At 35.5% G+C, this 50094-nt stretch carries 33 protein-coding genes and 1 tRNA gene (1 of these 34 running past the window's edge); 18 read left to right on the top strand and 16 right to left on the bottom strand.

The features are described 5' to 3' along the window. Positions 1–394, bottom strand: a 394-nt coding sequence (locus A3EM_RS0112980) for a TetR/AcrR family transcriptional regulator (protein WP_020528650.1), incomplete at its 3' end; no start/stop codon positions are given. Between the two features lie 225 nt (positions 395–619). After that, on the bottom strand, positions 620–1615 hold the full coding sequence (locus tag A3EM_RS0112975; RefSeq protein ID WP_020528649.1) for a dipeptidase: 996 nt from the start codon (positions 1613–1615) through the stop codon (positions 620–622). 232 nt (positions 1616–1847) lie between these two features. Between A3EM_RS0112975 and A3EM_RS0112970 the strand changes: the two genes are divergently transcribed. After that, positions 1848–3047 carry a PQQ-dependent sugar dehydrogenase gene (locus A3EM_RS0112970; RefSeq protein ID WP_169513354.1) on the top strand — a complete coding sequence of 400 codons (1200 nt, stop codon included), beginning with the start codon at positions 1848–1850 and terminating at the stop codon, positions 3045–3047. Positions 3048–3211: 164 nt separating this feature from the next. Here A3EM_RS0112970 and A3EM_RS0112965 read toward each other — a convergent pair whose 3' ends face one another. Further along, complete coding sequence (locus A3EM_RS0112965) at positions 3212–4396, bottom strand: hypothetical protein (protein ID WP_020528647.1); 1185 nt, start codon at positions 4394–4396, stop codon at positions 3212–3214. A 250-nt stretch (positions 4397–4646) separates the two neighbouring features. On the opposite strand from A3EM_RS0112965, the gene A3EM_RS0112960 reads away from it, so the two are divergent. Beyond that, positions 4647–5036: an iron chaperone gene (locus A3EM_RS0112960; protein WP_020528646.1), complete on the top strand. Its 390-nt coding sequence runs from the start codon at positions 4647–4649 to the stop codon at positions 5034–5036. 62 nt (positions 5037–5098) lie between these two features. Here the strand turns inward: A3EM_RS0112960 and A3EM_RS0112955 are convergent, their stop codons facing one another. Genes A3EM_RS0112955 through A3EM_RS0112940 form a run of 3 tightly spaced genes read right to left on the bottom strand, consistent with a single transcriptional unit; the run spans position 5099 to position 18452 of the window. After that, the gene (locus A3EM_RS0112955; protein ID WP_020528645.1) at positions 5099–8164 is read right to left on the bottom strand and encodes an FG-GAP-like repeat-containing protein; all 3066 of its coding nucleotides are present in this window, start codon (positions 8162–8164) and stop codon (positions 5099–5101) included. A gap of 24 nt (positions 8165–8188) precedes the next feature. Next, complete coding sequence (locus A3EM_RS0112950) at positions 8189–10939, bottom strand: T9SS type A sorting domain-containing protein (protein WP_083925224.1); 2751 nt, start codon at positions 10937–10939, stop codon at positions 8189–8191. A gap of 34 nt (positions 10940–10973) precedes the next feature. Continuing rightward, positions 10974–18452 carry an FG-GAP-like repeat-containing protein gene (locus A3EM_RS0112940; protein ID WP_020528642.1) on the bottom strand — a complete coding sequence of 2493 codons (7479 nt, stop codon included), beginning with the start codon at positions 18450–18452 and terminating at the stop codon, positions 10974–10976. Between the two features lie 275 nt (positions 18453–18727). On the opposite strand from A3EM_RS0112940, the gene A3EM_RS0112935 reads away from it, so the two are divergent. The 5 genes from A3EM_RS0112935 to A3EM_RS0112915 all read left to right on the top strand — a co-directional run bounded on the left by A3EM_RS0112935 (position 18728) and on the right by A3EM_RS0112915 (position 26546). After that, positions 18728–21613, top strand: a complete 2886-nt coding sequence (locus A3EM_RS0112935) for a T9SS type A sorting domain-containing protein (protein WP_020528641.1) — start codon at positions 18728–18730, stop codon at positions 21611–21613. A 245-nt stretch (positions 21614–21858) separates the two neighbouring features. Next, positions 21859–22578, top strand: a complete 720-nt coding sequence (locus A3EM_RS0112930) for an FG-GAP repeat domain-containing protein (RefSeq protein ID WP_020528640.1) — start codon at positions 21859–21861, stop codon at positions 22576–22578. Between the two features lie 90 nt (positions 22579–22668). Then, positions 22669–26022 (top strand): FG-GAP-like repeat-containing protein, encoded by a 3354-nt coding sequence (locus A3EM_RS0112925; RefSeq protein ID WP_020528639.1) that lies wholly within the window; start codon positions 22669–22671, stop codon positions 26020–26022. Between the two features lie 6 nt (positions 26023–26028). Continuing rightward, complete coding sequence (locus A3EM_RS47060) at positions 26029–26190, top strand: T9SS type A sorting domain-containing protein (RefSeq protein WP_083925223.1); 162 nt, start codon at positions 26029–26031, stop codon at positions 26188–26190. Positions 26191–26318: 128 nt separating this feature from the next. Next, a complete protein-coding gene (locus A3EM_RS0112915; protein WP_020528637.1) occupies positions 26319–26546 on the top strand; it encodes a hypothetical protein in 228 nt (75 codons plus the stop codon). 351 nt (positions 26547–26897) lie between these two features. Here the strand turns inward: A3EM_RS0112915 and A3EM_RS0112905 are convergent. Next, a tRNA-Met gene (locus tag A3EM_RS0112905) sits at positions 26898–26971 on the bottom strand. 129 nt (positions 26972–27100) lie between these two features. On the opposite strand from A3EM_RS0112905, the gene A3EM_RS0112900 reads away from it, so the two are divergent. After that, entirely contained in the window at positions 27101–27505 is a 405-nt protein-coding gene (locus tag A3EM_RS0112900) for an START-like domain-containing protein (RefSeq protein WP_020528636.1), read from the top strand. 386 nt (positions 27506–27891) lie between these two features. Here the strand turns inward: A3EM_RS0112900 and A3EM_RS0112895 are convergent, their stop codons facing one another. From A3EM_RS0112895 to A3EM_RS0112885, 3 genes are all read right to left on the bottom strand, one after another. Beyond that, the gene (locus tag A3EM_RS0112895; RefSeq protein WP_020528635.1) at positions 27892–30327 is read right to left on the bottom strand and encodes a heavy metal translocating P-type ATPase; all 2436 of its coding nucleotides are present in this window, start codon (positions 30325–30327) and stop codon (positions 27892–27894) included. 384 nt (positions 30328–30711) lie between these two features. After that, entirely contained in the window at positions 30712–33375 is a 2664-nt protein-coding gene (gene ccsA / locus A3EM_RS42275; protein WP_020528634.1) for a cytochrome c biogenesis protein CcsA, read from the bottom strand. A gap of 50 nt (positions 33376–33425) precedes the next feature. Then, entirely contained in the window at positions 33426–33821 is a 396-nt protein-coding gene (locus A3EM_RS0112885; protein WP_020528633.1) for a cytochrome c maturation protein CcmE domain-containing protein, read from the bottom strand. A gap of 320 nt (positions 33822–34141) precedes the next feature. On the opposite strand from A3EM_RS0112885, the gene nrfH reads away from it, so the two are divergent. From nrfH to A3EM_RS0112870, 3 genes are all read left to right on the top strand, one after another. Then, the gene (gene nrfH, locus A3EM_RS0112880; RefSeq protein WP_020528632.1) at positions 34142–34726 is read left to right on the top strand and encodes a cytochrome c nitrite reductase small subunit; all 585 of its coding nucleotides are present in this window, start codon (positions 34142–34144) and stop codon (positions 34724–34726) included. A 63-nt stretch (positions 34727–34789) separates the two neighbouring features. Further along, positions 34790–36295 carry an ammonia-forming cytochrome c nitrite reductase gene (gene nrfA / locus A3EM_RS0112875; RefSeq protein ID WP_020528631.1) on the top strand — a complete coding sequence of 502 codons (1506 nt, stop codon included), beginning with the start codon at positions 34790–34792 and terminating at the stop codon, positions 36293–36295. A gap of 217 nt (positions 36296–36512) precedes the next feature. Further along, the gene (locus tag A3EM_RS0112870; RefSeq protein WP_020528630.1) at positions 36513–36776 is read left to right on the top strand and encodes a hypothetical protein; all 264 of its coding nucleotides are present in this window, start codon (positions 36513–36515) and stop codon (positions 36774–36776) included. 145 nt (positions 36777–36921) lie between these two features. On the opposite strand, the gene A3EM_RS0112860 is transcribed toward A3EM_RS0112870, so the two are convergent. The 3 genes from A3EM_RS0112860 to A3EM_RS0112850 form a co-directional block, all read right to left on the bottom strand. After that, positions 36922–38127, bottom strand: coding sequence for an XdhC family protein (locus tag A3EM_RS0112860; RefSeq protein ID WP_020528629.1), 1206 nt, complete (start codon positions 38125–38127; stop codon positions 36922–36924). Then, the gene (locus A3EM_RS47525) at positions 38127–38648 is read right to left on the bottom strand and encodes an FEKKY domain-containing protein (protein WP_157637863.1); all 522 of its coding nucleotides are present in this window, start codon (positions 38646–38648) and stop codon (positions 38127–38129) included. Before A3EM_RS47525 ends, A3EM_RS0112860 begins: the two co-directional genes overlap by 1 nt. Before the next feature lie 109 nt (positions 38649–38757). Beyond that, on the bottom strand, positions 38758–40455 hold the full coding sequence (locus A3EM_RS0112850; RefSeq protein ID WP_020528627.1) for an L-lactate permease: 1698 nt from the start codon (positions 40453–40455) through the stop codon (positions 38758–38760). A gap of 406 nt (positions 40456–40861) precedes the next feature. Between A3EM_RS0112850 and A3EM_RS0112845 the strand changes: the two genes are divergently transcribed. The 4 genes from A3EM_RS0112845 (at position 40862) to A3EM_RS42270 (ending at position 46267) form a co-directional block, all read left to right on the top strand. Beyond that, positions 40862–41758, top strand: coding sequence for an NAD(P)-dependent oxidoreductase (locus A3EM_RS0112845; protein ID WP_020528626.1), 897 nt, complete (start codon positions 40862–40864; stop codon positions 41756–41758). Positions 41759–41895: 137 nt separating this feature from the next. Next, the gene (locus A3EM_RS0112840; RefSeq protein WP_020528625.1) at positions 41896–43008 is read left to right on the top strand and encodes a pyridoxal-phosphate-dependent aminotransferase family protein; all 1113 of its coding nucleotides are present in this window, start codon (positions 41896–41898) and stop codon (positions 43006–43008) included. Next, positions 43009–45885, top strand: a complete 2877-nt coding sequence (locus tag A3EM_RS0112835) for an FAD-binding and (Fe-S)-binding domain-containing protein (RefSeq protein ID WP_020528624.1) — start codon at positions 43009–43011, stop codon at positions 45883–45885. 100 nt (positions 45886–45985) lie between these two features. Then, a complete protein-coding gene (locus A3EM_RS42270) occupies positions 45986–46267 on the top strand; it encodes a hypothetical protein (RefSeq protein WP_020528623.1) in 282 nt (93 codons plus the stop codon). 41 nt (positions 46268–46308) lie between these two features. Here A3EM_RS42270 and A3EM_RS0112825 read toward each other — a convergent pair whose 3' ends face one another. Genes A3EM_RS0112825 through A3EM_RS0112815 form a run of 3 tightly spaced genes read right to left on the bottom strand, consistent with a single transcriptional unit; the run spans position 46309 to position 47569 of the window. Next, positions 46309–46635, bottom strand: a complete 327-nt coding sequence (locus tag A3EM_RS0112825) for a hypothetical protein (RefSeq protein ID WP_020528622.1) — start codon at positions 46633–46635, stop codon at positions 46309–46311. Positions 46636–46666: 31 nt separating this feature from the next. Then, positions 46667–47209: an RNA polymerase sigma factor gene (locus tag A3EM_RS0112820; RefSeq protein WP_020528621.1), complete on the bottom strand. Its 543-nt coding sequence runs from the start codon at positions 47207–47209 to the stop codon at positions 46667–46669. A 9-nt stretch (positions 47210–47218) separates the two neighbouring features. After that, on the bottom strand, positions 47219–47569 hold the full coding sequence (locus tag A3EM_RS0112815; RefSeq protein WP_020528620.1) for a hypothetical protein: 351 nt from the start codon (positions 47567–47569) through the stop codon (positions 47219–47221). A 447-nt stretch (positions 47570–48016) separates the two neighbouring features. On the opposite strand from A3EM_RS0112815, the gene A3EM_RS0112805 reads away from it, so the two are divergent. The 3 genes from A3EM_RS0112805 to A3EM_RS0112790 form a co-directional block, all read left to right on the top strand. After that, on the top strand, positions 48017–49306 hold the full coding sequence (locus tag A3EM_RS0112805) for a nucleoside hydrolase-like domain-containing protein (protein WP_020528618.1): 1290 nt from the start codon (positions 48017–48019) through the stop codon (positions 49304–49306). A 255-nt stretch (positions 49307–49561) separates the two neighbouring features. Then, positions 49562–50065 (top strand): hypothetical protein, encoded by a 504-nt coding sequence (locus A3EM_RS0112795; RefSeq protein ID WP_020528616.1) that lies wholly within the window; start codon positions 49562–49564, stop codon positions 50063–50065. 10 nt (positions 50066–50075) lie between these two features. Continuing rightward, positions 50076–50094, top strand: the beginning of a protein-coding gene (locus tag A3EM_RS0112790) for a DUF3291 domain-containing protein (RefSeq protein ID WP_020528615.1). It continues 431 nt past the right edge of the window; 19 of the gene's 450 nt are visible here — the first part of the coding sequence; its start codon is at positions 50076–50078; the stop codon falls past the right edge of the window.

Below are 50094 nucleotides of genomic sequence, written 5' to 3'. Positions count from 1 at the left end.
TTCCCCTTTGCATGGAAGCCATAAGAGAATCCCTAAAACAATTTTCCTTATGGTTGAGAAATAACTGCCATGCTTTCGGGTGGTACTTTTCCATATCTGATATAAATGTTGGATTAATCACCCTGAGTACTTTCTTGAAATACTCCATTGTCTGGATTAATTCATCAATAATATCTTTAGATTCAGACCTGAAGCGACAAATTTCCCTTTCCTGTTCTTTCAGCATTTTGCTGGTACATGTTACTACTATTTCATCTTTGTCTTTAAAAAATTGATAAATTGTTTTTTTGGAAATAGACAACTGGTTCGCCATATCATCCATGGTCACACTTTTTATCCCATACTCACGGAACATTTCAGTCGCCACTTCAATTATTCGTTCTTTTGTTTCCAATTTGTAGCTTTACCTCTGTTTGATTTGAATGCAAAACTATGGAAACTTTGAAATGTTTTAAAGTTTCCATAGTTTTTTTTAGGTGATTCTTTAATATTTTACACAAGAGGTAAGTTTTTAATGATGGGTAAACAATTTCTTACGATTAAATACAAACTAGCGTAAATGAAGGCTAAAAAATGGTTCTGGTTTCCTGAATAAATAACAAGGATTTCCAGAAAATGATTAAAAAATCTGGCTTTTTATAAATTTACATACATTCAGATAGCACAACTTTTCCAATTTTTCCATTTCCTCCTCCCCGACTTTTAAATGGTCAATGATTGAGGGATATTTTCCTGCATTTTCGTGTTCAGGATGAAAATAAGGGATTCTTTGAGGATCGTTTAAGGAACCGGTCCAAAAAAAGTCTGCCCCAAATGCCAAGTGATCTTCCAGGCCATTTGCCCAGCCAAACCTGATATGATTCTGTAAAGTGTAATGATGATCGTTATCCACAAAGGCTCTTACAAAGTTCATCCCCATCAATCCTTTTCGTTTTATGATCTCTCTTACCAATTCTTCAGGAAGATTTCTGGGATGATCCCAAATGTTTCTAAAATTTGAATGGCTGGCAATTACGGGAATGTCCAGTTGTTTTTGATCTATGAAGTTCAATAGATCAAAGGCCATTTTGTCGGAGGTATGAGAAAGGTCTACAGCGATCTTTTTTCCCGAAAGATACTCCAGCAAAATCTCTCCATCAGGTTTTAGGCCAACTTTACTGTAGTTTCCTCCACCAAACCGGTTTTCGGTATGGTGAGTAATTGTAATATAAAACAGCGGACCTGTTTGTTCAATGATTTGTTCAAGATTGAAAAAGGCCTGGTCCAGATGATCTTCTTCTTCGCAAATTCCTGAAGCATTTTCAATAGCCACCATCACAGCAGTTCCCGGAGTTTTAATTATTGAATTTAAATCATTCCTGGAATCCATGGGATAAATATGGTCTGAATAGACATTTAATATTTCCTTGTATTTTTCCGCCTGATGCCTTGCCTTTTTTACACTGCCCAAATTGGTGGTGGTAAAAATGGACAGCACCTGAAGTTTTACATTTCCCTTTTTCCAGAAGGGAATAGAACAACCAATATCCGAATCCATGGGAGTGCTTCCCTCCTTATTAATTAAATACGACAATAAATCACCATGAAGATCGAATACCGGAAATTGAGGAACCATTTTAATAAATTTTGAATTAGACCCAAAAGAGAAATTGATGTCAAATATCAATGGAATTCACCTAATACACACCTAATCCTTTATTTTATTCGCATTAAATAGTTACTTTGCAGCTGGTTTTTACTTAAAAAAAGAACTTAAAAGGAATTAGAATTCCTATTTTTTATTGGCACAATCCTAACTTATTATCATTCAATTATTAATTATTCATCACACATCACATAATTAAAAAATGATTAAAGTCTTACACATTTTATTATTAAGTATTTTAACAATGCTTATAGGTTGCCAGGTCAGCCAGCAAGTTCAGGAAGAAAAGGTTGTTTATTTTGAGGAACCCACAGATCTCAGTGCGGTAGTATCTTCAGCAAAACAGGATTATGTAATTGATACGCTTATAGAAGATTTGATGAACCCCTGGGGGATCGCTTTCTTACCCAATGGAAGTGTTTTAATTACAGAAAGAAGCGGAAAATTACTTTTGGTAAAAGATGGTAAAATTGCCAATGATTCCATTTATGGATTACCGGAAATTCTGGCAAAAGGACAAGGAGGGTTATTGGATATCAGGCTTCACCCTCAATATGAAGAAAATGGCTGGATATATTTTTCCTATTCCTCTCCGGGTGAAGAAGAGGGTTCTTCTAATACCGCAATTATGCGGGCAAAATTACAAGGGGATAGCCTGCTTGTAAATCAGGAAAAATTATTTCAGGCGCTTCCCTATAGTACAAAAGGCCATCACTTTGGGGACCGAATCCAGTTTGATGGAAAAGGGTTTATGTATTTTACCGTTGGAGACAGAGGAGACAGATCTAATCCACAAAACCTAAGTGTTCATTCAGGAAAAGTTCTCCGGTTGCATGATGATGGCAAAATACCACAGGATAATCCATTTGTAAATGTGGATACTGCCATGCATGAAATTTATTCTTATGGACACAGAAATCCTCAAGGCTTAGTATTAAATACAACAGATGGTACTATTTGGGAGCATGAGCATGGCCCACGAGGGGGAGACGAATTAAATATCATTGAAGCCGGGAAAAACTATGGATGGCCGGTAATTACCTACGGTATCAATTATGACAGTACAATTATTACCACGGATACCGTAATGGCAGGCATGGAGCAACCCATCACTTTTTGGAGACCATCAATTGCTCCCTGCGGAATGGCACTTGCCAATAGTGACAAATACCCCAACTGGAAAGGAAATTTACTGGTAGGTTCTTTAAAATTCAGGTACCTGAACAGAGTGGAAATTGAAAACGGGAAAGTGGTAAATCAGGAAAAATTAATTGACCAGATTGGAAGAGTAAGAGCTGTAGAAGAAGCGCCTGATGGCTACATTTATGCAGCTTTGGAAAGTCCTGGAATGATTGTAAGACTATATCCCATCAATGAGGAAAACACCACTCCTGAGCAATAAATTTCAATATCCCCATTTTAAGGGATTTAATTATTTATTATCTCAGGTAACTTTACATCATTAGAAGACTTTTCACAAGCGACAAAAAGGATTATAAAGCAGGAATCATTTTGATCCCTGCTTTTTTTATCTGATTTATCTGAAAATATATAAAGTAAAACCTTTTACAAGGTATCGAGGTCAAATGAATAAACATTACCCAAATCATCAGAGAAAAATATAAGTTTAGCTCTATCAGGTAAGAAGCTGGCTTTACTTGAAGTCACATCTCCGTTTTTCCCTTTTATTTTAGTTTTTAGTTGGATTAGTTCTTTAAATTCCCAACCATCATTTTTCTTCACAATTTCATTGACTGAAATATAATACCGGTTATCCTCCCGATCTTTCACGGAGTGAATTTCAAATATTTTTCCCGATTCAATATGATTAATAATTGGGCGGGTCGGACTTATTAGCTTGGTAAGATTTTGATAGGGAATATTGGTCCATTTTCCTTTTTTATCTCTTACCCGCAACACAAACTGAGGATGATTGATTTTGTCTACACTGTTTTTGGTAACTACTGCCATTTCTCCATTTTCAAACACAGTAGCGTTCAAATGATCATCCGCATTATTATCCCCCTCCTGCACAATTATCGGTTCTGACCAGTGATCAGGACTGTCCTTATCATAGTGAATTCGCTCCATGATGGACTGGGTATCCTGATTAGACCAGATAACGGATACCTGATTTTTTAGGCCGACTATTAAGGAAATATCGTCTTCATTAATGTTTTCCGCTATTGTAAATGGATCTGACCAATCCTTCCCATTAGAAGATTGCCAAACCATAATTTTTTCATTAGCATCTGCACAAACCCAATACCGGCCTTTAGAATCCTGAGTAATGGTAGCTGTTTCCATAGAATGGCAATCCTGTGGAATTGGGAGAAAAACATTCCATTGATGTTCGTATTGTTTGGTTTGGTTGGAATAAATCAATTGAGCCACATTCAACACACAGTCTCCAACTAAAACAATAGTTGCCACATTCTCCACACTCCAAACATCTGCTCTGCCTGGTAAGGAATATAAGGCCTGATTTACGTCAGGTTGACTCACCCACCCTGAAGTTTCCTTCTTTAATAATTTAGGTCCATCTTCATCCCCCACCATAATCCATTGCCCCTCATCAGTTGTCCATGATTTGGATTGGGGTTTATCTGCAGTGGCATCTCCATAGTTCACATGGAAGATAGGATCTAAATAAATTTCTGGGATGCCTTTTTTTTGAGCAAATGTATTCCCTACATTTAGTAAAAAACAAAAAAATGAAAAGACCAGAAGTGAACAGTTTTTTAGTTTCATATTGGGAGAATTTTGGCTGCAAAACTACTCTTTTAAATGGGGGAATGGGAAAGGTAATCCAGAATTGTAGTGTTAAATTTTGGAGGCTTTTAAAAATCAGTTACCTAACAACCTCCAAATCTTTCGCAAATGGTATTTATTATAATTATTTTTGTAGTAGTCCAAAGAAAAGGATTCTCTTGTGAGAATGATTAGATTTAACTAAAAGGTTTTACATAAGACCACTTCTTTAAGAAAAAATTGAAAACAAATGGCTAAAAAAGGACCAATGCCAGACTTCGATACGATTGATGATTATATCGCCAGTCAAACCGAAGAAGCGCAAATAGTTTTGCAAGAATTAAGATGTATTATCAAGGAAGCAGCTCCGGATGCAATTGAGGTTTTAAACTATAAGGTTCCTTCTTTTACATTAGTTCCGGGAGGAAAAAGGGATCAACAAATAATGATAGCCGGGTATGCAAAATTTGTAAGTTTCTACCCCTTTCCAACTACCGTGGAAGCATTTTCAAATGAACTTAAGGATTATAAGCAGGGAAAAGGTTCGATACAGTTTCCATTGGACAAACTCTTGCCCAAAGATTTGATCATTCGAATGGTAAAATTCAGAAGAGCGGAAATTTTGAGTAATTGGAAATGAACAAATCCTTAAAACTTTCAATGCTCGATCTGAAAATTAATTGACTAGTTTCCTAAAAATCACTAATCTACCAAAATTTTATGCACACTAGGATAATCCAAAAATTTCAGGAAATACAATCCTTGCTTTAATTGGATATTTTCAATTTCATCTTCCATTTTCTTACTGAGTAGCTTATTTCCTTGTACATCATAAATTTCAAAAACTACGTTTTGTGGAGCTTTTATGGAAAATGGTTGATTAGGTCTTACAGGGTTTGGATAAACCTGAATTAGACTATTTCCATACTCATCCTCTAATCCGGTTACCGCATTTATCACCAACAATCCATTTTGGAAAGTTATAGTATAATTTTTATCCTCTGCACCACTTACATTGATAGTATACTCCCCCGGACTAAGAGGAACGCTTTCTTCTTCGATTTTAATAGATGGTTTTTTATCCAAATCGGATTCATTATCCCCATTTACAAACCCATCAAAGGTATAATTCAATTCAGGTATTAGATTCCCCTCATTTATTTCAATATCTGATGCAATAATTTTTAGTGGAGCCGCCTTTACTTCCATTATGCCATTCTGTAGGCTAATGATATAGTTTCTATCACTGCCTCCAGTAAGGATAATAGGAAATAAACCTACATCTGAGGTATCATCAGCTGATGTGGAAATGGTGGGTAATTCATCAATATGATATTTTGTATCGTATCCCCGTAAGGAATCGAATGAAAATGTTAGTTCAGGAACTTCTTCACCATATATTTTTGAAATGGTATCTGCCTTAATTAGAAGTGGCACCTTATTTATCGTTAAAGTAGTATCTGAACTTCCAGTATATGTCTTATCTTTAATTTTTACCGATACATTATAAGTTCCTGCTTCCAGAGGCAAAAGTTCGGAATCGTTATATAAAACCGTATAAGCCAAGTGTGAAGGATTTATTGAAACAAGGCTATCAATGGGTTTACCATTATAATCCCATTCCAAACCTGAAAATGTTATTTCTCCATTCAATTTATTGGTAAGTATATTAATCTGATTTGCAAAACTTCCTGATGTGGTAACTATATCCATTAAACCATCTTTATTATAATCAAGAGGAAAAACGTCATCAACACTAAACCATTCTTCAGTCACAAATCTTCGGGGGGTAATAATACTATCTGTTTCTACATTATAGTACTCTAATTTATAGGTTGGAAATACGATTTCCACTTTATTGTCACGATCCACATCCAGAACAACTTCTCCCGAAGATCTTGGTCTCGGGAAACGATGTAGCTCATTGGAGAAAATTTCTGTTTCAGATGCAAATAAAACTGCGCCTTCCTCATACTGACGAGTTTCTGGATTTACAAAAGTCACCACCAAATCGTCAAATCCATCTTGGTTAAAGTCACCTGTATTAATATAGACAACATCTTTTAGTATTATTTCCTTTACATTTTTAAATGTACCGTCTCCTATTCCAGATAATAAGGTTATTTTGTCCAAATAATAATTATAATAAACCAGGTCGATTATGGAATCATTATTAAAATCAAGCGGTTTTGCATCGGTACTATAGTAATCAAATTTATGAGCAAGATTGAAACTGTCATTAGCCAAATTTAAAAAGACCCCTTCTAAGCCTAAAATATCATAGTATCCGTCTTTATTAAAATCAACTTTCGTTGTTGTAATCCCATAATTAAAATTACTTTCACTTAGGTTAATAAATTGAAATTCACAATTCCCTTTATTAAAAAAATACCCAGGGTCATCTCCTTTTTCCAAAATGTCTAATAATCCATCATTATTCAAGTCTACCAAACCAACATCTCTATTAAGTTCAATACCCATATAATTTTTTATAAATGAAAAACTTCCATCAATATTCCCCTTATAAATTGAAATATAGTCTCTGTGAAAATTGGCAGTTACTATGTCGAAAACTCCATCATTATTGATATCTCCAATATCCAGTTTATTAAAATCATTCCAGATAAATATTTCCCGATAGGAATAAAAATCAAATTCTTCATTTAGAAAAAACTGGTTCATTTTACCATAATAGGGGGTTCCCATTAAAAAACCTTTCCTCCCAATTTTAGTAAGATCCGAAAATCCAAAATAAATTATCGGATGGTTTGTCCATTCTTCACTTGTAGTTTGGTGTTTAAACCCTCTTTTCCCATCACTTTTAAATAAGGTAATTTTCAATAGCCTTTTATCATGATAATATGAGGAAACCATTATATCCTTAAAGCCATCTTCATTGTAATCATCTATCACAAAATCCAGATCGGAAAAAAACTCGGTAGAAACCCATTTTTCAGCATCTTCAAACTCCCTATTGTCACTACCATAAATAATTTGAATTTGATTTTCTTCCGCAAATACAATCACACAATCTAACTTTCCATCCTCATCCAAATCATCTATTTCAATATTGATGGGATTGAATTCAAATAGCATATCAACTGGAGAAGAAAACCCATTATTGTTTCCGTAATAAATGGAAACCATTTTACCATTTTTACAAACCACTAATAAATCCACAAAGCCATCTCCGTCCATATCTCTTATTTCAATATCATTGGGGATAGCTCCGGTGCTAATTTCAATTGGGTCAGATAAGAGTTTTTCCTTATCGAAATAAAATAATGAAATGGAATTTCCTTCTTCATTTATCACTACCAAATCATTTAAACCATCCCCATTGAAATCTTGAGCCATACTTTTTTTAGGCTTTTTACCAGTGGAAAAAAATACAGGTCCCTCAAACTCTAAATCCCCTTTATTAATCTGTACTCCAATTCGATTATTTTCAAAGTCTGAAAAAATAATATCCTTAAATTTATCATTGTTTATATCATCCAGAAGTATATGGTTGATAGTAGATTCAGTTTTCGTATCAACAACAAAAGGTGGATTTAGAAAACCCGAATCATTGGCTACTATGGATATAAAATCTTTATTTTTAAATGCGGTTACCACTTCTTCGTAGCCATTGTTATTTAAGTCTGCAATTGCATAGGCACTGGGTTCAGTACTTAAATCAATATTGATAATCCTGTCATACTTTTGCCCGAACACCTTTAAACCAGACAAAATTATAAGAATGGAAAAGGTAAATTTTAATTTCATGTTGATATTAAATTTCTTTTAAACTTAGTCTATCATCAATTTCACTGAAGATTGATAATGATTCAGTTTTAGTTTGATGATATACATACCCTTTATCCAATTTCCCAACTGGATATTTTTTTGAATTTGTTTCTTATTTTTTACAAAAGAATCTGAACTAATAATTTTCCCTGTAACATCTAAAATTTGAACTTCTACCTTGCCTGTCAGGTCATTATTGATATAAACCTGAAAATGATCTTTTGCAGGGTTTGGAAAAATCGCAACCTGATCTTGATGACCAGAAAACTTGTCGATGCCTGTAACCTGAAATGAACTTACCTCAACTTTTACATGTACAGTATCACTTTCCCCTTTGCTATCAGAAATTACGACTGGAACTACGATTGTTCCAGAAAAATTTGAATTGGGTAAAATTGTAGAATCCTCTGCAGTATAGTTATCCCCTTCCAAAATTTTTAAGGTAAAATCTTCTGGAAAACTATCATCATAATCGGTCACTATAAAGTCATTTAAAGACAAGTTGATTGCTTCCCCATCTTCTGAAAAAAGAGAGTCAATTAATGAGATAGCTTGTGGTGGGTTATTTTCTAAATTAATCTTTGCTATACCCGAGTATGGTACACCATCTACCTCAGTAAATCGGCCTGAAACAAGTATTGTAGAACTATCAATTTTGTGAATTTTATTTATAATATCATTAAACCCAAATCCAAAATGCTGATTTACATTTCCATCAATTCTGGTTCTGGCGATACTATTTCTTTCAAATGCATTAAATTGATTAAACCTTCCTCCAACCAACAATTCATTTTGACTGAGCGCAACAAGACTTTTACAAACCGGAGAAGTATATCCATAATTTGAGGTATATCCCAGATCCTTATCATTCAGACTTTCTCCTTTTAAGTCTGTAATGAATAATGGTTGATTTTCAACATTAGATAAAAAAGGATCTCCTCCAAATATTAGTTGGTTACCAATTTCAGCAGATGCCAGTATTTGTAAATCAGGTATTGAAAAATCAATATTAAAGGTGGAATCCCTTTTTCCAAAATGATCAAGTTTTAGTGCAAAACCTGCTTTCTTTTGTTCATCATATCCAGATACAATAATGCCACCATCATCGGTAAGATGAGCAGTGTTTACCTTGTAAGAGGGAAGAATTTCCCCAAAGGAATTAAAAGTATAATCCCTTTTCCCATCAGGATATAATCTAAAAATTCCCCTTTGGTTATCTATTCCTATATTACCAGCCAGCGCAATCGTACCATTTTCCATTATAAGAATTTCCTTTACCGTAGAGGATGGAAACTTGAAAGTGGAGTCAAAAGTACCATCTTTCAAAAGTCTAATAATCCCCCCATTGCGTTGGTAATTACTATCAACCCATGATATACTTCCTCCAATTAAAATTTTTCCATCCTCCTGTACTTCGATGTCATTTATTTCTCCAATGGAAATATCTAGAGAATCAAATTTTGGATTGAATTCACGATCAAGGCTTCCATCGGGGTTTAATCTAACAAGCTTGTTAACTTTTTCACCATTGACATCAGTCATTTCTCCACCTACTATTACTTTTCTGTCCTTCTGAGTGAAAACTGCAGTAATATCGGGACTTCCACCCAGGTTTACATATTTTTCATTAAGTATTCCTTCAACCGATAAACTTGCCAATCCGGTTATTCCCAGTTTATTAAACTCATTAAAACTACCAGAAACAATTACCTCTTCTCCCTGAACCTCCATGTTTAAAAAGTTTTGATAACTAAATTGAGAAAATTTGGCAACTGGAAATGATTTATCTATCGATCCATCTGCGTTAAGTCTGGCTAATACATTTTTATCTGGACTTTCATTATTACTCCCATAAAGCATTATTTTCCCATCTTTGAGTACTTCTATATCAAACACGCCTCTGGATACGACATTAGGGGTACTGCCTAAAACAAATGTAGAATCCCTTGAACCATCCCGGTTTATTCGTATTAAGCCTCCTGGTGATTGAATTTCATTGAATTGAGTAAATATTCCCGCCATCAAGACTTTGCCGTCCTCCTGGCTTTCTATTTCGTGCACTGTACCTGTTATAGTACCATAGTTTTGAAAATCAGTATCTGCTACCCCATTAGAATTAAGCCTTACAACCCCAGCCACATTTTTGTCATTAATTTCATAAATCCCACTAACCAAGATTTTATCATCTACAGTTTCTCTGAATTGAGCCTTCCACCCTCCTTCTACAAAATTCAGGAAAAATGAACTGTCTACAGATCCATCCCGGTTTACCATTATAATTCTTTTGCCACCGTAAAGGTATCCAACCATTAAAATTTTATTAAATGCAGTACCACATGAGGAAATATTTCTAATATCGTAGGTTAAATTGAAATCTTCATTTATACTTCCATCATTATTTAGCATTAACACACGGTTGTTATCCCGAAATAACAATGTGCTATCATCTACTACTACAATATCGTAATCAAAAGTTCTATCCTTTATAGGATAGGGAAAGTTAAAAGTAGTATCTAAAGAAAAGTCATTATTTAACCTGATTAATCCATTAACAGGTTTTTGATCTACAAACCATAAATCGTATCCAAGTAAATAAATTTTACCATCTGGCTGTACCTCCATGTTACCAATAATTGGATTACCTCGAATAATTGGCTTAAACTCTTCCACCAAACTTTGTGAAAAAGTATCTAAGAAACGAAAACTAAAGAATAGAAAAATGAATATCTTTAGAATAATGAAATTGGTTCTCATTGTAAGTGCTGTAGTTTAGTTATCTCTGTGATTGCTATTTTTTTAAGAGTTTAAAACTTTTCATTAAATCCTTTGAAGAAATGGAAAGCGTATAAAACCCTTTAGGCAAATCGGAAATATCAAGTCGATAGAGGTCTTCAGTATTGGATTTTATTTCTTTCTCGTAAACATTTCTTCCCAAATTATCAAAAATGGAAAATTTCAGGTCATTAAACTGAGTTCTTGTCAATTCTACATTAAAAAAAGATGTTATCGGATTAGGATATATTATTATTTGTCCTAAATTTTCCTGATCAATTATCCCAAGAATATCATTACCTCCGGCTATAATTGTTGAATTACCAATAATAACAATGGCGTTTTTTTCTTCAGCATCCTCCTTTATTGAAAAAATGTATGGTTCAGGTTCATTAGGAAGTCCCTCATAATCAATCATTAAATAATAATTTCCTATCCTCAGATTATTGAATTCAAAGTATCCATCATTTTCTGAGTGAGTAACTTGTATTAATTGATCCTTTTCTCCTAAAAGCAAATAAATTTTTACCCCTTCTACCGGCTCTCCCGAATCCTGGTGTATATCAGTAATTCTTCCTCCAGAATTATCTTTACTTTTGTAGACAAAACCACTTATCCTTTTATTTCCCTTTTGGATTGAATCTGAAATAGCCATACAAAGCATATTGATATAAATATCCTCAGTTACATGGATGGTATCAGCATCACTTTCTACTATTTTCCTATCATAAAAAGTATCGAAAAAATCCGGAAATTTTGTTTCATCAATATCCAAAAACAAACTATATTTTCCTGGCACCAAATCAGAAAATTGATATTGGTGGTTCGAGGATAATTCTATTGAAGCTATCTCTTTTTTTGTGTTATTCCCTTCTTGATATTTAAATAATAATAAATTTCCTTCCTGAATTTTTTCCCCATAAGTAGTCTGTACTATACCTCTAATCGAAAAACCTGTATCTTTCAAATCTTTTACCCTGATTATAAAGTTTTTCTCAAAAGTATTGTCCAGGCTGTCTATGGCTTCAACCTTTATTAAAAACTTATTTTGTTCTTCATAGTCTAATTCAGATGCAGTAAAAAGGGTATCGTTTCTTAAAATGAAACGAGAATTATCATTTTGCACCGCAGAATCACTTAACTTAAATGTATGCAGATATTTACTTCTGGAATAATCTACTGATAAAATTCCAATTGGTGTATTTAAAGGTACATTTTCCTCTATTTCGGCATTAGTCAAAGAAATATTAGTCAATTCAGTCCCAAATGCTTCCAGATCAAAAATTGAAATTCCGTGAGGATGAGTAATATTAGGGTTTTCATAGCCCGAAACCATAAGGAATTGTTTGTAACGAGCCTGAACCTGCCCTAATCCATGATTTTGGCGAGTATTGGTACTTTTTATTTTTTTATATTCTTCCCAATTTCCATCATTTTTTTTGTAAACATATACAGCTCCTGAATTGGGATAAATGTCATTATCATTCCGCACTGGAACTGTAATCAAACCATCTTCAATTTCAACCTGCTCTCCAAATTTTGAATTATATTGCTGTAAACTCAATGATGCTGTATGCTCCCATCCATTCTCACCTTTTTCAAAAAGATAAATCGATGAACCTCCACCTACCACAATAACATTATTTTCTATAGCTACTGATTTTCCGTAAGTTACATAGATGGAATCCATAATACCCAGTCTTACCTCCTGTTCAAACTGCCAGTTATCATTTTTATAATTGAATAAAAATACATTTCTTGACCAACTAGAAGCTGCAACTAAAATATCTCCATCCAAATCGAAATCATTTATGTATTTAGAAAGTTCTTCCGGTATTTCAGTTGATGACTTTAATTGCCATTCCTGATTTACATATTCATAAGTGTAAATTTCACTTAAATTTTTTTGGGAATTATCCGTAAAAACTACCAGTCGATTCTCCTGGAATTCAAATTCTTTTATTCTGTTATAATGATAGGGATTGTCATTTCCTGGTAAAAGAATTACCCCTGTTGAATCCCAGGTATTTGTGCCGGATTTATAAAACAAGTGTATATTATTATTTCCCTCTCCGGTTATTCCAAAATGATCCTGGAAAAGATTTATATTTTGTCCTAATCTTTTCTTTTCATCATTCTTAATAATATAATTAGGAATCCATGTGTTTTTCTGTTGTTTTTCATAAATCAATATTTCAGAAACATCAAAAGGATCACCTGTTGTAGTAACAGCGTAGTTTCCATAAATATCCATTCCATCCCCAAAGCCAATATCATTTCCTTTACTAAATGAAGTTAGTTCAAATTCCCCTATAGCATCACCTTTATTAATCACGCTTATCAAGAAATCCTTCTCAATTGAATTTCCCTTTTGATCAGTACTTTTTACACGGATACTAAAATGCTCATTTGACTCAAAATCAATAGGGACTTCTACTATAAGAGAATCGCCAGAAATAGAAAATACATTGTTATGAAAGTCGCCTTTTCCGGAAACCAATTCATAGGTGTGTAATTCCTGAACATCCGGATCGTCTGTAAATAAGGTGGCAATTTTTTTGCCCAAAGTTATGTTTTCTGGTACAAGCGGTTCTTTTAGAAACAACCCTGAAGGAGGCTGATTTCCAGAAAGGGTATCTATTTTATCTAAATTATAAAAATACCCATAGTTCTTTCTTTTATAATCCTGTGTAATTTCTCTTCCTCCAATAACCAGTACATCTCCATCAGCATCTACTCCTTCAGTAAAAAATAATTCATTTAAACTATTACCATAAGGATAAAAAATCTTTTGCCTTACCCACTGCCCATCTGTTTTTTTGTATGCATAAACCATAGATTTACCATTTCTATAACTAAGGTTTACCGCTGAAGTACCTACAAATGCCCATTCATTATTTAGAACCACAGTTTTCCCAAAACCTCTTCCTTCAATCGTATCATTCGAAAATAAATGCGCCTCCTGATTCCATTTCCCGTCTGTTTTAGAATAAATAAATGCTGAGCCAGATATTGATCCTTTATGGGTTTTATCTAATTCTGAACCTACTATAATTGTATTCTCTTCAATAGCCAGAGACGTTCCAAATTTTGAATTTTCATTTAAGGGAAAATCAGGTTTAAGTTCCTGGTTTTCTACCCAATTCTTACCATCATATTCAAAAACATAAACTTTTGATTCATAAAGTCTTTCTGCAGATTTTAGAGAATAAGAGGCAATAACAGCAGTTTTCCTATACAATGCCACTTCATAACCAAATTGTTGTTTATCAAACCCGTCACTAGGCTGAAGTTCAGCCACTTCCACCCATTGTGAGGAAGAATCAGAAATTACAAACTCATAAATAAAAGCAGAACCAGATCCACTATTTTCATTTGGGCTTCCAATAAGGGCGAAGTTTTGATCTATTGCAATGGAATGACCAAACTTTGAGTAAAATCCTTTATCAACAAAATTATTCAGCATCCATTTTTCTCCTTTTCTCTCATAAAATGAAACTTCTCCTTCCTCACTTGCACCAATAATCAGGTGATTTCCTTCAATGTCCAGAGCGGACCCATATTCTGAATAGGTTTTGGGTTTATGTGACTGCAAATGTTGCAGTAGTTCCCAACCATCATTCAGTAAACCTCTTTTATAAATAAAGACTTCCCCAATTGAAGAGTCGGTGGTACCATATCCCCGTGGATATGCCATTACGGCATAATTACCTGAAACTTTCACCCTATTTTCATAACTATTCGATTCCCTCTTCTGATTGATGGAAACCCTATATTCATCTCCTTTAAAGCCTTCTTTTAACTGAACCTTAAATACTTTTTCAACCCACCCTTCACTTTGGTCGTTCACTCTTACTCTTATCGAACACAATTCCTTATTCATTGGGAATTTTTTTGCAACAAAAAGTTTATCTTCTTCAATGTAGAAAAAATCGTTATCCTCATTTCCGTTTCCTTCCACAAGGGTATATAAATGTGTGTCAATGGAATCAGCATTTTCGGCAGAAAAATAGCCTATAAGAGTAGCGGGAAAACTATTTGCAAAAGTTATAGAACTAGAGAGAAAAATGTCTGTAGGCTTTTCCTTAAGGTCTATTACATTAATATTGATTATTTTTTCATATTCAAATCCACTTTTTGAGATAAGGACTCGAATTGAATACTTTGATTTCTTCTCAAAATCTAACTCACTTGCGGTAACCAGTTTATTACCAGATATTTTGAAATGCACATTATCTTCATCTCCCTCACCATTTACAAACTGATATTGAATATCAGACTCGGATGTTGAAAAAGTATAAAAAGTCGCCACTTCACTTCCAATTTCACTATTTTCTTCGATGTCAGCATTTGGCAATAAAGCTCCTGGTGGGATATAGGTAATTTCTTCAGAAAATGGAGAGGATTGGTAAACACCATCAATTGCCTGTACAGAAATATGATAAATGGTATCTTTTAAATCTGTTAATTCAAAGAAAGGTTGATAACCTGCGTTGCCGGGTTCAGCTACAAGTCTTTGTCCTGAAGGCAAAGATTGAGAAGACATTACCAGATTATCTCCAACACGAATAGAAAGATTATAACTGATTAAATTTTGTGAAGATTCCGCATCTTCCGACTTTTCCCATGTAAATTTAATTTTTTTATGATCCTGGTTAAATTCATAGCTTAATCCTTCAGGTACTGTGGAAATAGTATTTCTAATTGTAGAGTTATTCCTATAAATGCCCAAATTATTTCCAAAATTTCTGTCATTATCAGGATGTAGCAAATCCATATCCCCATCCAAATCATAATCTGCCCATAACCCAGGACCTAATGCCTCATAATAATCGATCTTACTTTTCTTTAAAATTCCATCCTTAATTTCAAAAATAATGTTTTTAATATCCCTTTCAGGCTTATAACCAGAAAAGAAAAGTTCTAACTGACCATCATTATTGATATCTACCCATTTTAGTTTTGCCTTATAATTATCATAAAAAGAAAACATTCCCAGAGCGGCTTCTTCTAATTCCACTACTTCAAAATTTCCATCATTATTCTGATATACTTTTAGCTGCATTTGTTCACCATCCTGATAATAGTTACCGCAAAAGGCCAAATCTAAATCTCCATCTGCATCAAAATCACCCCAATCCGATTCTCCATATCTCAGCCCCTGTAATTCAATTCCTGAATATTCAAAAACACCATTGTTATTTTTTAAAAGTCGACCATACAGGGTTCCTGAATATTTCCCTGAAATAAAAAGGTCTTTATCTCCATCATTGTCATAATCTCCCCATGAAATTCCTCCCTTATGAATATTCGGAATATCAGTTTCTTTTTCATAGAAGTAACCATTTATATTTTCGTAGAAAAAGGAGTTTGGAAAGCTCCACTCCCCAATTATTCCATTCATAAAAACATCAAGGTCACCATCCCTATCGTAATCAATCCAGGAAACATTTCCCGAATAATCAAGGGGTTTTATTCCTAAAGCTAATCGTTCAAAACTTCCATCATTGTTCACCAATACACCTTTGGTAGTTAAAACATCAAGATCTCCATCCAAATCGAAATCCCCCCATTTTACATCCCCTCTCAAATCAGTCGCTAAACGAGTTTGGGAAAATCTCCCATTTTCATTGGTATATAAATCAATTATTCTAATAACATCTGGTAAATCGCCACTTATCACCAAATCCAGATCTCCATCTTTATCATAATCGCCCCAATCGGCTTCGGCATATTTGTACACAGGAATTTCCAGAAATACTGATTCAAAAGACCGGGGAGGATATTGATAAATTTCTCCAAAAGGAGACTCTTCATTACTTTTTTTCACTTTAAGCTGGTAATAATATACCTGGTTGGGTAGTATTTCTTTATCCGTATATTCGCTTATAGCTGGATTAAGCTTCAATTCCCGAAAGTTCTCTGAAAAATCAGCTGAAGTGCTTTTTTGTAAAATTATTTCTGCAGCATCTATTGATTGATTTTCCCAAGTAATTTTGATTTCTCCGGAATTTATGGTTGTAAAAGTCACGTTTCTTGGAGCTATCAGCCCCTCATTTACTCGCCATAGCTCCCTCCCTTTAACGCCATCATTTCCTGTAAAAAAAAGCCTGTTTTTAAAATTAAATAACTGATCAATTCCAGCTTTATCAGCTTTACCGTCCTTATATAAATCAATATAAAGCTTCGTTCCTTCAGTAGTCCCATCAGTTTCCCAAAGCTCATTGCCATGGATTCCATCCTGCGCAACAAAATAGACTTTATTATTTACCTTGGTTAATAATCTTGCTTCACTTCCATTTTCTCCGGGGAATATATCTTTAAGAATTACTGTATTTTCTTCCGTTCCATCACTTTTCCAAATCTCGTGTCCATAAGCCTTAGTCTGAACAGAAAAGAACAGATGATCCTCTAGACCAACCAATTCTTTAATTTCGAAGGAGAATGATTTTATTTTTTCTATCCCTGTACCTTGTAAATTCACTTTAAATAAACCATAGCTATTTTCAGCATCTTTAGCCGTAAAATAAAATTGGTTTTTAAAAAATGTAAAATGTTTTGGCCCCGAATCTTCCTCTCCCTGGTAAATGTCTGATACCAATGAGGTACCCTCTGGTGTTCCATCTGTCTTCCATAATTCTAAACCTTTTTCTACATCATTACCAGAAAAGTACAACAGCCCATTATATTCGATATAATTCGTTTTGGTTCTATAATCTTTATTTTTCTTCAGCCTTGTTACAACAGCAGTTCCCTCTGTGGTGCCATCAGTCTTCCAAAAACTCCTGTGTACTGAATCTTCATTTGCCACAAAATAAACATCTTCATTATATTTATAAAAATCCGTTGGTCTGCTACTTGAAACAACTCCCGCTCCTATATCTTTAATCAGGTCAACTTTTTTCTCTTCCACATCCAAATACCACAATTCATTTCCTATGGGATAAACATGCCCAGAAAAAATATATCTATTACCTACTCTTTTTGCCACATTTAATTCACTTTCTGGCAAAATCTGTTGACCGTTATACTCAAAAGCAGGAAAAAGTGTATCGATGGTTAAACTTATCGGATTTACTGCATGTACTTTCACAATAGTATTATTACTACCAGCTCTTACCAAATACCGATTTTCAATAAAACCATGCTGAGAAAAATAATATTTTACCTCACCAAATAATTCCTGGTGTACTCTTTTTGTATTCCATTTAGTTCCATCACTCAAATAAAGGCTTTCTTTATCTGATAAAGAATCAGTTTGGTTAAGCAAATGTTCCATTGAAAGGAAAAAGTAATCATCCGCTTTAATAATACTCCCAATTTTTGTCCCATTATTTCCTTTTGTAAAATCCTGAATCAAGGTAATATTTTGAGCATTAACAAAATGGGCAAAAAAAGAAATAAAAAACACCACCTTTAGCTTTCTATAAACTGAAAAGCCAATAAATGGGAGAAATACTAATTTGGGTAAGAAGGAAATTAAATTGGTATACATATAGTAGAAAAGAAATGAGAATATAAATCTCAAAATTATTTATTCATATCATAGCCTTTGGAGAATATCATATGACCCATATTTATCCAAAGGATATAATTACAATTATACTATAGACATACTATCCTTCCTAATATTAATTTAATCAAAGCATATTTTTATTGTTAATAAAAGTAAATTCAATAACATAATCAATTATTTTCCTTTTTTTGCAATTTAAAGAAACCTTTTGTAGTAGCGATACTTTCCTTAGAATTCTAATAATTTATCTCCTTATGATTAAACCATTATTTTTTTCCATAATACTTATCGGGTTTTCTTTATTAAATGCACTTGGTCAGAAAATGATTACCAATCTGAATCATTCCAGTTCAGACTTAAATTCATGGCCAAACAGCTTTGGATCATTTAATAATTATCTGTTTTTTGTTGCAGAACACTCACGATATGGCAGAGAGATATGGGTATCCAATGGCACAGGAGATAGTACTTTTTTACTGAAAGATATAAATCCTGGTACAGGGTCTGGAATATGGTCCTTCAATTCCCAATCCACCATTATGGGCAACAAACTTTATTTCACAGCATATAATGAGGAAGAGGGAACTCAAATCTGGTCCACAGATGGCACTCCAATCGGAACAGAGAAACTTGTCCATTTTCATGATAAAGCAATTTTTGGACTGACAACCATAAATGATAAATTTTACTTCCTGCTAAAACAAAATGCTAACCTGGAGGTATGGTGGAGCGATGGAACAGGGGCTGGCACCCAGTTAATAAAGGGTAACATCAGTATTCAAAACAATCCCACATATCAGGGAAAGGCAGGCAACACATTCATTTTCGTCTTTGAACAACCCCAAACTAAAAACACTAATGTTTGGAGAAGTGACGGAAGTGTCGAAGGTACTTATAGTATCCTTTCCGGAATTGATGGAAATGGAGCAGGTCCAGGAGGAACAAACGGATTAACGCAATTTGTAGAATTAAATGAGGAATTATATTTTGTTATAAGAAGTTCCAGTATTTTTTCCTATCCTAAAAGTGTGGGAATAATAAAAACTGATGGCACAAGGGAAGGTACAAAACCAGTAGAGGCAGTTCATGAAGGCAGTACTCGCCTAATTGATTTGGCTGATGCAAAAAAAGTTGGTAACAAACTCTATTTTTCCTTTTATGAGTTTGATTACAATCGATTATTTATTTGGGAACATGATGGTTCTACTGATGCTACTATAAAAATTTTTGATTACTCTGGTTCCTCCTATTTCACACCTTCCAACTTAATGAATCATGGGGAGGAGCTTCTTTTCACTTGTGGTACCCCTGAAAATACTACCGCTCTTTTCACTTATAACACTCTTTCAGAAGAATTAAAAAATGTAGAAAATATACCTCAACCAACCGATGAAATTAGCTGGTTTATTGATAATGTTGATGCTGCAGAAATTATAGGTGTAGAAAAAGAATTTTTAATCACCTTGCCCTCAAGACGAGGACTTAACAAAATTGTGAGGACTGATCTTTCCTCATTTAATACATATACAGTTCCTGAGTTAGCAGGAATTAGAACAACATTCCCCTTAAATGACAATGTCTTTTTTCAGAAAGCCTTTGGAAATTGGGGGATGGAATTGGGCAAATATAATCTGATTACCGGACTAGAAAGTGTTAAGAATATAAATGAGGTAAAAAAAGGAATATCATTAGAAAACCAAATTAAAATTGAGGATAAAATTCTATATAGTGGAACAATTGATTCTATTCAATCTTTTGGGCTCTTCTCATTTGATGGCAACCTGAATGTGGTAAAACCCAATTCTTATAAAATTACCGGACAGCATGATTTCTTCACATTTCAGGATAAAATATATTTTTCCGGCTATAATGAAGTAATTGGATATGAATTATTCCAAACAGATGGAAATACCTTTTCCTTGGTTGAAGATATTATTGAAGGAAGGAACTGGAGTGGTCCTCATCTTTTTCAGGAATTCAAAGAGACACTTTATTTCATAGTAAGGAAAGATAAAGAAAGGTACTTGGCTAAACTGGAAGATGACAAGGTAGAAATGATAAAATCATTTGGAACCAACTCCTATAATATTGGTTTTTCTCCTGAAGAAGTTATTTCCAGCGATAATTCCATGTATTTTATGGTAAGTGCTGCTGGTGAAGACATATGGATAAGTGACGGCACAGCTGAAGGCACTCTTAAAATTAAGGACTTTTACAAATGTGAAGGATTATCCCTTTTAAATCAGAACATTTGTTACCTGGCTTATGGGCAGGGGGATGATTTCTTCAGGTTTTATAACATAGATAAAAACGGTGTAGAAGAAACATTTAATTTGGAAATTCCAAAATCATCTTTAGTAGAGAACTTCATTCAGTTTAATAATGAACTATTCTTTACTGAATTTTCTAAAACGAATAGATATACCCTTTGGAAATCTGACGGAACAAAAGAAGGAACAACACCCATCAAAAAGCTTTATGAAAAAAAACTGGCAAGCACCAGAAGTTTTGGATTCACTGTATTTAAAGATAAATTATTCTTTAGTGCGCTTAATCCTGGAAATGGTATAGAATTGTGGTATTCCGATGGAACTTCCCAGGGTACAAGCTTATTCAAGGACTTAAATCCTGGAGGAAGTTCCTATCCTAAATATTTCACCGTTTTAAATGACAAAATGTACTTCCAGGCCTTCACTTCCACTTCAGGAGAGGAACTCTGGGAAACAGATGGTACTCCAGAAAACACAAAAATGATTTTTGATCTTCAGGAAGGCCCAGAAGGTTCACTTCCCCAGAATTTTTTCACTTTCAACAATGAAATTTATTTTTGGGCAAATGTACATTCCACAGGAAATCAACTTTGGTCATTAGCAAATGATGAAGTCCTTTCCATTTCAGATTCCCGGCAACCCAATCCTGTCACAATCTTTCCAAACCCAACCACCGATTTTATTTCCGTTAGCCACGATTCAAAATTAGAAATTCCAGAGGATTTTGAAATTTTGAATATTGAGGGGAAAAGTTTTTCTGTAAATTTGATCGATGGCAAAGTTCATTTAAAATCCCTACCTAGCGGTATTTACATATTAAAATTTAAAATAAAAGGGAAGTTATATTCCCGCAGAATTGTAAAGAAATGATTTGCAATCCATACAATAGTTATGGAATTTTTTATTATCTTTTTAATCTAATCCTGAATAAGGATCAATTAATCATTCCATTTGGATGAAAATAAACGACTAATATTCCAACAAAAACACTATTAAACTTTATTAACACCATTTCTGAAATAAACTCTGGGACTTTCAGAAAATTTGGCTTTTCTTTAAAGGTGCAAATCGTTATATGCCATTTACAATATTATTTTAAGTATTTCTCAACCTCTATGAAACTGTTTTTCCGTACACTTCTACCCATCCTGTTTATCATTAAATCATCAATTTTATTCGGGCAATTCACCGATATTACCCCCGATAGCCTTCCGGGCATCTATGATGGCGATATTAGTCTTGGAGATTATGACAAAGATGGGGATTTGGATATCTTGGCTACAGGGTTATTTGCGCAGGACCAATTCATAACTCATGTATTAAAGAATAATGGAGGCGTATTCGAAAAAGCAGCTATTCAACCTGATACGATTCCTGGAGTTGCTGAAGGGAAGGCAGAATGGGGAGATGTAAATGGGGATGGTTTGTTGGATATTTTTATTGCGGGAAGATTCGGACCGTGGAATGATGAAGAAGGCAAAACCCTGGTTTATTACAACAAGGGAGATGACATTTTTGAACTCGCCACAAACACAGGTCTCCCAGAATTAGCTCAAACTGATGCAACATTAGTAGATTTTAATAATGATAACATTTTTGATGTTCTTCTTACTGGAAGGATATTTGAAAGTAAAGATGAGTCCTATTATCAGGCTGCATTATATGCCAATGATGGTGAAGGGAAATTTACAGAGGTACATATTTTCAATAAGCTTTCAAACTATTATAATACAAACCTTTTAACCTCCAATGTTGATTTTAACAATGACGGAATGGTTGACTTTCTGATAAATCAGCCAAAACCAGGAGAGTCATTACGAATTTACCTTAACTAGGGTAAGGAGGAAAGTTTTTTAGAAAAATATTTATTTATCAATCATCATTATTATCAGGTAGAGCCCAAATGGGGCGATTTCAATAATGACATGTTAATAGATGTGGTATATGCCTCTAATGACGAAACTACCGTAAAACCCAATTTAGATAAATATGGAGGTCTTTACCAACCTGTTCAACAAGGTTTTTTTCCCAGATTATCGGATGGAGAGAATGAATGGGGAGATTATGATGCAGATGGAGATTTAGATTTATTAATTGCAGGGGAAACCAATGGATATTACGACCCCATTTCAATCACAACTTCTTTATACCAAAATGAAAATGGTGTATTTGAAACCGTAAATACACCTAACCTGATGGCACTGAAAGACAATTCCGTTGCTTGGGGAGATCTGGATAATGACGGAGATTTGGATCTGGTGATGACAGGAAGAACACTTCAAGATGAGGTTACTATTAAAATTTATCAAAATGACTTAAATGATAATGTATTCACCGAAAACTCGAAACCACTTCCCCCTATCAACCTGAGTGATTCAGTAACCGGGAATGATATTTTTTTAAAATGGGAGGCTCAGGAGGATTCCGAAACGGAAAAAATTGGCTTGACCTTTAACATTTTTGCCTTATCTGAAGATTCCACCTTTTTTTACGATCCACCTATGGCTGAGCTTGAAACGGGAAAAAGACAAGTTGCCAGAGCAGGGAATATAAATGGGGGGCTCAACCAATGGATTTTAAGAGACTTACCTAACGGGAAATATACCTGGGGTATTCAGGCCATTGATGGTAATTATGAAGGATCAAAGTTTACATTTGGGGATACATTCAAAATCGAATTAATATTACCTTCTGACCTGAAATTAAATGCCATTACAAGTAACCATATAGAACTAAGCTGGGAAGAAAAAGCAGAAGGAGAAGAAGGATATATAATAGAAAGAAAAGGTCCTGGAGACGAGGATTTTCTTTTAATTTCAAGTCTTCCATCTAATTCTTCTACTTTTAATGATTATGAAATCCAAGAAAATTCCAAATACTATTATAGACTATCCATAAAAAATGACAATGGTAGATCTGGGTACTTATTAGACTCAATAACATCTTTAAAATCAACCAAAAGTGTAATAGAAAATGTATTAGAGGGATATTTTCAAACTGGTTCAGATTGGGTAGACCTTGACAGTGACGGATACCTAGATGGAATTATCACTGGTAGAAAATATAATGATTCAACCCATACATTTAGTACAAATACAGAAATATATACCATTGACAGCAATTATCAATTAATTAAATCTGTTACTCTTCCGACAAATCCTGATATAGATCATAATTTGTTATCAAACAATCTAATTGCAAACTGGATAGATATTGATAATGATGGAGATTTTGACATTTCTACCACTGGAGGTCATACAGATTCTACTTTAATTTTCTATGAAAATATTAATAATAGGGAATTTAGATTAAAATATAATCCAATTTTTCCACCATTAGGTCATAATGGTCTTACATGGGGAGATATAGATAATGATGGAGACCTAGATGTCTTCTATTCTGGTTTTTTAATAGATTCTGTTAATAGTGACCTAATCGCCACGGTATATTTAAATGAAGGAAACTTTCAATTCTCAAAACTGGAAAATAATGTGTTTACTGGAGTAGATTTTTCAAATGCCAAATGGGTAGATTTAAACAATGATGGGAAGAATGATTTGATTTATTCAGGCATTGTACGATACCCTCAACCAAATGGAACAACTATAATCCAAGATATAGTTAAGGTTTACATAAATAATGGGAATCTAACCTTTACTGAATTAAGCAATGATTTAATTAAAAGTTGGGCGGATTATTCTGTTGGTGATTATGATTTAGATGGTTTCCCTGATTTATTGATATTAAAATTTGATCGTGATAACTATACCTATGAAACTTATGTCTATAAAAATTTGGGGAACTTTCAATTTGAAGAACAAAAAAACAATTATCTAACCTTTTCAGCTACTCCGAACTCTGATTGGAAGACTGTTGAATGGGTTGATTTGAACAATGATGGTTTTTTAGATTTTATTGCTTCAGGAATCTGGGGAGGAAAAGGTTACAATGATTTCTTTATCACTAAAGGGTTTTTAAATAATCAGAAAAATGATTTTTATGAATTAATTGATTTAGGCATCAACGGAGGAGGAGGCCAATTTAAATTTTTGGATTTTGATAATGATAATGATGTGGACATTTTTAATTCGAAAATAAATAAATTAAAATTTCTGGGCGATTATTCTTCTAAAATAGAAGATTTTGCTAACTTCTATGTTGGAAATGCAGGAGTTAACAAATTCAAAAAAAACACATCACCAAACCTTCCTTCAGATTTAACTCATAAGCAATCAGGAAATCAAATTGAACTATCATGGTCAGGGGCTACGGATGCACAAAGCCAGGTTACCAGCTTAACCTACAACCTTGAAATACGGAAAGGAGATTCCATAATTTGGTCTTCCCAGTCCTTAGATAATGGTTCGCAACTCATACCAGGTGCAGGGAATATGGGTCATAATACAAAGCTTGTAATGGACAGCTTAGCCTATGGCAACTATAAATGGCGTATACAAGCCATCGATCCTTCTTATGGAGCATCTCCTTTTTCAGAATGGAAAGCATTTGAAGTAAAAAAACAATTCAAAATCACCGGAAGCCTATTAACTCAATCAGGAGAACCGGTAAATCAGGGAACAATTGAAGTCTATCAAACTTCAGGCGATAGCATAAATCTTTTTAAATCAATCACACTTACCGATGGAAATTCCTTTGAATTTGATGGAGAAGAAAATGGACAGTTTATTTTGAAAACCATTCCCGATTCGGAAAAATTTCCTAATCTACTTCCAACCTATTTTGGAGACGCATTGTTATTTACTGAAGCTGAAGTGATTGAGCTAACCGAAGATAAATCAGTGACCATTACTTTGGTAGAAAAAGCAGGTGAGCAAACAGGCAATTCCACCATAGAAGGTTTAGCCCTGGAAACTGAAGGGAATGAAGGAGGAAGATTAAGCCAGGGATTTGCAACCGAAGGAACACCAATTCCAGCACTTCCGGTTTATCTTTTGAATAAAGAAAAAGTATTAGTAGGACTAGATACCACAGATTCTAATGGATTATTTCAGTTTAAAAACATCAATTCAGGGGAATATAAGTTGGCAGCAGATTATAATAACAAACCACTTTCTCTCAGTAATTCCCTTTTTGAAATTGCCGAAGATGGACAAAGCCTACAACTCTCTCTTTTGGTGGGGGACAGCCTTTCTGTAGAAATTACTTCCATTACTGGCTTGGAAGATTTTGAACCAATTGAAGGGGTAACCATCTACCCAAATCCGGTTGAAAATGTAATCCAGGTCAATATCCAAAATCAAATTAATGGGAATTACTAACTAGAAATCCTAGACATTACCGGAAAGTCCCTTATTAAACAAAGCCTTAAAAAGTCAACTCAAAACATGGTAGAATCCATTGATTTGGCAGAGCTGACTAAGGGGATTTATTTCCTTAAACTTAGTAAGGGGAAAATTTTGGTGGTGAAAAGATTGGTGAAGGGATAGTTTCTAGACAGCAAAATTTTGCTCTTGGAAGGTAACCTGATAATCACCCATAGCCTTGTTCATTTGAACCGGCTATGGGTGTAAATTAGGATTATTCCATCAGAGCCAATTAATTTTGAACATAAAATATGAGTCGGTCAAGAAAAAAAATAAAAATCAGAGGAATTAGCACTGCTGACTCGGAAAAACAGAATAAAAGGAGAGCCAACAGAAAATTGAGGAGAATTATCAGCCAAAAAATCAAAACTGGAGAAGATAAATTTCCAGAATTAAAGGAAGTTTCAAATGTTTGGTGTTTCGATAAGGATGGTAAGATATTCGATAAAACAATAAGTGAAATCGAATTGAGAAAATGATATCATATTAATAATCCTTTCCCGGTTTTATATAAAATTCCAGCCTCCAATTTTTTTCAAGCAATTTTGAACCGCAATTCCTTAAAAAATCCATTTATTCAAAAAAATTTTTTTTCAAATTCTAACTTTTTTCAGGACGAGTCATCAGGACGAGTCACAAAATCCCTGGGACAAATGAGAGGGACGGGACAAAAAAACACCTGGGACGAATGGGTCAGATAGGAAGATAAATTAGAAAAAAATAAGGAAAATAAATAAAACAACCCTGAAAAACGGTTAACGGTCTGGTTAACGGTTTTATAAAAAAAGGCTGTAAACACTTGGTTCACAGCCTTTTAAAACCTAAAACAGTAGCGAAGACGGGAGTTGAACCCGTGACCTCAGGGTTATGAATCCTGCGCTCTAACCAACTGAGCTACCTCGCCATTCAATTGGAGTGCAAATATGACATTTTGATTTTTTTTTCACAAGTTTTATTTCATTTTATTTTTATCTTGGACTTTTGGTTCTAATGGTTATATTGCATAATCCTTAATCAATTTTTTTTCTATGACATGAGTAAATTTAAATATGTTGCTGAATATGAGGTAAAAGCTGCTTTAAAAATGCTGTTCCCCTATCTGTCTACTGCAAGTGGTCTTCAGGAATGGTTTGCTGATGAGGTAAATATTCTACCCAATAGAAACCTTGATTTTATTTGGGAAGGAGAAAGCCATATTGCTCAAATAGCCTCAAAAAGGACAAATCATCACATCAAATTTCAATTCCTTCCCGAAAATGAGGAAGATGACCACAATTTATCCACTCTGGAATTTAAGATAGATTTCAACGAAATGACACAGTCTTCATTTCTTACCGTAACAGATTATTCGGAAATGGATGACCTTGAGGAACTGCATGAGTTATGGGACCAGTTGATCGATGATTTAAAAGAAATCTTAGGCAGTAGAGGATTCTGACTCGGAAAAACTAAAATTAAAACATAAAAAAAGCCCTTCTTTCGAAAGGCTTTTTCTGATAGTTTCATTATTTATCTTCTATTCGGTAATCGAGTTAATTTTATCTTCTATTCGGATTGTTACATCCAGTAGTATTATCTTCTATGATTACAAAGGTATATAAATAAATTTAACTTACAACCCCTATTTTCAAAAAAAAACTAAAAAATACCCCTCTCAGTGCATATTAGGCTGAATGATTGTTAATTACCTCTATTTTCCCAAAAAAAATGTGACAAATTGGAAAATTCCTTACATCCAAAAAACTTTAACTTATCCCAAAAAAACTTACATCTTCTTTTCATTACAATCCAATTAGTTGATTAAAATGAAATCAAGTCTTGAGATTAGTTTTTAGTAAAAATTAATTTACCAAGAATATTGGTAGCAATGATAGTAAATCCCACTACCGTGACAGAGCTTAATGGCATTAGAATAGCTGAAATAAGTGGAGTAAGCAATCCTGAAACAGCAAAGCTCAACCCAACAATATTGTATAAAAATGAAAGGACAAAACTGACGATTACTACTCCAATGGTAACTCTGGAAAAACGGATAATTTTGTGGATGTTTTTAAAATTCTGAGCCTCGAGAATAGCATCACAGGCAGGAGAAAAATTATAGATATCATCAGAAATGGAAATGCCTACATCGCTTTGTTTAAGCGCACCAGAATCATTGAGCCCATCTCCTACCATCAGCACTTTTTTCCCCTCATCCTTTAGTGTTTTAATATACTTGAGTTTATCCAGAGGAGACTGGTTAAAATTCAATTTATTTCCATTCGAAAAATACTTACCTAGAAATTCCTTTTCCTTGTTATTATCTCCTGAAAGTAAATGGAGGCTATATTTTCCCCTCAAATGTGCTATTACCTGTTCAAAACCTTTTCTGTAACTTGCTTTAAATTCATAACAACCTTTAGAAACATCATTTATAGCTACAAAAACTTTAGTCCCTGTTTCTGATTGGCTTTTATTTCCTGTAACAAATACTTCACTACCAAGTTTCACGAATACATTTTTGTATTTTCCGCTAAGCCCCTGCCCGGGTATTTCTTCAAATCCTTCCACCTTTTCCTTCTCAAAACTTTGAGGAAGAAATCCTGTAATGGCTTTGCTGAGTGGATGGGTAGAGTTATACGCCAGAGCTTTAATCGCTTCCTTTTCCTCCTCACTTAAACTTTCACCTAAATATTCAATAGATTTGGTTTGGGTTTCTGTAAGTGTACCGGTTTTGTCCAGCACTACATCATTCACTTTTGAAAGCTCTTCAATTGCTTCGGTATTTTTAAGATAAAATCCCTGTTTCCCCAAAATTCTAAGGGTGTTCCCAAAAGTAAAAGGTATGCTCAACGCCAATGCGCAAGGACATGCCACAATCAATACTGCTGTAACTGCATTAATAATTTTTGAAGCATCTTCGAAATACCAATAAACAGCCGTAATTAAAGCAATTCCCAATATAATTATGGTGAAATATTTACTTACTGAATTGGCTATAGCGGAAATTTTGGATTGTTCTTCTTTTTGAAAAACCTCCTGATTCCAAAGCTGAGTCAAATAACTATTATCCACAGGCTTCATGATTTCAATCTCAATTCCCGTCCCAATTTGCCTTCCACCGGCATACAATGTTTCCCCTAATGACTTTCCTACCGGCTCAGATTCCCCTGTTACAAAACTGTAGTCAATATTTCCGGTTCCATGAAGTAAAATGGCATCGGCAGGGATTAACTCCTGGTTTTTCACCACCAGCCTGTCCCCTATTTTCACCTCTTTTAATGGAATTACTTTTTCCTCCTCACCCAGTTTTAAAGTAACACCAACAGGAAAATAGGAAGCATAATCCCGGTCAAAGGAAAGTGCAGCATAAGTTTTATTCTGGTACCACTTCCCTATCAAAAGGAAAAAAATCAAACCGGCCAGAGAATCCATAAAACCAGGCCCTGTCTGGCTAATGATTTCATATGCACTTCTGAAAAATAAGGTGAGAATTCCCAAAGAAATGGGCACATCTATATTGATATATTTCTGTTTTAATCCTTTGTAAGCTGAAGTAAAATATTCATTTCCACTATAAAGCAAAACAGGTATTGCCAGCAGAAAAGTGAGATAAGAAAAATAACTTTTAAATTCCGGGTCAATGGCATTGGCACTATCCAGATACTCCGGAATACTGAGGAGCATGATATTACCAAAACAAAAACCAGCCAGGCCAAGCTTTATATAAAATGACTTGGGTAACCCGGATTGTTTATCTTCTTTTTTGGGGTTTAAATTAATTTCCGGAGCATATCCAATTCCAGCCAGTAATTCAACCACCTGCCGAAGGGTGATTTTCGCATTTCTAAAGGTAACTGAAGCTTGTTTTTTGGGAAAATTTACTACGGATTTAATAATTCCCGAATGAAGTTTATGGAGGTTTTCTAATAACCAGATGCAGGAACTGCAGTGAATACCCGGCACAAAAAACTGAATACTGGTAATATGATCATCAGTAAAACTGATTAACTGTTTTTGAATATCTTCATTATCTAAAATTACATATTTGGATTGAGGGGCACCAGGCCTGGCTACTCCGGGCATTTTAATTCCGGGGTTTTTCTCCAGATTATAATAATTATCCAGATTACTATCACTCAGTATTTCATAAACCGTTTTACACCCCTGGCAACAAAAAACCTTTTCCTCCACTACAATTGGATGATCATCACAGTCGTCCCCACAATGATAGCATTTCAGATTTTTATCGATTTTTAAAGGTTCCAATATTTTCTCCACTGGTTTATTTTATAAGATTAGCAATTTTAAAGCACCTGTACCAATTTATTTTGAGAAATATTATCTTATTATCAGACAGTTACCACAAAATTGAAAGAAGATAATTTTGCCAATATGACTTCTCAGTTCTTTAGGTAATTAAGCAGTTTTATAAGAGCCCGAAACGACACTGTAAATCAACTCAATTCCACTTTTAGCATCATGTAAAAAAAATATCTCCCCTTCAAGTAAAGAGGAGATATTTCAACTATTTATTGGCTATCTCAAAGCATACATCAACGCATTGTATATCTGTATGGTCCAAAGATGGTCAGTAGGGCTTTAATAATTCATGACAATTGACATGGAAATAAATGATAAATATCAGTTTTTTTTTACTCTCATTTACCCCACCACTTTTTCTAATTTCTGCTCACCTTTCTTGGCTTTATTTTGTGTACCTGATTGGGTATGCAACCTCCTAAACCTTTGCCTAATCGCCATAAAGGTTCCTAAAATCATCACCAGGCAACCTATCCATAAAATGTTGATATAGGGGAAAACGATGGCTTCCATCACGATGTATTCTCTTTCCTGCAATCCTATCATTACTGTTCTGTCCTCCCTCCCAAGTTCTATAATCCTGAACTTTATATCCAATTCATCCAGGTGGGCAAAATTTGGGATGATATTGATAGAATCTCTTATAATATATAAAGGAGAAACCGGATAAGTCTTCTCCTGCCCTTCTCGCATATCTGTAATTTCCAGATCGGCTTTAATTACAATATCATGAGGTTGAAATTCGGGGGCAACTAATTGTTCCCGCTCCAAAAGATTAATATCCAGCAGTTTCACCTGTAGGTTTTCATGATGGTACCGGTCATTGATGCCCATCATTACCCCTGTTTCTCCCATATAATCATCATCATGTCCATCCTCCTCAATATTCATTTCCAGGTCAGCCCATTTAATATGCGTGAAAATATCTTTAGAAAGATAATGCTTGGTTCCAGGCTCCGGCACATTCCCAAAAGTTTCATTCAGTTGTACAAAAGGAAATAGGGAAAACTGATAATCTCCAGGCTGCAATTCTCCCGTTTTTTTATTTTCTTCTGAATCGAAATATGCAACTTCATAATTCAGATTAATTTCATCTTTGGTTTTACCTCGGTATGTCACAAAATAATCTCCCATTTTCAGGGTATCACCTTTTCGCAAAAGGATGTTCTCATTGTTGCTGAAATCCTTGTTCAATTTACTTACATCAAATCCGGTTTTATTTTCGGAAATTTCTACCGACTTGGCCGTGGATATCAAAGCGCCAAGCAAAATCAAACCAAATCCTATATGGGCAATGGAACTCCCTGCATAATCCAGTTTCCCTTTCAACACATTTAGAAAATAACTTCCATTGGTGATAATGGCGAAAATGGAGAAAATCATTAACCCAGTGTACCAATAATCATCAATTGTAAATCTGGCGGTAAAATAGAAAAAAGCAGAAAATACAATGGTAAGAAGCGCTGGAATTTTGAATTTTGAAAATAAGGGTTTAGTCTCCGTATTTTTATATTTTAAAAACTGTCCCACACCCATTAAGATCACAAAAATGATGGCGAACGGCACCTGCCATTTTCCATAATATAAATTCCTTTCCTGGATTTCGGTAAAGGCGTCCATATTTGTCCCAAAAATGCTGTTAATTACCGGAATGGAAGTGGATATGGTAATTTGCAGGGAAGATAATATTAAAACTAAAGCACCTAAAAACATCCAGAATTCCCTTGACCACAACTGATCATCTTTTTCCTGTTTGGGGAAATATTTATTATAAGTAATGACCAGAAATGCGATGGTTCCCACTAAAAAAATGGTGGTGGTCACTGCAGTCGCTCCGGTAATCATTTCAGCAATAAATAAAATCAGACAAAGTGCAGTATAAGCCAGCTGGAATTTTCTGTCAAGCATGAGTAGGGTGAAAGCCAGCCATATAAAAAATAGCAGATAAATCAGCAATTGCATCAACATGCCATTTTCCCCAAAGGAATGCACAGAACTATCTCCCAAAATGCCACTTCTGGTTAGAAAAGTAGAGTAAAGCACTAGGATAAATGACATAAGACAAAGGAAAAAGGAGGAAAAATGCGAAGTGTTCCTTTTCTCTGTGATGATCATACAATGGCCTGCACCCACCAAAACCAGCCAGGGAACAAAAGATGCATTTTCCACAGGATCCCAGGCCCAAAACCCACCAAAACTTAAGGCTTCATAAGCCCATGCTCCTCCCATTAAAATACCGGTTCCCAAAACCATAATTCCGAAGTAAGTCCAGGGTAAGGCAGGTTTTATCCAGGATGTAAATTGCCTTTTCCAAATTCCGGCAATGGCAAAGGCAAATGGAATTAAGGTAGCCGCAAAACCTAAAAACAAGGTAGGCGGATGAATCGTCATCCAGTAGTTTCTAAGTAATGGATTCAGTCCGTTTCCATCCTGAAACCTTGGGAATTTCTGCAAATAGTCTGGGAATTCGGTCCATGGCAAATTCACATTGTCTGGCAGATTTCTTACCAATTCGAATGGGCTTTCTCCTAATTTATAATCCCAAAAATAAACTCCCATCAACATGGAGAGAAGGAATGCCTGTACCAGGGCAAATATGCACAAAACCGGTGATAACCAATCTTTACTAACTGTACTGATTAATACATTACCCAAAATCACATGCCAGAAAGCCCATAGTAGAAAGCTACCTTGTTGCCCGCCCCAAAAGGCAGCAAATAAATATTTCGGAGGCATGGATTTATTGCTGTATTTCCAAACATAATTAAATTCGAAATAGTGGTTAGCCATCATAAAAAACAGCATCCCTATTACAATTAAAGTACAAATAGAATGCAGTTTAAAGGATATTTTTCCAAAGTTTTCCCAGGAATTGGCTTTTTCTAAATCTGAATTATTGGTCGCTGTAAAAAAACTAAATGTAGCAGCAAGAGCGGTCACAAATCCCATGATGATCAACAAATGACCGGCATTGCCCAAAAGTGTATGTTCTCCTATATATTCCATGAACGAGAATTGTAAAATTTTTCTGAAATGATTTTTTTAAAGTAAACCCTCTAACTGTTTTTTGTAGAAAATTCCTGTTGTTCTTTATATTTTGATGGGCATTTCAACAACACGCTGGTAGCATAAAAAGCATCTCCTTTGGCCGATCCTTTCACTACAATATCTTCCGATCTTTCGAAATCATGGGGCTTACTTTGATTGAGAAAAACCTTCTTCTCCACACCATCTTTATCTTTCATATAAAAAGTAAATAAATTGGCATTTACCTCCGGATTATATTCCATTTCCTTGTCCTTAAGTAAATTCCCGACAACGGTGAACTTTTCTCCTTCCTGATCAAAAGCCTGAGAAAAGGTGGCATAAGAACCAGTGCTGGAAAGAGAGGAGACTATAATACCAATTGAAACTGCAATAATTAGGATGGCTAAAATATGAGATTTTTTCATGATTTAGTTTCAGTTGTCAAAATGTAGGTTGTTTAATTAAAACTGCGGAAAAATAGCATTTAAAATACCATAATACAATATTTGATATCATTTCCGAAAAAGACCAAAAAAGCAGTTTATTTAGAATGATTTTAATCTTTAGAAATATTGATTTTGGGCATGGCTTAATTACGCAAATTTTTCTATGTTTAACCAAAATTAATTTGCCGGGCAAACTCATTATTTAAGTGCTTTAGAAATTTCATCCTGATTTTTTCAAATAATTAATCAGATTTTTTTCAAATGTATTTTAAGGGCTAACAACAATTTCTCAAATACCTATGAAATTATTTAAGTACCTGCTTCCACCCAAACAATGGCGATTCCCAGTACTCATTCTGGTGGGAACTATCGTAGGTATGGGTTTGAATATTCTATATAAATCCAATGCCCTTTCCTATGTTTCTGATGCACCGGAAACCTGTGTAAACTGCCACATTATGGCCCCTCAATATGCCACCTGGAATCACAGTTCCCACAGAGAAGTTACTACCTGTAATGATTGCCATGTGCCTCAGGATAATGTTTTCAGAAAGTATTTTTTTAAGGGAAAAGATGGGCTGGGTCATGCTACAGTATTTACCATGCGTGGCGAACCTCAGGTAATTAAAATGAAAGAGGCAGGTATTGCGGTAGTGCAGGAAAACTGCCAGCGATGCCATCAGCATGAAAATGAAAATGTTGGTTTGCTTTCTGTCACAAGAGAAAAGAATTTGCATGGAGAAGGGAAACTCTGCTGGGAATGTCACAGAGAAGTACCGCATGGAAGGGTAAAGAGCTTAAGCTCAACGCCTAATGCACGTGTGCCTTTATTAAAAAGTCCGGTACCCGAATGGCTGGACAATTTAATGGAAGACAAAAAATAATTTGATGTTAATAAAATAAAGTAATATAAATTTTTCTGATTACACTTTTACTCAATTAATCAAATGGCAAGTCTAAACGAACAAATAAGTAAAAAACCCTGGCTTGGTTGGTTGCTGTTCATCCTTACAATTGTAGTTGTTTTTGTATTGGGATTATTTGCGTCCTCCATTACAGAAAGAAGAGCGGAAGCTTTAGTGGTAAATAAACCCAAGGTGGAAGTGAAAGAGCTCGAACCCCGAAATGAGGTTTGGGGACAAAACTATCCAAGAGAGTTTGAAACTTATTACGATACCAAGGATACCACTTTTAAAAGTAAATATAATGGCAGTGCCATGATTGATATGCTGGAAGAGTTTCCAAGTTTGGTAATTCTTTGGGCTGGTTATGGTTTTTCCAAAGACTATAACCAATCGAGAGGGCATTATTATGCTGTTGAAGATATTTATAATACCCTGAGAACAGGTGGACCAAAAACTGAAAGTGATGGCCCAATGCCTAGTACCTGCTGGACTTGTAAAAGCCCTGATGTGCCTCGTTACATGAAGGAAATAGGAATAACAGAGTTTTATTCAGCCAAATGGGCAACTTTTGGTCCTGAAATCGTGAACCCAATTGGCTGTGCGGATTGCCACGATGAAAAGACCATGAACCTGGAAATTACTCGTCCAGCACTAAAAGAAGCATTCGAAAGACAGGGAAAGGACATTACCAAAGCTACTCACCAGGAAATGCGGTCATTGGTTTGTGCCCAGTGCCATGTAGAATACTATTTTGCCAAAAATCAGCCTGGAAAAGAAAAAGCCAATTACCTGACTTTCCCATGGGATAATGGAACTAAAGTAGAGGAAGTGGAAGAATATTACGATAAAATTGAGTTTAGCGACTGGACTCATGCTTTAAGTAGAACGCCAATGATTAAGGCACAACACCCTGGCTATGAAATCTACCAGACTGGTATTCATGCGCAAAGAGGGGTTTCCTGTGCGGACTGTCATATGCCTTACAAAAGCGAAGGAGGACAAAAGTTCACGGATCATAAAATCCAAAGTCCACTAAATAACATTGCCAATTCCTGTCAGGTTTGCCATAGACAAAGCGAAGCCACCTTGGCGAAAAACGTACTGGATCATCAGGATAGAGTAATTGATATTAGAGGAAAATTGGAGCACCTTTTGGCGATCACCCATATTGAAGCAAAATTTGCCTGGGACAAAGGAGCTACCGAAGAACAAATGAAAGATATCTTAATGGACATCAGACATGCACAATGGAGATGGGATTATGGAGCAGCTTCACACGGAGGTTCTTTCCACTCTCCTGTAGAAACAGCCAGAGTACTTTCTTCAGGTATTTCAATAGCCGGAGATGCCCGGTTAAAGCTGAGCGAATTATTAGCCAAACTCGGACATATCGGTCCGGTTCCAATTCCGGATATATCTACCAAAGCAAAAGCTCAGGCATACCTGGGAATGCCAATGGATGAATTGAATCAGGAAAAAGCTGAGTTTGTAGAAAATGTAGTTCCACAATGGCTGGCCAAAGCGAAGGAAAGAGAAAGTAAGTATTAAGCCCCAGGGCTTCTTTTAAACTGAAAGCTAAATAAAAAAAGGTGTAGCAATTTGTTTTGTTACACCTTTTTTGTTACTTACTCGTTTTCCGGTTCAAACATCAGCTTGGATCTTTAAATTTGAACAGCATCTTGCTTTCTTTGAAAAGTTTCAAAATAAAGGGAGACGCTAAAATTCATTTCAAAGGTCACTTAAAAAAAATAAAACTATTTTAGACTTGATAGAAAGGTTAAAACACCGAATTGATTTTACCTTTTTAAAGATAGTTGATTATTGGCCTTCTGACCTTTGTGCTATTGGTATTCAAAAGGAAAATAAACTCGTTTATATTTCAACGTTTAACTTAATGAATAAAGAAGAATTGAAATACGATTTCGATTTAGAATTAATAGAAGGTTCAAAGATTAATGTATTAAAAGAAGAAAGAGAAGTCTCCGAAAAAAAATTAATTTTTGAATTAAAGGCTTTTTTTCAAATATGATTAATAATTCTCTGTGATGGCGCTTGCGTGACATCACGCCACCAAAAAATCTCAAAATTCAGCGAGACCCAGAAATTCATTTTAAAGTACAAGTGAGAAGCTTTCCCAATTTCATACATTTTCACTTCGATATTCCTAAATAGTCCTACAAGCCGGGATTAGCTGGTGTAATCGGACAGGAAACGGTTTTGATACTGTTGCTTTCTGGCATGTTATCACCATCTTCTCTCCGTTCGTGAATAAAGCCTTGTCTGCTTTTTAACATGCCTCCTTTTCGGTTTGCAAACTTTGCCTGAATTTCTGCAATGATGGAAATGGCTATTTCCTCAGGAGTTTCAGCTCCGATATCAAGCCCTACAGGATTATGGATAGTGGCCAATTGTTGCGCATTCAGTTCTATTCCTTCCTCCTGCAACTGTTCCATCATTTTATCCCCTCTTTTCTTTGGACCTAAAATTCCGATATAGGGTACCTGAGCAGGTAAAATGGTTTTTAGCACAGCAAAATCCTTGTGATAATCATGTGACATAAGCACCACTGCTGTCAGGGAATTGAACTTAATCTTTTGCAATAAACCCGATGGCTCACTCGCTACAATATCTTTTGCAGTAGGGAATCGTTTGGGTGCCAGATGGGCAATGCAATTATCAGTTACCACCACATTCCAGCCCACTGAACTGCCAAACTGTGCGAGTGGGGCGGCATCATATCCTCCACCAAAAATCACCAGTTGAATGCTGGGAATTAAGGCCTCAATAAATACCTCTGCCTCCCCCCAAAGCATTTCATAAACTTTGGAGACTGACTTCCCTTCCTCCACAACTTTTTCAATGTCAGCAGTAATTAAATTATATAAATTTTTGCCTTTCAGCGTATTAATTTCCTTTCCGGTATAATCAACCAGTAATCTGTCCCCGATTTTCACATCCTCACTCCCATTCGCTTTATACACAGTGGCAATAATGGAAAGCTGATGATCATTTACTGCATTTCTTAAAAGCGCGATCGGATTATGCTCATTTTCCGGATCGAGTGGTTCTATTAAAACATCAATAATTCCATTGCAACCAAGCGCAATGCCAAGGGAATTATTTTCATCATCCATGGTATCGTAAGTCACCAGAGAAGCTTTACCCGACATAATGGCTTTCCTTGCCTTTCGCAAAGCGTCCCCTTCCAGACAACCTCCACTTATCGCACCAATCCATCGGCCATCGTCTGTCATTAACATTCTCGCTCCAGGTCTTCTGTAAGAGGAACCATAAAGCTTCACCACAGTAGCCAATGCGGCTTTTTTTTGGGTAAAATCTATTCTATCGTATGCTTCTACTATTCGCTGGATTTCGTGCATTATCTTATTTTTAAATTTAATTTATTAACCACCAACTTATTGTAACATTCATAGGAAGAAAGAATAATACAACCCATGTAAAAAACTTCTAAATTATAATCTTCTTTCAATTTTCTATGAACTTCAGGATTAGTCCCTATTCCAAAAATAAAAAACTTAAGTTCTCCATTTTTCAAATCTTTTGCAAATTGGATTTCTGCTTTTTCACATGAGTCCATTTCATAAACTTCTGATAATCTATATGATTCATATTCATACGCTATCACATCTTTAACTAAAGAAAGATTAAGTATCAGAAATATAGAAACTACAACTAATACAATTCGATAGACTTTCAATGTTTTGTTGAAATTAAAAACAATTATTGAGCATAGAGAGATTATTAAAGTTAAGAGTGTGAAAACCTTTATAAGTTTAGAAAAATCAGAGCCACTTATGTTATAGGAGATGTTTATCCCAAAAAGCAAGATTGAGATTAAAAACAACCCCACAAGCAAAGATATTTTTTGACTTTTTATCATTTCCTATTCAAAATACAACCTTAATTATAAAAAAACTAAAGATTTTTTTTAAATGATTTTTGATGATCGGTTATAAAGTGGAAATTCTATTCCAATTCTCAAATTCAGCCTATTTACCCAAAAACTCGGTAACCGGATCAGTAAAATTAAATAAAAATACGGCAAGCGTTCCAAGGATTCCCACAACAATTAAATAGTAAATGGTAGGCAAAATGGTTTTTTTCAGGACTTTTCCTTCCTTACCCAAAAGCCCCACTGTAGCAGAGGCTGCCACTACATTATGGATGGCAATCATATTTCCGGCTGCTGCACCTACTGCCTGAAGCGCCACAATTACACTTCCCGGTAATCCCAGCTTCACAGCCGTTTCGAATTGAAAACTGCTGAACATAATATTGGAGACTGTGTTACTTCCCGCAATAAAAGCACCTAATGCTCCGATTGCCGGAGAAACCAGAGGCAATAAATTCCCAAAAATGCCTGCAGCAAATCCCGCCATGGTGATGGGCATACTGGCAATCTCTCCAGTATTAAAACCCGAATTGATATACACCCTTACCATGGGTACAGTAAAAAGCAATACAAAACCAGCTCCCAATACCATTCTGAAAGAATCAGTAGTCGCTTTTTTCAGGCCATCAAAATTCATTTTGTGCAGAAAAAAGGTGATTATCACTACAAAAACTAAAATAGAACCGGGAAGAAAAAGAGGTTTGGTACTGTAAGAAATAGCGGTTCCAAAAAGTTGATCGAAATTTAGCTGAAAGCTTAACAGGGCAGTTTTCAAAGGCTGAAAAGTTCTGCTAATCACTAAAATCACCGCGACCAACACATAAGGAGACCAGGCTTTAAATAAACCCATTTTTGGTTCCTCATCTTCCAGTTTGATATCCAATACTCCGGTCCAGGTTTTATCCCATGTGCTTTTCTCAGGAAAGTCCCAAATATCTTTCGGAACAAGGAAACCTCTTTTCGTAGCAAATGTGACAATAAACAATCCGATTAAAGCCCCAACCAGGGAAGGAATTTCATGAATGCCTAAAAAACCACAAATAAGGTAAGGAATGGTAAAAGCCAATCCACTAAACAGGGCAAAGGGCGCAATTGACAGGCCTTCCTTCCAGGATTTGTTTTTCCCAAAAAACCTGGTCATCATCACAACCATAAAAAGAGGAATCAGTGTTCCGGTGATGGCATGGAACAAAGCCGCATTTTGGGTAATATACACCAGAAACTGATCCATAGTTAAACCAGAACTGCCAAGTATTCCCTCAAATTCATTGGAATACAAACCAGTTCTCACTCCAATTTCCACCGGTGTACCGGCTGCACCAAAAGTTACTGCAGTGCTCTGAATCATCATTCCGATCATTACTGAAGTGGCTGCAGGGAAACCCAGAGCCACTAAAAGTGGTGCAGCAATAGCAGCAGGAGTTCCAAAACCAGAAGCTCCTTCTATAAAAGAACCAAATAACCAGGCAATGATAATGACCTGAATTCGCCTATCAGGACTAATTTCCTTAAAGCCATTTCTGATCACCTGAATAGCTCCAGAGTATTTTAAGGTATTTAAAAGTAAAATTGCCCCGAAAATGATATAGAGAATATCCAAAGTAAAACCTATCCCCTGAACTGTGGAAGCTGCAATAATATCAAAGGGCATTTGCCAGACTACCATGCCTATAAATATGGTAATAAAAAAAACCACAGGCATGGCAAGTTTGGCAGGCCATCTTAAACCCACCAATAAAACTGCAGCAATTACTATAGGGAGAACGGCTAAGAGCGCTAGTAATAAGGATTCCATTTTCAATTAGTCTGTTTAATTAGTAGAAATTTAGGTGCACAGCCTCCAGAAACCCCTTAATAAGGTTTACAGAAAATCAGGCACTTTGCGAATGTTAATGATTGCAGGTAGTGATTATCTAAAAAAATCAGTCACAGTGGTTAAGTTTAAATATAAGCATTTAAAGAAATTAATAACCAGAAGAAGGAAATAAATTTCCCTTAAAAGGAAAAACCAATTTTCTACCCAACCTTTTTCCCAATTTATTATGTGGAAGTGATTACAATTTTTAACTTTAAGAAGTAAGTTTTTCTGACCTAAATCAATGGACAGAAATAAATATCTAAAAATTCACCACAACTGATTGATATTGAGACAGAAAAACTCAATATTAAAAAAGTGCAGGTACTTAAATTGAAAATGTAAAATGGCATTCACTTTATCAAAAGACAAAAAAATTGGCTGGATAGGCACTGGAGTTATGGGCGTTTCCATGGTTGGGCACCTAATGGACAATGGCTACCAGGCCACAGTTTACAACCGAACAAAATCAAAAGCACAAACTCTGCTTGACAAAGGCGCATCCTGGGCAGAAACCCCAAAAGCAGTAGCAGAAAATGCAGACATCATATTTACCATAGTTGGTTTTCCAAAAGATGTGGAAGAAGTTTATTTTGGGGAAAATGGTATTTTGAATGGGGTAAAATCGGGCAGTATGCTGGTGGATATGACCACCACTAAACCAAGCCTTGCCCAAAGTATTTATGAAGCAGGGGTAAAAAAAGGAGTAAAATCTATTGATGCACCGGTTTCCGGAGGAGATGTTGGTGCTAAAAATGGAGCATTATCCATTATGGTAGGTGGTGATAAGGAAGATGTGGATGCGATCATGCCGCTGTTTGAGATTATGGGTAAAAACATCATTTATGAGGGAAAAGCAGGTTCCGGCCAACATACTAAGATGTGTAATCAGATTACCATAGCAGGTACAATGATTGGTGTATGCGAAAGCTTGCTTTATGCCCAAAAGGCAGGACTGGATTTAAACGTAATGTTGGAAGCCATTAGCGGTGGTGCTGCAGGTTGCTGGACATTAAATAACCTGGCTCCCAGAATTGTCAATCGAAATTTCGATCCTGGTTTCTATGTAGAACATTTTATCAAAGACATGGGAATAGCCCTGGAAGAGGCAGGGAAAATGGGTATTGCTCTACCCGGGTTAGCTTTAGTTCATCAAATTTATAAGGCAGTGGAAGCTCAGGGACATGGAAAGCTGGGTACACAGGCTTTAAGTCTCGCTTTGGAGAAAATTTCAGGAATGTAATTTTTTTAGGTGCGAATTCTCCATTAACTTTTCACTTTGTAATTAATTTTTACAAAGTGATTCTTTAGTTGCAAAACTAGAGCTTAAACAAGTGCTTCAGAGAATTCTTTCAATTTAATCGACAAATATTTTTAAATATGCCTTATCAACAAGAATTAAATACCAGTAGCAGAGTTTTAATGGGTCCTGGCCCCAGCAATGTACACCCGAGAGTCTTGAAGGCAATGGCTACTCCTCTGGTTGGCCATTTGGACCCGGAGTTCATTGCAATTATGGATGAGATCAAGGAAATGCTGCAATTGACTTTCCAAACTCAAAATCAATTGACTTTTACTGTTTCTGCACCAGGAAGTGCCGGAATGGAAACCTGTCTGGTTAATTTATTGGAGCCGGGAGATGAAGCCCTTGTTTGCATAAATGGTGTTTTTGGAAGCCGGATGGCCGACATTGTGGGAAGATGTGGAGCCAGACTCACCCAGGTTCATGCGCCTTGGGGAGAACCAATTAACCCTCAATTATTAAAAGATGCACTGGAAACATGCAGTCCCAAAATTGTGGCTATTGTTCATGCAGAAACATCCACAGGTGTTCTTCAGCCTTTAGAAGAAATCAGTAAATTGGTGCATGATGCCGGAGCCATGCTGGTAGTGGATGCAGTCACTTCATTTTGCGGAGTGGATTTAAAAGTAGATGATTGGGGCATCGATGCGATTTACACAGGCACGCAAAAATGCCTGAGCGCACCTCCGGGGTTATCTCCAGTTTCATTTAGTCAAAAAGCAGTAGAAACCATTCTTAATAGAAAATCAAAAGTTCAGAGCTGGTTTTTGGATTTAAGTATGGTAATGAATTACTGGTCAGGAGCCAAAAGAGCCTATCATCATACCGCTCCTGTGAGTGCTATTTATGCCCTGAGAGAATCCTTAAGACTGGTTTTGGAAGAAGGTTTGGAGGCAAGATTCAAAAGACATAAAGCCAATCATGAATTACTTAAAACAGGCCTGGAAGAATTAGGCTTTGAGTTTTTAGTAAAACCAGAATACAGACTACCCCAATTGAATGCAGTAAAACTTCCTGAAGGATTAAATGATGCAGAAATAAGGGGTAGATTACTCCATGAATACAATATCGAAGTCGGAGCCGGACTGGGAGAATTTGCGGGGAAAATATGGAGAATAGGTTTAATGGGTGAAAGCTCCCAACCCAATTTTGTAAATAGTTTACTTTCAGCATTAAAAACCATTTTGTAAATGGTAACCACGGAAATCGATAAATTCACCTCTCTTCTTAAGGAAAATATTAAGGGAGAGGTGCTTACTGATAACTATACCCTGGGCATGTATTCCACAGATGCCAGTATTTATCAGATCAAACCTAAAGTGGTAGTCACTCCCAAGGATGAAGAAGATGTGAAGACTGCCATTAAACTTGCCGGCAAATTTCAGGTCACTATTTTACCCAGAGGAGGAGGCACCAGTCTGGCCGGCCAAACTGTTGGGCAATCCATGGTCCTGGATTTTTCCAAATACATGAACAAGATCATTGAATTTAATGAAAAAGAACAATGGGTAAGGGTTCAGCCTGGTCTGGTAAGAGATGAATTAAATGATTTTTTAAGTGCTTACAATTTACATTTCGCTCCTGACCCTGCTACTTCGAGCCGGGCCAATGTTGGAGGAATGGTAGGCAATAATTCTTCGGGTACCAAAAGCATTTTGTATGGTAAAACTGTTGATCATGTTTTGGAAGCAAATGTGCTTTTAGCAGATGGTGAACAACTGGAATTAAAAGCATTATCCCCACAAGCTTATGCAGAAAAATGCACACTAAACACTTCTGAGGGTAGAATTTATTCAGGATTTAAAACTTTAATTGAGGAAAACAAAACCGAAATAGAAAAGCGCTTTCCCAAGGTAATGCGAAGGGTTGGCGGCTACAATTTAGATGAATTTATCCATACCGATCAATGGAATCTGGCCAAATTAATTACCGGAAGTGAGGGCACCCTGGCTGTTACCCTGGATTTAAAATTAAATTTAGTACCTCTGCCCAAACACAAATCGGTTTGTGTAGTGCATTACCAGGAATTACTGGAGGCCATTGGCTCTGTTGAAAGTATGCTCAAATATCAACCTTCTGCTATTGAGATATTGGATAAAACGGTTGTGGATATGAGCAGAGAGAATATCACCACTAAAAGAAGCTGCCATTTTATTGAAGGAAATCCCAAAGCTATTTTAATTGTTGAGTTTTACGGGGATTCTCCTGAGGATGTCATGGAAAGACCCGAAAATATGATTCGGGAATTGAAGGAAAAACAAATTGGCTATGCCTATCCCCTTTTCCCCGATGGCCCTGATTATGAGGATGTCTGGGTGGTGAGAAAAAAAGGGCTAGGCCTGATGCTGGGGATAAGAGGTGAGAAAAAGCCCTTGCCCTTTATTGAAGATGCGGGAATTCCGGTAAAAGTATTACCTGAATATATTGACCGGGTTTTGAAGGTTTGTGAAAAACATCACACTAAGGTCGCCATGTATGCCCATGCCAGTGTGGGGGTCATTCATGTGCGCCCTATTCTTGATTTGCGGCAAAAACAGGATATTGAAAACCTGAAAAACATTACGGATGATACTTTTGATCTGGTGATGGAATATGGAGGTTCCTGGAGTGGGGAGCATGGAGATGGCCTCGTAAGAAGTGCTTACAATAAACGGTTTTTCGGTGATCAGATTTATAATGCCCTTGTGGAGGTAAAAAAGCTGTTTGATCCTGAAAACCGGATGAATCCGGGTAAAATTGTAGAAGCTCAAACCATAGAACAAAACCTCCGATATGGCTTGGATTATAAAGCGAATCCTCCAAAAACACACTTTAAATATAAGCTTGAACAAAGCTTTGAAGCTTCCATTGATATGTGTAGCGGAGTTGGGGAATGTAGAAAAGTGTTGGGTGGCACCATGTGCCCCAGTTTCAAAGCTACCCGGCAGGAAGAACATTCTACCAGAGGCAGAGCCAATGCTTTGCGATTGGCCATGTCAGGGCAGTTGGGCAAGGCAGGATTATCCAGCGAAAGACTGCATGGGGTAATGGATTTGTGTCTTTCCTGCAAAGCCTGCAAATCGGAGTGCCCCAGTAATGTGGACATGGCCAAAATGAAAAGTGAGGTTTTGCAAATTTATTATAAGGAAAATGGCGTAAAACTCCGGGACAAACTAATTAAAAATGGTGCAAAAGCGGCTCAACAATTTAGTGGAACGTTGGCGCCAATAATTAATACCATTCAAAAAACCTCCATCTTTAAACTGGCACTGGAAAAGCTTGCCGGATTTGATAAAAGAAGAACGCTTCCCTCCTATGCCACCCAAACTTTTGAAAAATGGTATGGGCAAAATCATATTGCAAAAGCTACCGCAAAAAAAGTAGTGTTGTTTGCCGACACTTATCTCAATTACCATGAGCCTCATATTGGGATTGCAGCTTATCAGTTGCTTTCTGATTGTGGTTATGAAGTCATTTTGGGTAAAGCAGGATGCTGCCAAAGGCCAAAAATCTCTCATGGTTTTCTGGAAGAGGCTAAATCGGAAGGTTTGAAAACCCTTTTGCATTTAGACCAATGGATTCAGCAGGGCCTAAAAGTAGTGGTTTGTGAACCCAGTTGTGCATCAGCACTCAATGATGATTTGCTCGATTTAATTGAGGATGAAAGCCTTACCAAAAGAGTAAAAGATAATGTGGTGATGATTGATCAGTTTTTGGTGGAAGAGGTGGAAAATGGTCACCTAAAATCCAGCTTTGAGGCCATTGATGAAAATGTCCTCATTCATGGACATTGCCACCAGAAAGCACTTTACGGTACTAAGAACATGCTGAAATTACTCCAAAAGACTGAAGCCGAAACTAAGGAAATTCCTTCTGGTTGTTGTGGCATGGCTGGATCATTTGGTTATGAAAAGGAGCATTACGATATCTCCAAAAAAATTGGGGAATCCATCCTTATTCCGGCTACCCAAAAAGCTGATGACCAAACGGGAATAGTTGCTTGCGGATTCAGCTGCCGCCACCAGATAGCAGATTTCGCCCACAAAAAAGCCAGGCACTTTGTAGAGGTTTTGAGGGTGAAGAAGTAGTTTTATTTAATATATGCTGAGGTTTACCCAAGTTTAAAAACTTGAATCTATTTTGAGGTTTCAGTAACAAACTGAAACCAGGGAGGACAACAAGGAAAGAATGGACAGAACTATAGGAATTATCATTATTCTTATATCAGCAGTTTGGAGCTGGTATCATGGAGAAATGGTTCATGATGACTTCATTTATGGTGATGAATCAATTTACTGCTTTAGACCAGCTCCCTGGATTTCATCCACAAATTTTTCCCTAGAACTTACTGGAATTTCCATGGGGATATTTTTATTGCTGAAAAGGATGAAAACCACCTTTGGATTATTGATTCCTCTGGTTATTATGATTTTAGGAATTTTACTTGACAATTTTGGAGATTTGGTTTGAATACAATTTCCAAACTGAAACCACACAGAGTTTTTATTTATTCAATTTAAATATCTTCTGTAGGACTTCAGAATCAATTCTACCTGAAACCAAATAATCACAAATAATATCCCTTTCAAAATCAATGAAAAATCTGAAGGAATAATAATATTAGTCGGGATTAAAAAGATAGCCACAAAAGCTCCACTTATCCCGATAATTAAAAAAAACATAGAAAAAGACAGGTATTTCCTAATGTAACTTTTGGATTCTGCTTCTTTTTCAATACAATTCATCACCCTTTCATCAAAATCGTCAGATTTTAATTCCAGATGACTCTTTCTTAATAAAGAAGAGAAATCTTCATGTTCCGAAAAATACTCTTTCATAAATTTTATTTTAATTAGTTTTAATTCTTGTTCATCTACTAAACTTAGTAAGTTTTGTCATTTGAATATGTAAACTTTTTCTCGCTCTGGAAAGTGTCATTTTAACCTTTGACTCTGACCATCCCGTTATTGCTCTTACTTCTTTGATACTTTCCTCCTGAAGATAGAACAATCGCAAAACCAGACTTTCATTAGCCGAAAGTCTTTTCAAAGCAAAGTTAATTCTTTGTATTTGTTCATCATTTTCCTGCACCAGTTTATTTCCATTTTCAGGAACTTCCTTGCTAAAATTTTCTACATAAATGATTTTTGAACTCTTTATCTTTTTCAACCTCCGGTATGCTTCATTCACAACAATTTTGTAGAACCATGTACTAAACCTGGACTTATTATTAAACCCTTTTAAAGCTCTAAAAACATTTACAAAAGCATCCTGTACAATTTCTTCCGCAATAAATTCATCTTTCACTATCGAAATCGCAACAGTAAAAGCCATGTGTTTATATTTTGTTATAAAATATCTGAAGGATGTAGTATCTCCACCAAGGACTTTTTTGATATAATCATCATCCATAGGAATTCCCTAATTTTTTATTTTATCAATATATTTTGCAAGAATTAAGGACGCCCCAACACAGATAAATAATATGGAAAGGTGCTGAGGCTCCGATCCTCCTGAATTTGCATTGGACAAAAGAATGGATTGAAAGAAAAAGGAAACTCCAAACCCTAAAGCAACAATCCCCAATTTCATCCATGGAAACTTCATACCTATTTCATTCTTCTTCAATGCCTCTGAATCAGCTCCATTTTTAATTAAATCAGAGTGGATTTTCATTTTAGCCTTTAGGAAATAATACCAGGTTAAAAAACAACAAATGATAATAGTGACTAATATTATGGTAAGGGATAAAAGAGGATCTATAAGTCTCATTATTAAAATTATTTTAATGATTTATCTTATCAGATAAACTTTTCTACCAAAAAGTCACAATTTTTTTAAAAAAAAGATGATTAAATTTCAACTCACAAAAAAATCTTCCATTAAATTAATTTTTATTTAATATTTAAACACATCAAGCGATAAAATTGAATTTTTTCAAATCCAAACCGAATTCTGATAGAATATGGTTTTGTTTAACAATTATAATCCGGGACAAATTTTCTTCCTGAGAAAATGGAAAGGATGGTAAAACAACAACAAATTTTTCCAAATTGCATCTGCCAATGGCATAAATTTGCAACCAATACCTCTCTATTGCCCCAGTTTAAAAACTTGAATCTATTTTGAGGTTTCAGTTACAAACTGAAACTTGTAAATTTAAAACTCATTTTTAACCAAAAGACTAACCTTTGTTTAAAAAAAATTAAATAGAAGACAATGAACAAACTGATTTTGATTTTTTTGCTTTGTTATTTCCCTGATGTGCTTTGGACGCAACAACCGGTTCCGGATAAACCAAGAGTGCTGATCAGTACCGATATTGGGGGCACCGACCCGGATGATAATCAATCTATGATACATTTATTAATGTACACGGATTTATTTGATTTGGAGGGATTGGTTTCTTCACCTTCTTATGGGGATGGAAATACTGAAGAAATTCTCAAATCCATTGATCTTTATGAAAAGGATTTGCCAAGGCTTAAGGCTCATCAAAAAGGATTTGCTTCTCCAGAATATTTGCGGTCAATCACCAAACAGGGAAGACACGGTGGAGCTCCTTATAAAGGCTATACCACAGCAACTGAAGGTTCCGATTGGATTATAAAATGTGCGCAAAAACAAAGTGAAAGACCACTGTGGGTTTTGGTTTGGGGAGGCCTGGAAGATTTAGCTCAGGCATTACACGATAAGCCGGAGATTCAGGACAAAATAAAGGTATACTGGATTGGAGGTCCTAACAAAAAGTGGAGTGCTAATAGCTATGCCTATATTGTGGAAAATTTCCCAAATCTTTGGTTTATTGAAGCGAATGCCGTGTATAGGGGTTTGTTTTTAGATCAAAATGCACCTGATAACCTAAAAAACAAAAATTTCTTTAAGCATTTTATAAAGGATGCAGGAAATTTGGGAAAGGATTTTGGAAACTACTATAAAGGAAATATCAAAATGGGTGATACGCCTTCCCTCTTATATTTAATGGATGGCGATCCAACCGATCCAATGGCAGAAAGTTGGGGAGGAAGCTTTGAAAAAGTTACCCATAGCCCCAGATATATTTTTAAGCGAAATACTACCTTAAATGATACCATAAAGGTTTATTCTTTAGTGGAGTACCTCTTTAAGGGTCCCATTTTGGAAATTCCTGCTGATTCTGCCTGCTTTACTATGTCGGTCTATGCTGGGGTTGGTGAACAAAAGTGGCCGGGATATTATCTGGGAAATGGCAATTATGCGATACGCTATGCTCCTAAAAAAGCTGAGATATTGAAGTATGAGATTAGTTCAGAAATACAGGGTTTTCCAAAGCAAAAAGGCCAGTTGGTCGTCAATAACATTTGGCCTGGTGATAGAACTGCTCATGATTATCAACTGGGAATAAACTGGTATACAGATCCAGCAGATTTAAAATTATTTGAAGATGGATGGCAAGGCGCTAAAACAATACAAAAATGGCGCAGTGATGTACTCAGGGACTGGGCCAAACGATGGAACTGGCTGCGATAAAATGTGAGTTTATCTTTCTTTGCATTTCCTGCTTATTATTAAATGGGTGAAGTTTTCCACTTCACCTGGCTTTATCTTTTAGTAACCTTGATATAATTCCAGTGCACCTGACCTCACCTTTTTTTCAGCCCGAAGTATGGTGGTTTGCCTCACTTTGCTTTTCACATGAATTCCCCAAGTTTTCCTGAAAATTTCTTGCTACCCTTTTTCCCATTACTATTTTTGCCCATTATCATTTTTATGTCTTAAAAAATCATGTCGAAAGAGGAGTTTTATTCTATTATGCCTATCCTGCTTTATGGTATTGCTGTTGGGGATTTGGTGATGCATTTCAAAGATTATTTTCACAGAAAAAAACCTTATTGGCCACATATTGTCACAGGTTTGTTATTCCTTGAGTTGGCATTTTTTAATTTTTATATGCTGTTCTACCATGATTTACCAAAGCATGAAAACTATTTCTTCTTTCTTAAAAATCTGATCACTCCAATTCTGTTTTTACTCACGGTAGCGGTCTATACGCCAAATAATGAAACAGATGCCAAAACTTATTTCCATGCCCATATCAGGATTGTTTTTTGCCTTTTTGCAGCCTTTATTCTTTCTCATTTTGTAATTGAAGCCAATTCCAATATTTTCTCGTTGGCCCGTCTAATAGGGGTGATTTTAAGTTTATGTTTTGCCTTTACTGAAAAATTAACTTTCTTGTGGATGATGGTTGGTTTACGTTTTATAGGTTTTTTTCTGACAAATTATTAATGCTTCAATTATGGCTCATCTTGCACAGC

This window comes from Flexithrix dorotheae DSM 6795 (assembly GCF_000379765.1).
In the GTDB taxonomy this organism is placed as follows: domain Bacteria; phylum Bacteroidota; class Bacteroidia; order Cytophagales; family Flammeovirgaceae; genus Flexithrix; species Flexithrix dorotheae.
This window is presented reverse-complemented; position numbering and strand designations above follow the sequence as displayed.

Coding starts and splice junctions, on each gene's coding strand:
- nrfH (WP_020528632.1), top strand. CDS start 34,142: ATGAAATTATTTAAGTACCTGCTTCCACCCAAACAATGGCGATTCCCA.
- A3EM_RS0112960 (WP_020528646.1), top strand. CDS start 4,647: ATGGCTAAAAAAGGACCAATGCCAGACTTCGATACGATTGATGATTAT.
- A3EM_RS0112965 (WP_020528647.1), bottom strand. CDS start 4,396: ATGAAACTAAAAAACTGTTCACTTCTGGTCTTTTCATTTTTTTGTTTT.
- A3EM_RS0112930 (WP_020528640.1), top strand. CDS start 21,859: ATGAAACTGTTTTTCCGTACACTTCTACCCATCCTGTTTATCATTAAA.
- A3EM_RS0112970 (WP_169513354.1), top strand. CDS start 1,848: ATGATTAAAGTCTTACACATTTTATTATTAAGTATTTTAACAATGCTT.
- ccsA (WP_020528634.1), bottom strand. CDS start 33,375: ATGGAATATATAGGAGAACATACACTTTTGGGCAATGCCGGTCATTTG.
- A3EM_RS0112840 (WP_020528625.1), top strand. CDS start 41,896: ATGCCTTATCAACAAGAATTAAATACCAGTAGCAGAGTTTTAATGGGT.
- A3EM_RS0112860 (WP_020528629.1), bottom strand. CDS start 38,127: ATGCACGAAATCCAGCGAATAGTAGAAGCATACGATAGAATAGATTTT.
- A3EM_RS0112955 (WP_020528645.1), bottom strand. CDS start 8,164: ATGAAATTAAAATTTACCTTTTCCATTCTTATAATTTTGTCTGGTTTA.
- A3EM_RS0112845 (WP_020528626.1), top strand. CDS start 40,862: ATGGCATTCACTTTATCAAAAGACAAAAAAATTGGCTGGATAGGCACT.
- A3EM_RS47525 (WP_157637863.1), bottom strand. CDS start 38,648: ATGATAAAAAGTCAAAAAATATCTTTGCTTGTGGGGTTGTTTTTAATC.
- A3EM_RS0112835 (WP_020528624.1), top strand. CDS start 43,009: ATGGTAACCACGGAAATCGATAAATTCACCTCTCTTCTTAAGGAAAAT.
- A3EM_RS0112805 (WP_020528618.1), top strand. CDS start 48,017: ATGAACAAACTGATTTTGATTTTTTTGCTTTGTTATTTCCCTGATGTG.
- A3EM_RS0112940 (WP_020528642.1), bottom strand. CDS start 18,452: ATGTATACCAATTTAATTTCCTTCTTACCCAAATTAGTATTTCTCCCA.
- A3EM_RS0112795 (WP_020528616.1), top strand. CDS start 49,562: ATGTCGAAAGAGGAGTTTTATTCTATTATGCCTATCCTGCTTTATGGT.
- A3EM_RS0112915 (WP_020528637.1), top strand. CDS start 26,319: ATGAGTCGGTCAAGAAAAAAAATAAAAATCAGAGGAATTAGCACTGCT.
- A3EM_RS0112815 (WP_020528620.1), bottom strand. CDS start 47,569: ATGAGACTTATAGATCCTCTTTTATCCCTTACCATAATATTAGTCACT.
- A3EM_RS0112950 (WP_083925224.1), bottom strand. CDS start 10,939: ATGAGAACCAATTTCATTATTCTAAAGATATTCATTTTTCTATTCTTT.
- A3EM_RS42270 (WP_020528623.1), top strand. CDS start 45,986: ATGGACAGAACTATAGGAATTATCATTATTCTTATATCAGCAGTTTGG.
- A3EM_RS0112820 (WP_020528621.1), bottom strand. CDS start 47,209: ATGGATGATGATTATATCAAAAAAGTCCTTGGTGGAGATACTACATCC.
- A3EM_RS0112975 (WP_020528649.1), bottom strand. CDS start 1,615: ATGGTTCCTCAATTTCCGGTATTCGATCTTCATGGTGATTTATTGTCG.
- A3EM_RS0112935 (WP_020528641.1), top strand. CDS start 18,728: ATGATTAAACCATTATTTTTTTCCATAATACTTATCGGGTTTTCTTTA.
- A3EM_RS0112885 (WP_020528633.1), bottom strand. CDS start 33,821: ATGAAAAAATCTCATATTTTAGCCATCCTAATTATTGCAGTTTCAATT.
- A3EM_RS0112825 (WP_020528622.1), bottom strand. CDS start 46,635: ATGAAAGAGTATTTTTCGGAACATGAAGATTTCTCTTCTTTATTAAGA.
- A3EM_RS0112925 (WP_020528639.1), top strand. CDS start 22,669: ATGTTAATAGATGTGGTATATGCCTCTAATGACGAAACTACCGTAAAA.
- A3EM_RS0112850 (WP_020528627.1), bottom strand. CDS start 40,455: ATGGAATCCTTATTACTAGCGCTCTTAGCCGTTCTCCCTATAGTAATT.
- nrfA (WP_020528631.1), top strand. CDS start 34,790: ATGGCAAGTCTAAACGAACAAATAAGTAAAAAACCCTGGCTTGGTTGG.
- A3EM_RS0112900 (WP_020528636.1), top strand. CDS start 27,101: ATGAGTAAATTTAAATATGTTGCTGAATATGAGGTAAAAGCTGCTTTA.